Annotated in this window: 49 protein-coding genes (2 of these 49 running past the window's edge); 26 read left to right on the top strand and 23 right to left on the bottom strand. The window is 69.5% G+C overall.

Annotated features, from left to right (window positions below):
• The 4 genes from rfbB to NLX83_RS16400 all read left to right on the top strand — a co-directional run.
• On the top strand, positions 1 to 30 hold the final stretch of the coding sequence (rfbB, locus tag NLX83_RS16415) for a dTDP-glucose 4,6-dehydratase (RefSeq protein ID WP_254235709.1). The gene continues 963 nt to the left of window position 1, outside the view; the window shows 30 of its 993 coding nt (coding positions 964–993); its start codon lies off the left edge, out of view; its stop codon occupies positions 28 to 30.
• Between the two features lie 54 nt (positions 31 to 84).
• Positions 85 to 666 carry a dTDP-4-dehydrorhamnose 3,5-epimerase family protein gene (locus NLX83_RS16410; RefSeq protein ID WP_254235708.1) on the top strand — a complete coding sequence of 194 codons (582 nt, stop codon included), beginning with the start codon at positions 85 to 87 and terminating at the stop codon, positions 664 to 666.
• Positions 667 to 945: 279 nt separating this feature from the next.
• A complete protein-coding gene (locus NLX83_RS16405; protein WP_254235707.1) occupies positions 946 to 1,887 on the top strand; it encodes an NAD-dependent epimerase/dehydratase family protein in 942 nt (313 codons plus the stop codon).
• Between the two features lie 145 nt (positions 1,888 to 2,032).
• Entirely contained in the window at positions 2,033 to 3,496 is a 1,464-nt protein-coding gene (locus NLX83_RS16400) for an NDP-hexose 2,3-dehydratase family protein (RefSeq protein WP_254235706.1), read from the top strand.
• Here the strand turns inward: NLX83_RS16400 and NLX83_RS16395 are convergent.
• The gene (locus NLX83_RS16395; RefSeq protein ID WP_254235705.1) at positions 3,493 to 4,035 is read right to left on the bottom strand and encodes an EF-hand domain-containing protein; all 543 of its coding nucleotides are present in this window, start codon (positions 4,033 to 4,035) and stop codon (positions 3,493 to 3,495) included. The two genes, NLX83_RS16400 and NLX83_RS16395, sit on opposite strands and share 4 nt — an antisense overlap.
• Before the next feature lie 242 nt (positions 4,036 to 4,277).
• Positions 4,278 to 4,817: an EF-hand domain-containing protein gene (locus NLX83_RS16390; RefSeq protein ID WP_254235704.1), complete on the bottom strand. Its 540-nt coding sequence runs from the start codon at positions 4,815 to 4,817 to the stop codon at positions 4,278 to 4,280.
• Between the two features lie 234 nt (positions 4,818 to 5,051).
• On the opposite strand from NLX83_RS16390, the gene NLX83_RS16385 reads away from it, so the two are divergent.
• Complete coding sequence (locus NLX83_RS16385) at positions 5,052 to 5,978, top strand: endonuclease domain-containing protein (protein WP_254235703.1); 927 nt, start codon at positions 5,052 to 5,054, stop codon at positions 5,976 to 5,978.
• A gap of 32 nt (positions 5,979 to 6,010) precedes the next feature.
• On the opposite strand, the gene NLX83_RS16380 is transcribed toward NLX83_RS16385, so the two are convergent.
• The 11 genes from NLX83_RS16380 to NLX83_RS16330 all read right to left on the bottom strand — a co-directional run bounded on the left by NLX83_RS16380 (position 6,011) and on the right by NLX83_RS16330 (position 21,089).
• The gene (locus NLX83_RS16380) at positions 6,011 to 7,261 is read right to left on the bottom strand and encodes an activator-dependent family glycosyltransferase (RefSeq protein WP_254235702.1); all 1,251 of its coding nucleotides are present in this window, start codon (positions 7,259 to 7,261) and stop codon (positions 6,011 to 6,013) included.
• A gap of 20 nt (positions 7,262 to 7,281) precedes the next feature.
• Positions 7,282 to 8,391 carry a DegT/DnrJ/EryC1/StrS family aminotransferase gene (locus NLX83_RS16375; protein WP_254235701.1) on the bottom strand — a complete coding sequence of 370 codons (1,110 nt, stop codon included), beginning with the start codon at positions 8,389 to 8,391 and terminating at the stop codon, positions 7,282 to 7,284.
• Between the two features lie 74 nt (positions 8,392 to 8,465).
• Positions 8,466 to 10,172 carry a 3-hydroxyacyl-CoA dehydrogenase family protein gene (locus NLX83_RS16370; RefSeq protein ID WP_254235700.1) on the bottom strand — a complete coding sequence of 569 codons (1,707 nt, stop codon included), beginning with the start codon at positions 10,170 to 10,172 and terminating at the stop codon, positions 8,466 to 8,468.
• A gap of 15 nt (positions 10,173 to 10,187) precedes the next feature.
• Positions 10,188 to 11,525: a crotonyl-CoA carboxylase/reductase gene (gene ccrA / locus NLX83_RS16365; protein WP_374118765.1), complete on the bottom strand. Its 1,338-nt coding sequence runs from the start codon at positions 11,523 to 11,525 to the stop codon at positions 10,188 to 10,190.
• 372 nt (positions 11,526 to 11,897) lie between these two features.
• Positions 11,898 to 12,503, bottom strand: coding sequence for a response regulator transcription factor (locus tag NLX83_RS16360; protein WP_030426565.1), 606 nt, complete (start codon positions 12,501 to 12,503; stop codon positions 11,898 to 11,900).
• Positions 12,500 to 13,714 carry a sensor histidine kinase gene (locus NLX83_RS16355; protein ID WP_254235698.1) on the bottom strand — a complete coding sequence of 405 codons (1,215 nt, stop codon included), beginning with the start codon at positions 13,712 to 13,714 and terminating at the stop codon, positions 12,500 to 12,502. Before NLX83_RS16355 ends, NLX83_RS16360 begins: the two co-directional genes overlap by 4 nt.
• 13 nt (positions 13,715 to 13,727) lie before the next feature.
• Complete coding sequence (locus tag NLX83_RS16350; RefSeq protein WP_254235697.1) at positions 13,728 to 14,486, bottom strand: ABC transporter permease; 759 nt, start codon at positions 14,484 to 14,486, stop codon at positions 13,728 to 13,730.
• A 17-nt stretch (positions 14,487 to 14,503) separates the two neighbouring features.
• Positions 14,504 to 15,451, bottom strand: a complete 948-nt coding sequence (locus NLX83_RS16345; protein ID WP_254235696.1) for an ABC transporter ATP-binding protein — start codon at positions 15,449 to 15,451, stop codon at positions 14,504 to 14,506.
• 324 nt (positions 15,452 to 15,775) lie between these two features.
• The gene (locus NLX83_RS16340; protein WP_256563101.1) at positions 15,776 to 18,649 is read right to left on the bottom strand and encodes a helix-turn-helix transcriptional regulator; all 2,874 of its coding nucleotides are present in this window, start codon (positions 18,647 to 18,649) and stop codon (positions 15,776 to 15,778) included.
• A gap of 867 nt (positions 18,650 to 19,516) precedes the next feature.
• The gene (locus NLX83_RS16335) at positions 19,517 to 20,380 is read right to left on the bottom strand and encodes an aldo/keto reductase (RefSeq protein ID WP_254236239.1); all 864 of its coding nucleotides are present in this window, start codon (positions 20,378 to 20,380) and stop codon (positions 19,517 to 19,519) included.
• A gap of 64 nt (positions 20,381 to 20,444) precedes the next feature.
• On the bottom strand, positions 20,445 to 21,089 hold the full coding sequence (locus NLX83_RS16330) for a hypothetical protein (protein ID WP_254235695.1): 645 nt from the start codon (positions 21,087 to 21,089) through the stop codon (positions 20,445 to 20,447).
• A 206-nt stretch (positions 21,090 to 21,295) separates the two neighbouring features.
• On the opposite strand from NLX83_RS16330, the gene NLX83_RS16325 reads away from it, so the two are divergent.
• The 4 genes from NLX83_RS16325 (at position 21,296) to NLX83_RS16310 (ending at position 30,066) form a co-directional block, all read left to right on the top strand.
• Positions 21,296 to 24,931, top strand: coding sequence for a S8 family peptidase (locus tag NLX83_RS16325; RefSeq protein WP_254235694.1), 3,636 nt, complete (start codon positions 21,296 to 21,298; stop codon positions 24,929 to 24,931).
• Between the two features lie 67 nt (positions 24,932 to 24,998).
• A complete protein-coding gene (locus tag NLX83_RS16320) occupies positions 24,999 to 27,206 on the top strand; it encodes a S8 family peptidase (protein WP_254235693.1) in 2,208 nt (735 codons plus the stop codon).
• Positions 27,092 to 28,564, top strand: a complete 1,473-nt coding sequence (locus tag NLX83_RS16315; protein ID WP_254235692.1) for a hypothetical protein — start codon at positions 27,092 to 27,094, stop codon at positions 28,562 to 28,564. Before NLX83_RS16320 ends, NLX83_RS16315 begins: the two co-directional genes overlap by 115 nt.
• A 137-nt stretch (positions 28,565 to 28,701) precedes the next feature.
• Positions 28,702 to 30,066, top strand: coding sequence for a helix-turn-helix transcriptional regulator (locus NLX83_RS16310; RefSeq protein WP_254235691.1), 1,365 nt, complete (start codon positions 28,702 to 28,704; stop codon positions 30,064 to 30,066).
• Between the two features lie 83 nt (positions 30,067 to 30,149).
• On the opposite strand, the gene NLX83_RS16305 is transcribed toward NLX83_RS16310, so the two are convergent.
• Positions 30,150 to 30,881, bottom strand: coding sequence for a LuxR C-terminal-related transcriptional regulator (locus NLX83_RS16305; RefSeq protein WP_254235690.1), 732 nt, complete (start codon positions 30,879 to 30,881; stop codon positions 30,150 to 30,152).
• Between the two features lie 196 nt (positions 30,882 to 31,077).
• Between NLX83_RS16305 and NLX83_RS16300 the strand changes: the two genes are divergently transcribed.
• Together NLX83_RS16300 and NLX83_RS16295 are read left to right on the top strand one after the other, a co-directional pair.
• Positions 31,078 to 31,335 (top strand): hypothetical protein, encoded by a 258-nt coding sequence (locus NLX83_RS16300; RefSeq protein WP_254235689.1) that lies wholly within the window; start codon positions 31,078 to 31,080, stop codon positions 31,333 to 31,335.
• A gap of 11 nt (positions 31,336 to 31,346) precedes the next feature.
• Positions 31,347 to 32,555, top strand: coding sequence for a glycosyltransferase (locus tag NLX83_RS16295; RefSeq protein ID WP_254235688.1), 1,209 nt, complete (start codon positions 31,347 to 31,349; stop codon positions 32,553 to 32,555).
• Here NLX83_RS16295 and NLX83_RS16290 read toward each other — a convergent pair.
• Entirely contained in the window at positions 32,539 to 32,982 is a 444-nt protein-coding gene (locus NLX83_RS16290; protein WP_254235687.1) for a MarR family winged helix-turn-helix transcriptional regulator, read from the bottom strand. The two genes, NLX83_RS16295 and NLX83_RS16290, sit on opposite strands and share 17 nt — an antisense overlap.
• A gap of 64 nt (positions 32,983 to 33,046) precedes the next feature.
• On the opposite strand from NLX83_RS16290, the gene NLX83_RS16285 reads away from it, so the two are divergent.
• Entirely contained in the window at positions 33,047 to 34,258 is a 1,212-nt protein-coding gene (locus NLX83_RS16285; protein WP_254235686.1) for a Bcr/CflA family multidrug efflux MFS transporter, read from the top strand.
• 301 nt (positions 34,259 to 34,559) lie between these two features.
• On the opposite strand, the gene NLX83_RS16280 is transcribed toward NLX83_RS16285, so the two are convergent.
• The 4 genes from NLX83_RS16280 to NLX83_RS16265 form a co-directional block, all read right to left on the bottom strand.
• A complete protein-coding gene (locus NLX83_RS16280; RefSeq protein WP_254235685.1) occupies positions 34,560 to 36,377 on the bottom strand; it encodes a cellulase family glycosylhydrolase in 1,818 nt (605 codons plus the stop codon).
• A gap of 243 nt (positions 36,378 to 36,620) precedes the next feature.
• Positions 36,621 to 37,352, bottom strand: a complete 732-nt coding sequence (locus tag NLX83_RS16275; RefSeq protein WP_254235684.1) for a 4'-phosphopantetheinyl transferase family protein — start codon at positions 37,350 to 37,352, stop codon at positions 36,621 to 36,623.
• 1 nt (position 37,353) lies between these two features.
• Positions 37,354 to 38,076, bottom strand: a complete 723-nt coding sequence (locus NLX83_RS16270; protein WP_254235683.1) for a thioesterase II family protein — start codon at positions 38,074 to 38,076, stop codon at positions 37,354 to 37,356.
• A gap of 54 nt (positions 38,077 to 38,130) precedes the next feature.
• Positions 38,131 to 38,823 (bottom strand): DUF998 domain-containing protein, encoded by a 693-nt coding sequence (locus tag NLX83_RS16265; RefSeq protein WP_254235682.1) that lies wholly within the window; start codon positions 38,821 to 38,823, stop codon positions 38,131 to 38,133.
• Positions 38,824 to 38,943: 120 nt separating this feature from the next.
• Between NLX83_RS16265 and NLX83_RS16260 the strand changes: the two genes are divergently transcribed.
• Together NLX83_RS16260 and NLX83_RS16255 are read left to right on the top strand one after the other, a co-directional pair.
• A complete protein-coding gene (locus NLX83_RS16260) occupies positions 38,944 to 39,990 on the top strand; it encodes a zinc-binding dehydrogenase (RefSeq protein ID WP_254235681.1) in 1,047 nt (348 codons plus the stop codon).
• Entirely contained in the window at positions 39,987 to 40,778 is a 792-nt protein-coding gene (locus NLX83_RS16255; RefSeq protein WP_254235680.1) for a sugar phosphate isomerase/epimerase family protein, read from the top strand. The genes NLX83_RS16260 and NLX83_RS16255 overlap by 4 nt, the downstream gene beginning before the upstream one ends.
• Here NLX83_RS16255 and NLX83_RS16250 read toward each other — a convergent pair.
• Complete coding sequence (locus tag NLX83_RS16250; protein ID WP_254235679.1) at positions 40,694 to 41,950, bottom strand: amidohydrolase family protein; 1,257 nt, start codon at positions 41,948 to 41,950, stop codon at positions 40,694 to 40,696. The two genes, NLX83_RS16255 and NLX83_RS16250, sit on opposite strands and share 85 nt — an antisense overlap.
• A gap of 45 nt (positions 41,951 to 41,995) precedes the next feature.
• Here NLX83_RS16250 and NLX83_RS16245 point away from each other — a divergent pair, with 45 nt between their 5' ends.
• Together NLX83_RS16245 and NLX83_RS16240 are read left to right on the top strand one after the other, a co-directional pair.
• Positions 41,996 to 42,574, top strand: coding sequence for a TetR/AcrR family transcriptional regulator (locus tag NLX83_RS16245; RefSeq protein ID WP_254235678.1), 579 nt, complete (start codon positions 41,996 to 41,998; stop codon positions 42,572 to 42,574).
• A gap of 312 nt (positions 42,575 to 42,886) precedes the next feature.
• Positions 42,887 to 44,107: an HNH endonuclease signature motif containing protein gene (locus NLX83_RS16240; RefSeq protein WP_254235677.1), complete on the top strand. Its 1,221-nt coding sequence runs from the start codon at positions 42,887 to 42,889 to the stop codon at positions 44,105 to 44,107.
• 202 nt (positions 44,108 to 44,309) lie between these two features.
• Here the strand turns inward: NLX83_RS16240 and NLX83_RS16235 are convergent, their stop codons facing one another.
• The 3 genes from NLX83_RS16235 to NLX83_RS16225 form a co-directional block, all read right to left on the bottom strand.
• Complete coding sequence (locus tag NLX83_RS16235; RefSeq protein ID WP_254235676.1) at positions 44,310 to 45,581, bottom strand: cytochrome P450; 1,272 nt, start codon at positions 45,579 to 45,581, stop codon at positions 44,310 to 44,312.
• The gene (locus tag NLX83_RS16230) at positions 45,574 to 46,590 is read right to left on the bottom strand and encodes a terpene synthase family protein (RefSeq protein WP_254235675.1); all 1,017 of its coding nucleotides are present in this window, start codon (positions 46,588 to 46,590) and stop codon (positions 45,574 to 45,576) included. Before NLX83_RS16230 ends, NLX83_RS16235 begins: the two co-directional genes overlap by 8 nt.
• A 77-nt stretch (positions 46,591 to 46,667) precedes the next feature.
• Positions 46,668 to 47,693: a tetratricopeptide repeat protein gene (locus tag NLX83_RS16225; protein ID WP_254235674.1), complete on the bottom strand. Its 1,026-nt coding sequence runs from the start codon at positions 47,691 to 47,693 to the stop codon at positions 46,668 to 46,670.
• A gap of 86 nt (positions 47,694 to 47,779) precedes the next feature.
• Here NLX83_RS16225 and NLX83_RS16220 point away from each other — a divergent pair, with 86 nt between their 5' ends.
• The 10 genes from NLX83_RS16220 to orn form a co-directional block, all read left to right on the top strand.
• A complete protein-coding gene (locus NLX83_RS16220) occupies positions 47,780 to 48,955 on the top strand; it encodes a glycosyltransferase (protein ID WP_254235673.1) in 1,176 nt (391 codons plus the stop codon).
• Positions 48,956 to 49,026: 71 nt separating this feature from the next.
• Positions 49,027 to 50,214: a polysaccharide lyase 6 family protein gene (locus NLX83_RS16215; protein ID WP_254235672.1), complete on the top strand. Its 1,188-nt coding sequence runs from the start codon at positions 49,027 to 49,029 to the stop codon at positions 50,212 to 50,214.
• Positions 50,215 to 50,222: 8 nt separating this feature from the next.
• Positions 50,223 to 50,363, top strand: coding sequence for a hypothetical protein (locus NLX83_RS16210; protein WP_254235671.1), 141 nt, complete (start codon positions 50,223 to 50,225; stop codon positions 50,361 to 50,363).
• A gap of 185 nt (positions 50,364 to 50,548) precedes the next feature.
• Positions 50,549 to 50,749: a hypothetical protein gene (locus NLX83_RS16205; protein WP_254235670.1), complete on the top strand. Its 201-nt coding sequence runs from the start codon at positions 50,549 to 50,551 to the stop codon at positions 50,747 to 50,749.
• On the top strand, positions 50,746 to 51,291 hold the full coding sequence (locus NLX83_RS16200) for a GNAT family N-acetyltransferase (RefSeq protein WP_254235669.1): 546 nt from the start codon (positions 50,746 to 50,748) through the stop codon (positions 51,289 to 51,291). The genes NLX83_RS16205 and NLX83_RS16200 overlap by 4 nt, the downstream gene beginning before the upstream one ends.
• 87 nt (positions 51,292 to 51,378) lie before the next feature.
• Positions 51,379 to 53,229, top strand: a complete 1,851-nt coding sequence (locus tag NLX83_RS16195; RefSeq protein ID WP_254235668.1) for an SDR family oxidoreductase — start codon at positions 51,379 to 51,381, stop codon at positions 53,227 to 53,229.
• A gap of 22 nt (positions 53,230 to 53,251) precedes the next feature.
• On the top strand, positions 53,252 to 54,877 hold the full coding sequence (locus tag NLX83_RS16190) for an AMP-binding protein (protein ID WP_254235667.1): 1,626 nt from the start codon (positions 53,252 to 53,254) through the stop codon (positions 54,875 to 54,877).
• Between the two features lie 76 nt (positions 54,878 to 54,953).
• A complete protein-coding gene (locus tag NLX83_RS16185; protein ID WP_254235666.1) occupies positions 54,954 to 55,463 on the top strand; it encodes a PH domain-containing protein in 510 nt (169 codons plus the stop codon).
• Positions 55,460 to 57,061, top strand: coding sequence for a PH domain-containing protein (locus NLX83_RS16180; protein ID WP_254235665.1), 1,602 nt, complete (start codon positions 55,460 to 55,462; stop codon positions 57,059 to 57,061). The genes NLX83_RS16185 and NLX83_RS16180 overlap by 4 nt, the downstream gene beginning before the upstream one ends.
• 10 nt (positions 57,062 to 57,071) lie before the next feature.
• Positions 57,072 to 57,671, top strand: partial view of an oligoribonuclease gene (gene orn, locus NLX83_RS16175; RefSeq protein WP_254235664.1) — the 5' portion only. Its footprint extends 12 nt past the window's final position; only the first 600 of its 612 coding nucleotides appear in the window; it begins with the start codon at positions 57,072 to 57,074; its stop codon lies off the right edge, out of view.

Below are 57,671 nucleotides of genomic sequence, written 5' to 3'. Positions count from 1 at the left end.
CGGGACAGCGCGGCCCTGCCAGCGAGCTGAGAATGCGTTTCTTGTCGCGTTTTCCGGCTGGTCCGGAATATGTATTCTGCTGCCATGCAAACACGTGAGCTGGCCGTCAAGGGCGCATTCGAGTTCAGCCCGACGGTCTACCCCGACAGCCGTGGCGTCTTCGTTTCCCCGTTCCAGGAGCCGGCATTCGAGGCGGCCGTCGGGCACAAGCACACGGTGGCGCAGACCAACCACAACCGGTCGGCGAAGGGCGTCGTGCGCGGCATCCACTTCACCAGGACGCCCCCCGGTCAGGCGAAGTACGTCTACTGCGCGCGCGGCAAGGCCCTGGACGTGGTCGTCGACCTGCGGTTGGGCTCTCCGACCTTCGGCGAGTGGGACGTGGTGGAGATGGACGACGTGTCCTTCCGCGCCATGTACTTCCCGGTCGGCGTCGGGCACGCGTTCGTCGCACTTGAAGACAACACGGTGATGTCGTACGTGGTCACCAGCTTCTACAACCCGGCGAACGAGCTGTCGATCAACCCGCTCGACGCCGACCTCGCGCTGCCGTGGCCGAAGGGTGTGGACTACCTGCTCTCCGACCGCGACACCGCCGCGCCGAGCTTCAAGGAGGCGGAGACCCAGGGGCTGCTGCCGCAGTACTCCGACTGCCTCACCCCCTGAGGTCCCACGGTCTTCAAGTCCTACGAACCCCACCCCCCACGGTCTCAAACCGCCCCAAACCCCATGGTCTGCAGCCGTTAGCGACCGTCCGCGCGGGGGTTCGCCGTACTTGAAGACTGCCGAACCCCGCGCGCGAACCGAGTGGGTTCAGCGTGGTTGGCGACCGTCGCTGCGGGGGTTCGGCGTACTTGAAGACCGGCGGACTCCGGAGCGGGCGGACAGCCCCTGACCTGCACGTTAGGGGTTGTCGGGCGGTGTGGGCCGTGATTGCGTCAGCCCATGACCATCACCGACCGATTCGCCCGCCCCCGCGTGGCGGTGCTCGGCGCGACGGGCTGCGTCGGCAGGCAGGTCTGCGCGGCCTTCGCCGACGCCGACTACGAGGTGATCGCGGTGGCCAGGCGGTTCGCTCCGCAGATCGCCGGCTACCGCTACCGGTCGCTGGACGTGGGCGGCGCGGACGTGCCACGCCTGGCCGAGATGCTCACCGCGGAGCGGGCGCAGGTGGTCGTCAACGCCACCGGCGGCTGGGGCAGCACCGAGCGGGAGATGACCTATTCCCACGTCGACCTGGTCGAACGCCTGGTGGAGGCGGTGGCCGAGGTCCCGCAGCGGCCACGCCTGGTGCACGTGGGCACGATCCACGAGTACGGCCCGGTCGCGCACGGCACGGTGATCGACGAGACCGTCGTGCCCGCGCCGCGGACGATGTACGCGAGGACGAAGCTGGCTGGCTCGGAGGCGGTGCTGCGCGCCACGGCCGCCGGGGACGTCGACGGCGTGGTCCTGCGGCTGGTGAACGTCTTCGGCCCGCATCCCTCCCCGGCCAGCTTCCTCGGCGCGCTCGCCACCAGGCTGCGCACGGTTTCCGCTGGTCAGCAGCTTGAGTTGAGCATCGCGGAGGCGCAACGGGACTACGTCGACGCCCGCGACGCCGCCGCCGCGGTGCTGCGCGCCGCCCACTCCGGGGTGGTCGGCGAAGTGATCAACATCGGCCGCGGCACCGCGATCGGCCTCCGCGAACTGGTGTACGCGCTGGTCGACGCGGCGGGGCTGGACGCGGGCGCCGTGCGCGAGCTGGGCACGGCCGTCACCAGCAAGGGCGGGGACTGGACCCTGGCGTCCACCGCCAAGGCGCGCGAGCTGCTCGGCTGGACCGCGGCTGTACCGGTGGCGGAGTCCGTGCGGGCGATGCTGGGCGCACTGCCCGTATCCGTTTGATCACTTTCACGCCCCCTAACCCCACCCCTATTCTTCGCGGCCCGCGCTCGCCCATATATGAATTCACCATAAGGTGGGGCCACGAAATTGGCTTACGGATAACGGTGCTATTCCACGTGATCGCCAGCGGACGAAGGACTATCCCGTGACCGAGACTTCGACCCACGTGCCACTGCGAACCGCGGACGCCACCATCGCGCTGCGGATCGCCGAGTCCGCGCTGACCGTCGACGGCCGCACCTCCCTCGCCGACTTCCGCACGTGGTTCGAGGACTGCGGGACCCGCAACTACACCGAGGTGGACCGCGTCCCGCTGGACCGCCTGGCGAACTGGTCCGCCGACCCGGTCACCGGCAACATCGGCCACGCCAGCGGGAAGTTCTTCGTGGTGGAGGGCCTGGAGATCAGCAGGCCGGGGCACTGGGTGGAGCACTGGGCGCAGCCGATCATCAACCAGCCGGAGATCGGCATCCTGGGCATCGTCGTCAAGGAGTTCGACGGTGTCCTGCACTGCCTGATGCAGGGCAAGGTGGAGCCCGGCAACTGCAACGGCGTCCAGCTCTCGCCCACCGTGCAGGCGACCCGCAGCAACTACACCCGGGTGCACAAGGGAAAGCCGGTCCCCTACCTCGACTACTTCATGGACACCAAGCGGCACAAGGTGATCGCGGACGTGCTCCAGTCCGAGCAGGGCTCCTGGTTCTTCCAGAAGCGCAACCGCAACATGGTCGTCGAGGTCACCGAGGACGTCGAGCTGCTGGAGGACTTCTGCTGGCTGACGCTGGGTCAGCTGCACCAGCTGCTCGGCGAGGACGACCTGGTGAACATGGACGCGCGCACCGTGCTGTCCTGCCTGCCGTTCTCCGGCACCGACCTCGCGACGCTGCTCCCCGCTGCCGAGCGCGACGCCTTCACCACGTCGATCATGCGCTCCTGCACGGAGAGCGAGGGCGCGGTGCACACCACCGACGAGATCCTCAGCTGGATCACCGGCGCCCGCACCCGGCACGACATCACCGCGAACCGCGTTCCCCTCAAGGGAATCGACCAGTGGAAGCACACCGACGCGGGCATCTCGCACGTGACCGGCCGCTTCTTCAACGTGATCGGCGTGGACGTGCGCGCGGGCGGGCGCGAGGTGCTGCAGTGGTCCCAGCCGATGCTGGAGCCCAGCGGGGACGGGCTCTCCGCCTTCCTGGTCAAGCAGTTCGGCGGCGTCCTGCACGCCCTGGTGCACGCCCGCGTCGAGCCCGGCTACCTGGACGTGGTGGAGCTGGCCCCGACCGTGCAGTGCACCGTGGACAACTACATGCACATGCCGCCGAGCGACCGGTTGCCGTTCCTCGACACGCTGCGCACCGCGCCACCGGAGCAGATCCGTTACGACACAATGCTTTCCGAGGAAGGCGGTCGCTTCTACCACGCCAGGACCCGGTACCTGGTGGTGGAGACCGAAGAGGACGTGGACCTGGACGACCACCCTGACCACCGCTGGCTCCCGCTGCACCAGCTGGTAGGACTGTTGCGGCACAGCCACTACGTCAACGTGCAGGCCCGCAGCCTGGTGGCGTGCATGCACTCCCTCTTCGGCACCCGCACCGCCGGTTAGACCTCGCCGAGGAACCAGTTGTTGGAGTTCTCCGGGTCGTCACTGGTCAGGTACTCGCGGATATCGGCGGTCATCTCGTCGAGCGTGAGGACCCCGTCGCCGTCCCGGTCGATCTTCGCCAGCGCCGCGTCGGCCTGGTCCGCGTTGCCGATCCCGGCCTGGAACTGGCGGAACTCCTCGTCGGTGACCACGCCGCTGCTGTCCGAGTCCATCAGGGTGAAGATCGCCTCGACGAGCGGGCGGAACACCGCGTCGAAGTCGGCGGCCTCCCCCACGCTGAGCTGCCTCATCCCGCCGACGAACTCCTCGCGGGTGAGCCGGTCGTCCAGATCGCTGTCGATCGCCGAGGTCAGCGCCGCCCAGAAGTCGTCCCACCGCTCCCGGACCACGGCGCCCTTCTCGGAGTCCGCCGCCCCGAACGCGAGCAGGAACTGGTCCTGGATCTGCCTGAGGTCGGCCTGGTCGACAATGCCGTCGCCGTCGTGGTCGTAGAGCAGGAAAGCCTTCTCGTACTTCCTGGTCAGAATGTCTGCGGACATCGCGTCTCTCCAGGTGTGTCGGCTCGAAGCGGCCCGATCCGGCCAACACCCCACGCTACGACCGCGCCGCCGCGCTCCGACCGCCGTCACCCGATATCGCCGCAACCTCCCCCATCCCGCCCACCGCCCCCCTAGGTAACCGCCTGAACCCACGCCGCTTTTCCCGTTTCGTACTCATAGCGGCCTTTTGGAGCGCTCCAAACCCCGCTATGAGTACGAAACGGGCTTGGGGGGGCTGGGGGTTAGCCGAGCAGCCAGTTGCCGGAGCTGTCGGGTTCGGTGCTGGTGAGGAACTCGCGGGCGTCCTGGACCAGTTCGTCCAGCGAGATCACGCCGTCGCCGTCCTGGTCGATCCGCGCGATCACCGCGTCGGCCTGGTCCCCGTTGCCGACGGCGTGCTGGAAGCGGCGGAACTCCTTCACGCTGACCGATCCGCTGCCGTCGGTGTCCATCAACGTGAAGGCCGTCTCGATCAGCGGCCGCAGCACGGCGTCGAAGGCGCCCGGATCACCGAGGGCCAGCGCCCCGAACCCGGAGAGGAACTCCTCCCGGCTGACCTGCCGGTCCTGATCGTGATCGAGCGAGGACGTGAGCGCCGCCCAGAACGCGTCCCAGCGCTCGGCGGCCGCGAGCCCCTTCTCCGACGTGGGCGGCACGTCGAAGGCCATGAGGTACTGCGACTTCATCCGGTTGACGTCGGCCTTCTCGATGTAGCCGTTCCGGTTGCTGTCGTAGAGCTTGAAGATCTTGTCGTACTTCCTGGTCAGACTGTCGGCGACCATGTCACTTCTCCCGCGAGCTCGTGTGCTTCGGCCGCATCGACGCTACGACCTCCCCGCCCCGTTCCGCCCCTCTCCACCCAAGATCACCCGATCTTCCCCCAACCTCCCCCGTCCTGCGCTGTTCACCGGCGCGCCTGTGGATGAGTGGGGCAGTTGTGGACAAGTCAGGCGCACCTGCCCCGTTTCCGCCCCGTTTCGGGCGGTGCCGGAAACGACGCGAGGCATCCTCGCGGCATGACACGAACACGACCCGCTCTCGAAGTCGAGCTCTTCCGCGGCAGCGACGCCATCACCGATGGCGTGCTCACCCCCGACGTGCTGCGCACGCCGCACTTCGTCCGCCTGTTCCGCGACGCGTACGCCGTGCGGGGCACTCCGATCACGCATGAGCTTCGGTGCCGTGCGGCCGCGCTCGTCCTGCCCGAGGCCGCCACCCTCACCGGGGTGTCCGCGGCGACGATCTACGGCGTGCCGCTGGCCACCGGCGACGATCCCGTGGAACTGGCCGCGCCCAGTGAGGCCCGCGCGCACCGCCGCCCGGGGATGCGCGTGCGCAACCTCCGCATCCCGGACGAGGAAAGCGTTCCCTGGAACGGAATTCGCCTCGCCACACCGCTGCGCACCGCCTACGACCTGCTCATCGGCCGCCGCTCCCTGGTGGAGCGCGTGGCGTGCACCGACGCCTGGCTGCGCTCGGGCCTGGTGGACTTCGAGGAGCTGCGGCGGATCGTCGTGAAGCGGCACGACCACGGCGTCGTCGTGGGCAGGCAAGCGGTCGAACTGGTGGACCCGCGTGCGGAGTCGTTCCCCGAGTCCGAACTGCGGGTGCTGCTCAACCTCAACGAGCTCTACCCCGTGCCTCAGCTGAAAGTGTGCGACAGCAACGGTTTCATCGCCCGCGTGGACCTCGGGTTCGAAGAGGAGAAGGTCGCGGTGGAGTACGACGGAGCCTGGCACGGCGACGCCAACCAACTACCCCGCGACCGCGAACGCATGAACCGCCTCCAAGCAGCAGGCTGGCACGTCGTCTACGTCACCGCGAAGTGGCTGCGCTCCTCCCCGCGAAGCGTCGCCGCCGTCGTGACCCAAACCCTCCGCGAACGCCGCCAAACCCCGTTTCGTACTCATAGCGGGAAAAAGAGCGCTCCCATTGGCCGCTAAGAGTACGAAACGGGAAAAACGACGGCGGGGGGTTAGGTGCGGTGGGTGGTGGTGAGGGTTTCGAGGGTGCCGACGATGTCGTTGGGGGTGGGGGTTTCGAGGATGCCCTGGCGGAGGTGCTTGGCGCCCTCGGCGAACTGGGATTCGTCCAGCAACCGCCGCACGCCCTCGCGCAGGCTCTCCGCGGTGGTCTGCGTGGGATGGGAGTAGAGGCCAGCGCCGGCCTTCTCGGTCTGCTTGGCTTTGATCCACATGTCGGCCATGCGGATCGGCAGGATGAACTGCGGCACCCCGTAGAGCGCGGCCGTCGACCACGTGCCGAAGCCACCGTGGTGCACCACCGCGGAGCACGTCGGCAGCACGGCGTGCATCGGGACGAAGTCGACCACGCGCGCGTTGGACGGGAGCGTGCCCACCGTGGAGAGCTCCTTCTCGCTCAGCGTCGCGACGATCTCAACGTCCAATTCGGACAGTGCTTCGAAGGATTCCTTCAAGGGCACGAAGGTGCTGCCGAGCGCCTTGGCGAAGGACATGCCCGGAGTGAGCAGGATGCGCCGCCGCTCCTGCGGTTCGTTGAGCCACGGCGGGATGACCGAACGGCCGTTGTAGGGCGTGTACCGCATCGGAACCCTGTTGACGGACAACGGGATCTGGATGCTCGACGGAACCTGGTCGACGGTCCACTGGCCGCTGACGACGTCCTCGTGGAAGTCCGAGCCGAAGCGCGAGAGGTGCCCGCCGAGCCAGTTCGCCATGGGGTCGGTGCGCGCCTCAAGGGGCTGCTGCTCCAGCAGCTGGAGGAAGACGTCGCGCATCGCGCCGTAGATGTCCAGGGCCCAGTTCAGCCGCGCGTGCGCCGCCCCGACCACCCGCGCCGCGACACCGCCCGCGAAGGTGATCGGGTCCCACAGCACGAGGTCCGGCTTCCAGAACCGCGAGAACTCGACCAGGTCGTCGACCAGCGTGTCGTTGTACGGGGTGAACGCGTACTCGACGGCGATCTGGTACCTGAGGAGCAGCATCTCCCAGTTCTGCTTGTCCAGGAACGGTTCGCTCCAGTCGGAGAACTCGTTCTCGACCGTCTCGTGCTCGGCGAGCATGTCGTGCACGGTGTGCTCGGTGCCGATCGGGACCGCGGTCAGGCCCGCGTTGGTGATCGTGTCGGTCACCCCGGGAGCACTGGCCACCCGGACCTCGTGGCCGGCGTTGGTCAGCGCCCACGCCAGCGGAGCCATGGTCAGGACGTGCGACTTCTCCGAGACGGTTGTGAACAGAACGCGCATGGCTGGATTTCCCTCACGGCTCAGACGGTGGCGAGCACTTCGCGCACCGCGGCGATGACCTTCTCCTGCGTGCCGATCGGCAGCGACGGGTACATGGGGAGCGAGAAGATCTCCTTGGCCAGCTTCTCCGTCACCGGGAGCGAACCCTCTTCGTAGCCCAGCTTGTGGAAGCCGGTCTGGCGGTGCACCGGCCACGGGTAGCTGATGTTCAGGTGGATGTCGTAGGCCTTGAGCGCCTCGATGATCGCGTCCCGCTTGGGGTGCCGGACCACGTACACGTAGTAGACGTGCTCGTTGCCGGGGTTGACGCGAGGCAGCACCAAATCGGTGTCGCCCAAGCCTTCCATGTACCTCTGCGCCACATCGCGACGGCCCTGCGCGTACTGGTCGAGCCGGGTCAGCTTGCGGCGCAGGATCTCCGCGTGCAGCTCGTCCAACCGCGCGTTGTGGCCCGGGGTGGACACCACGAAGTAGGTGGTCTCCATGCCGTAGTAGCGCAACCGGCGCAGGTTCGCCGCGGTCTCCGCGTCGGAGGTGATCGTCGCGCCGCCGTCACCGTAGGCGCCGAGAACCTTGGTGGGGTAGAAGGAGAACGCCGCGGCCTTGCCCATCGTCCCGGCGATCTTGCCGTGGTGGCGGGCGGCGTGGGACTGGGCGCAGTCCTCCAGGATCGGGATGCCGTGCCGGTCGGCGATCTCCTGCAACGGAGCCATGTCCACGCACTGCCCGTACAGGTGCACCGGCAACAGCGCCTTGGTCTTCGAAGTGATCTTGGCTTCCACCTGGCCGACGTCCATCAGGTAGTCGTCCTCGTGGATGTCCACGAACACCGGGACGGCGCCGATCTGGTCGATCGCGATCACCGTGGGCGCCGCGGTGTTGGACACCGTGATCACCTCATCACCCGGGCCCACGCCCAGGGCGCGCAATCCGAGCACGATGGCGTTGGTGCCGTTGTCCACGCTGATGGTGTGCTCGACGCCGTGGTAGGCCGAGTACTCCTCCTCGAAGCCCCGCACACTGCTGCCCAACACCAACTGGCCGGACCGGAAGACCGTCTCCACCGCATCGTGGATGTCGTCACGCTCCTGCTCGTATTCGAGCATGTAGTCCCAGACGCGAGTAACCATGGGTACGCAGAACCTCCAAGCCAGCGACCGCCGCCGCTGGTCAGCCAATCTCAGCGAGTGGACGACAACAACCCCTAGGCACCCCAGAAACCCGCGCCCGTCTTGCGGCCGAGGCGGCCCAGTTCGACGAGCCTGGTCAGCAGGGTCGCGGGCTTCACGTCCGGGTCGTAGTTGATTTCGTGGAGCCGCCACTGGATCGCCTCGGAGATGTCCAGTCCGATGGTGTCCAGCAGGGTGAACGGCCCCATCGGGTACCCGAAACCGCTCTCGATCGCGGCGTCGAGGCCGGGTACCGTCGCCGCGCCCGACTCCACCAGCCGGATCGCGTCGTTGAGGTACGGGAACAACAGGTAGTTCACGATGAACCCGGCCCGGTCGGAACAGTCCACTGTGGTCTTGCGCAGCCGGGAAGCCAAGGCGTGCACCGAGGTCAGCACGTCGTCGCCGGTGAACTCGGTGCGCGAGACCTCGACCAGCTTCATCGCGGGCGCCGGGTTGAAGAAGTGCATGCCGATCACGTCGGCGCGGCGCGCGGTCGCCTCGGCGCACGCGGTCACCGACAGGCTGGAGGTGGTGGTCGCCAGGATCGCGCCCCTCTTGCAGATCTCGTCCAGCTCCGCGAAGACCGCGGTCTTGACCTCGATCTCCTCCGCCGTCGCCTCGATGACCAGATCGCATTCGGCCACCGCGACCCGGGAGGCGCTGGGGATCAGCAGCGACAGCGCCGCGCGGCGCTGGTCCGGGGTGACCCGGCCCCGGCGGACCGCGCGCACCAGTGCCTCGTCGACGGCCCGGACGGCGGCGTCGGCCTTGTGCTCGTCCCGCGCCACCAGCACCGTTTCCAGTCCGGCCTGGGTGGTCACCTGGGCGATGCCGCGCGCCATCGTGCCGGAGCCGATCACGCCGATGCGGGTGATCTCCCGCGCCCGCGCGGCGCCGCCGCGGTCGGAGCGCTCCGGCTCCGAGTCGATCTCCCCGGCCGGGGAGTAGGTGTAGAAGCCCTGTCCGGCCTTGCGCCCGAGCAGCCCGCCCTCGACCATCCGGTTCAGCAGCCCGGTCGGCGCGTGGGTGGCGATGCCGGTGCGCGCGTGCAGGTCGGTGAGCGCCTGCTGCGCCACGTCCAGCCCGATGCGGTCCAGCAGTGCCAGCGGTCCGGTCGGCAGGCCGCAGCCGAGCCGCATGGCGGTGTCGATGTCCTCGCGCGTGGCGTAGCCGACCTCGTACAGCGCGACCGACCGGTTGAGGTAGGCCAGCACCAGGTCCCACGCGTGCCCGCGCGCCGCGCCGAGGTCCTTCTGCGCGGTCGGCAGCAGCCCGAGCAGCTCCTTGGCCTTGGCCACCGCATCCGCGCCGGACATGGCCGTGGTGACCAGTTCGACGCCGGTGCCCGCCGCGGGCGGGGCCAGGAACGCGAGGCCGACGACCTGTTCGGGGCGCCCGGAGGCGACCGCGAGCGAGGCCATCGACAACGAAGCCGTGGTGCTGACCAGAACGGTGCCGGGAGAGCACGCCTCGGCGATCGTGCGCAGCACCAGCGCCTTGGACTCGTAGTGCTCCGGGACCGCCTCGATCACCACCTCCGCCGCGCTCAGCACGGAGAAGTCGTTGCCCAGCAACACTGATCCGGGTGCGCGGCCACGGGCGCGAGCCACCGCGCCGGGGTCGCAGTCGACGCCGACCACGTCGATGCCCGCTCCGCTGAGCAGCTCGACGAGGGACTGGCCGACCGAGCCGAGGCCGACAACGCCGACCGGGCCGGAACTAGCGGGCTGAGCTGTCATGGCGCCGTTCGCCTCTCAGTGGCTGGAATGCTGCTGGAATCGGGTGATCTGGGAGACGTGCCGCGCGCGCAGCTCCGGGTCGGTGACGCCGAGCCCCGGTTCCGGCGCGAGGCCGAGCACGCCGACCTTGCCGCTGTGCTGGTTCGAGTGCACCTCGCTGGCCGCCCGCCCCGTCTCCGCCAACGGGTACACAGTGGACAGTGTCGGGTGGATCATTCCCTTGGCGATCAAGCGGTTCGCCTCCCACGCCTCGCGGTAGTTCGCGAAGTGCGAGCCGACGATCTTCTTCAGGTGCATCCAGAGGTAGCGGTTGTCGTAGCTGTGCTCGAAGCCCGAAGTCGACGCGCAGGTGACCACGGTCCCGCCGCGCCGCGTGACGAACACGCTGGCGCCGAAGGTTTCCCGGCCCGGGTGCTCGTAGACGACGTCGGGGTCCTCGCCGCCGGTCAGCTCACGGATCTTCGCGCCGAAGCGCTTCCACTCCCTGGGGTCCTGCTCGTGCTCGTTCTTCCAGAACCGGTAGCCCTCCGCGGAGCGGTCGATCACCAGTTCCGCGCCCATGGAGCGGACGAGGTCGGCCTTCTCCGGGCTGGACACCACGCACACCGGGATGCCGCCGCCGTTGAGCACGATCTGCGTCGCGTACGAGCCGAGTCCGCCCGCCGCGCCCCAGACCAGCACCACGTCGCCCTGCTTCATCCGCGCGCCATTGGCGGAGACGAGCTGGCGGTAGGCCGTGGAGTTCACCAGCCCGGACGCGGCCGCCTCCTCCCACGTGAGGTGCGCGGGCTTGGGCATCAGCTGGTTCGCCTTCACCACGGTGAGCTGTGCGAGGCCGCCGTAGTTCGTCTCGAAGCCCCAGATCCGCTGCTCCGGGTCGAGCATGGTGTCCCCGTGCCCGTCCGGGGAGGTCAGCTCCACGTTGAGGCAGTGCGCGACCACCCGCGAGCCGGGCTTCCAGGAGCGCACGGCGGAACCGGTGCGCAGCACGATCCCGGACAGGTCCGAACCGACCACGTGGAACGGCTGGTCGTGGTGGGCGGCGCCGGGAACGCTGCGCGCGTAGCGCTGGAGGAAGCCGAAGGTCGGCAGCGGCTCGAAGATCGAGGTCCACACGGTGTTGTAGTTGATGGAGCTGGCCATCACGGCGACCAGCACCTCGTCGGGCCCGACCTCGGGGGTGGGCACCGGCCGGATGTGCAGCGATTTGGCCGGGTCCTTGTCCCGGCTGTCCATGCCGGCGAACATCTCGGACTCCTCGGCGAGCACAACCGCGCCGAGATAGCTCTCCGGGATCGGCGCGGCGGCGAAGTCCGCGGCGTCGGCGTCCTCGGAGAGGACCGCGTCGACGATCTCCTGCACGACGGTTCCTCCGGGGGTTCGAAGGGCGCGCCGGCGCGGCGGTGCGGCAGGTCAGGCTGCCACCGCGCTGATGCCCCCAGATCCATGCATACGCATACACGCGCCTGCCCCACCGACAGTAGCCACGGCCCTGTTGCCCGCGTCACCCCTACAAGCACGGACGGCGCCCCTAAGAAAAGGGGCGCCGCCTACGTGATTTCCCCTTATCCGACACTGGCTGGTTCCACAACCCCTCACTTCCCGGGGCCCAACGGAAAGATCGGCGCGGGACGCCTGCCACCCGGGAGATTAGGGGGGCGTATCCCCCCGGGCTTCGCCGTCCCGCGCCGAGCCCCGCGAAGGGGCGCCTGCGGAGGTGGTGGGCTAGAGCCAGCCGCGCTCCTCCGAGATCCGGTACGCCTCGCCCCTGGTCCGGGCGCCGGTCTTGCCGATCGCCGAGGACAGGTGGTTGCGCACCGTGCCCTCGGTCAGGTGCAGCGCCTTGGCCACCTTCGCCACGGTGCTCCCGTCGGCGACCGCGCCGAGCACCTCCCGCTCCCGCACGGTGAGCGGGTTCGGCCCGGTGGCGAGGGATTCCGCCGCCAGCACGGGATCGACCACGCGGAGTCCGTTGTAGACCCGGCGGACCGCGTCGACCAGCTGCTCCGGCGGGGCGTCCTTGACGATGAAGCCGGAGGCGCCCGCGGCCATCGCCCGCACCAGGTAGCCCGGCCGCCCGAAGGTGGTGCAGATGAGGATCTTGCACGCGGGCAGCTCGGCGTGCAGCTCCTTGGCCGCGGCCAGGCCGTCCTTGCCGGGCATGTGCACGTCCAGCAGCACCACGTCCGGCGCGGACTGCCGCGCGGCGGGCAGCACGTCGTCACCCGATCCGACCTGGGCCACGACGGTGATGTCCGGCTCCAGGTCCAGCATCGTCGCCAGGGCGCCGCGCACCAGCGCCTGGTCATCGGCGACAAGAACCCGAATCACGCCTGTCCTCCCGTGCTCTCGACGGCATTCTCCGCCTCGGCGGACGCCGGGGAGTCCTCGGGGTGATCGGGAACCTTGGAGATCACAGCGCTCGCGCGGACCACGAAACCACCCCTGCTCGGCGTGCCGCTCTCCAGCGTGCCGCCGACCGCGGCCATCCGCTCCTGCAGTCCGCGCAGCCCGTTGCCCGCGGCGGCCTGCGGGGCGCCCACCCCGTCGTCGGTGACGCTGATCCAGTCGTGGCCCAGCCGCACGCTCACCTTCTGCGCGCCGGAGTGCCGGACCACGTTGGTCACCGTTTCCCTGAGCACGTAACCGAAAACCTGCTGCAACTCGGGTGCGACGTCGTCGACGGCGCGCGGAAGATCGGCCTCGATGCCCGCGGCGCGCAAGGTCTCGTTGGCTCCGGCGAGCTCTCCGGCGAGGGTGACGACGCGGTACTCCGAGACCGTCGCCCGCACGTCCGCGAGTGCTTGTCTGCCAAGCCTTTCCACGTCCCGGATCTCCGTCATGGTGCGGTCAAGGTCGCCCATCTCCAGCACCCGGCGGGCGAGCCCGGCCTTGAGGGTGATCGTGGTGAGGCTGTGCCCGAGGATGTCGTGCAGGTCCCTGGCGAAGCGGGCGCGTTCCTTGGCGACGGCGAACATGGCGATCTGGTCCCGCGCGTGCTTGAGCTCCACGTAGGCGTTGGCCAGCCCCACCATCAGCGCCGCGGCCGCGGTCACCGAGAACAGCAGGACGAAGTTGGGCAACTGCGCCTCGAACTTCTGCTGGTAGATCGCGCTGGCCGACAACCCGACCAGCGTCACCAACGTGACGACGCCGGTGACCACCGGCGGCATCAGCGCGGCGACGATGCCGAGCGCGCAGATCAGCACCCAGGAGTTCTCCAGGCCGGTCAGCACGACGAAGGCGATGCCCATCGCGAGCAGGGCCAGGCACACCAGCACCTGCGAGGTCCAGGAAACCTTGCGCGCCAACGGAACCGCGAGGATGCAGGCGATGCTGTAGGAGACGCCGACGAACGCGGAGAGCGCCCACAGGTCCGGCCGCGCGGCGCGCACCTGACCGAGCGCGTCGATCCACGCGGGGATCATCATCAGGCTGAAGAGCACCGCGAGCGCGGGCGCGGCCTTCGACCCCTCATCCGGCTCCGGGGTGGTGGATCGGAAGCCCGATCCACCACCCCAGTCCAGGAGCTTGCGCATCATGCCGGCGACACTATTAGGTGCGAGCCGAGTCGCGCTGGTAGCGCCACACCACACCGGCGGCGAGCACGACGGACCAGCCGAGCAGCACGAGCGCGGGGGTCACGATGGTGCCGTAGTTCGGCAGCACGCCGACCCGGCCGATCTCGGCCAGCCAGTAGCTCGGCACGAACTGCGCCAGGTCGTTCCACCACGGCGGCAGCATGTCCAGCGGCATGAACAGCCCGCCGAACATGGCCAGCAGCAACATGCCGACGATGACGAAGTTCTGCACGTTGTCCTTGTTGGACAGCTGGCCGATCAGCAGGCCCATGATCGCGAAGGGCAGCGAGCCGAGCCAGACGAACAGGGTGGCGTGCAGCCAGCCGACCGGGGTCAGCTGGACGTTCTCCACCAGCACCGCGACCACCGGCACGACGATCGCGGTCGGCAGGGCGACCGCCATGCCGACGGTGACCTTGCCGATCAGGAAGCCGCCGCCGGAGAGCGGGGTCAGCCGCAGCTGGCGCTGCCAGCCCGCGGTGCGCTCGTGCACCACGCGGGTGCCGATGAGCAGGCCCGCGGTCATCACGCCCCAGGCGCACAGGCCGACCATGATCGTCACCGGGTAGTCGGCGGCCGCGGTGCCCGCCCCGCCCGCTCCCGCACCGGCGACGTCCTTGAACAGCATCATCTCCAGCAGGTAGAACATCGCCGGGAAGCCGATGGTGAACAGCAGGGTGCCCGGAGCGCGCAGCGCCCGCCGGATCTCCAGGCCGAGGTATCCGAGGTTCATGGCTGTCCTACTCCCGCTCAGCTCTTGTTGATGTTGCTGGTCAGCGTGATGAAGGCCTCGTCGAGGCTCACCCCCGCGATCTCGATGTCCCGCGCGTTGGGGAACCGGGCCAGCAGCGCGCGCAGCGTGGTGTCGGAGCTGGAGCTGACGATCACCACCTTGTCGTGCCGGACGTCCACGTCGGCGACGGCGGGCAGCGCCTCGATCTCCGACCGCGTCGCGCCGGGGATCTTGGCGTGCAGGGTGCGGCCGGCGGCCAGCGCCTGCACCTCGGCCACGGAGCCGTCGGCGACGATCTTGCCGGACTTCATGAAGATGACCCGGTCGGCGAACTCCTCCGCCTCCTCCAGGTAGTGCGTCGCGAAGACCACGGTCCGCCCGGCGGCGGTGAACTCCTGCATGGACAGCCAGAACTCGCGCCGGGTGCCCACGTCCATCGCCGCGGTCGGCTCGTCCAGGATCAGCAGGTCCGGGTCGCTGACCAGGGCGACCGCGTAGCGCACGCGCTGCTTCTGGCCGCCGGAGAGGCGGGTGGAGCGGCGCTTGACCAGGTCCGCGATGCCCGCGCGGCGCAGCGCCTCCTTGACCGGCATCGGCTTGCGGTGCAGCGAGGCCACCATGCCGACCATCTCGCCGACGGTGGCGTCGTCGAGCAGCGCGCCGCTCTGCAGCATCGCGCCGATGGTGCCGTGCGCGACGGCCTCCTTCGGCGCCTTGCCGAAGATCGTCACCTCGCCCTCGTCCGGCTTGGTGAGCCCGAGGATCATGTCGACGGCGGTCGACTTGCCCGCCCCGTTGGGGCCGAGCAGCGCGACGACCTCGCCGGGGGCGATGGACAGGTCGATGCCGTCGACCGCGCGGACCGCGCCGTAGTGCTTCTTCAGCCCGCTGATGTGGATCGCCGCAGCACCGTTCCTGCCGGCCGCACGCCGCCCGGTGCTCTCCGAAGCCAGAACCTCTTCCATGTCACCAACTATGCGCAAGGCACCGACAATCCGGGTAGTTCGCCCGTCACGAGCTGCCGGTGACAGTTGTCATGCTCGTGCATGAATCTCTTTTCGCAGGTCAACCCCCATGAACGCAGCGCGGGACCCCCCGTCGCCCGACAGGGGGTCCCACGATGGTTTGAACCTTCCGCCCCAGCGAGGCAGGCCGGTCTTCAAGTACACCGAACCCCCTCCCAGCCACCTCCAACCGCCCCTAACCCTCGTAAGCGCTACGGGGGTTAGGGGCGGTTGGCGACGGTGTCAGGCGGGGTTGGCGGGACTTGAAGACCGGCCGACCCATGCCTAGCTCGCCGCGGTGTCGGCGGTCTTCATGTCGAGTTGGAGCTCCCTCGGCAGCGCGGCGCGGCTGCCGACGTTGAGCTTGCGGTAGACCCGCGTCAGGTGCTGCTCCACCGTGCTCACCGTGATGTAGAGGTGCCGGGAGATCTCCCGGTTGGTGTAGCCGTGCGCGGCCAGTTCGGCCACCCTGCGCTCCGAGCTGGTCAGGCTGGACACCCGGGCCTGCGGCTCTGGTTCGCGGGCCTGCGCCTCCGGCTCGCGAGCCGCCGCCTCGGGCTCCGGCCGGTCGGCGTCGGCCGGGCGCAGCTCCCTGGCGAGCTGTTCGGCGCGGTGCTTGAACATCCGCGCCTTCCCGGGCTCGTTCAGCGAGTGGTAGGTCTGCCCCAGCCCGTGCATGGCCTTGCTGAGCATGAACCGGTCGCCCGCCGCGTACAGCGAGTCGATCGCCTGCCGGAACACCGCGACCCGCTTGCCCACCTCCTTGGTCCTGGCCAGCAGGAACAGGGAGATCCCGCGCGCGCGGTGGCTGGCGGCGCAGGTCAGGTCGAGCTGCTCGGTCAGCAGCTCCTGCGCCTTGGCCGCCTCGCCGAGCCGCAGGTACACCTGGGCGGCGTCGGAGCGCCACGGCAGGAAGCTCGGCGAGTCCATCCCCCACTCCCGCATCAGCGCGCCGCAGAACTGGAAGTCCGCGAGCGCCGCCTGGAGCTGGTCGGTCGCCAGGTAGTAGTGGCCCCGCGCCTGGAGGTAGTGCAGCCCGAACCGGCTCTGGAACACCGAGTCCGGCACCTGGAACTCCAGCTGCTCGGCGGCGGCGTCGATCTCGCCCATGGCCAGGGTGGCCAGCGCGAGGGTGGCCAGGGGCCCAGCGGCGGCCACGCCCCAGCTCTGCCGCGGGATGCCCGCCAGCGAGCGCTCGGCGTACTGGCGGGCCGTCGGCAGGTCGCCCTGCCGCAGCGCGATCTCGGCCCGGATTCCGCAGAGCACGGCCTGCCAGGTGCGGACACCGCGCGCGGTGGCCTCCTCCAGCAGCTCGTCGCAGAGCGGTCCGGCCTTGTCCGTGCGCTCCCCGTAGACCAGGGCCAGCAGCGCCGACTCGACCGCCTCGACGGTGTTGTCGGTCAGCTTCGTCCGCTGCAGGAACTGCAACGCGCTCTCGGTGACCCGGTTGCCCGGACCGTCGGTGAGCACGGTGTGCAGCGCGTTCGCCGCCTGCGCGCACCGGCTGACGTTCGCCGACGCGTACGGCTCGATGACCGGCAGCTGCTGCGCCCGCGCCACCACCGGCCGCAGCGGCGGGTAGGAGTTGACCAGCAGCTGGCAGGCGGACCCGAACTGGAGCCCGACCCGCGAGCGGTCGGCGTGCGCCGTCCGCTCGATCGCCTCGGCCGCCTTGTCGACCCGCCCGTGCCACAGCAGGTAGCGCAGCAGCGTGCTGGCGTCGCCGTCACCGAGCTGGTTGCGCGTGAAGGCCTCGAACAGCGGCGTCAGGTAGCGCAACGCCGTTCCCGGGTTCAGCCGCCACTCCACCCTGGAGAGCGCGGCCCTGATCCGGGCCAGCTGGTCGTCGTCGGAGCAGCCCGCCTCGGCCAGCTCCAGGTAGCGCGACGCGTTCTCGGTGTCGTCCTCGGTCAACGCCTGGTCGGCCGCCTCCAGCAGCACCTCGGCCTCCCAGCCGGAGTCCGCGTGGCCGATCGCGACGAGGTGCGCCGCGATGCGCCCGGCCGGAGCGCCCTCCAGGTGCAGCAGCTGGGCGGCCCGGAAGTGCAGCTGCGCCCGGTGCTCGCGGTCCAGGTCGTCCAGCACGGCGGCGCGCCCTGCCGCGTGCCGGAAGGCCAGGGAACCGTCAAGCACGCCCATCGCTTCGAGCACGCCGAGCGCGGTGTCCACCGTGTCCGGGTCGGTGTCGAGCACCCGGCGCAGCAACACCTTCGCCTCCGCGACCGATCCGGCCGCGAGCGCCCCGGAAGCCTCCAGGACCGCGGCCGCCCTCGCCACGTCCAGGGTCTGCTCCTCGCTGCGCTCCAGGCACGCCAGCACCGCCTGGCGGAACCCGTGCCCCGGTGCGCACTCCAGCGTCACGCCCGCCGTCGTGGTGGTCACGGTGGCGGTCTGCGCGTCGTCGATCAATGCGCGCACCAGCAATGGATTTCCGCCCGTGCACCGGAAGTAGTCCCGCGCCAGGCGGTCCGCCGCGTCGGTGCCCAGGTGCTCGGCGGTGACGGCGTGCACGGCGGTCTCGGAGAGCGTGCCCAGCCGGACCCGGCTGCAGATCCTGGAACGCAGGGTCTCGGTGTGGAACACCGGGTGCACGGGTGCGGAGTGGGTGGACTCCGTGAGCACCATCATGATCCGCGAGCCCTGGAGGTGGTCCACCAGGTGCCGCAGGCAGTTCAGCGACGCGAAATCGGCGTACTGGATATCGTCGACGGTCACCAGGACCGGTGCGGACCGGGCCAGTTCGGTGAGCGCCTCGGCCACATCCCGAACGAGGTTCAGCGGCAGGCGGTCAATTCCCTTGCCCATTCCCCCCGAATGGGCACCGACGGTTCCGCCCGCAATTCGCGAACTCGCGAGGATGTTTTTGACGAGTGGCGCGTGCTCCGGAGTGAGCGGAGCCCGCGACAATAGTTGGTGAAGCACTCCGAGCGGAATCGCCCGTTCCATCGGAGAGCCATTTGCGTTGAGATGCAGAGCGCCCGATCCCGTCGAGTGCTCCACCATGCTGCGGAGTAGTTCGGTCTTACCACTGGCAACACCGCCGCTCACGACCGCGACTCGCCCATTGCCACGCATCGTGTCCGCGAACAGGTCTTTCAGGGTGCCCAGCTCCTGATCCCGCTCCACTAGTAACACGTACTCCACCTCCCCCAGCCACATGCACCGCGCGCCCTACGCGATGCTCGTCGAAGGCTGACAAATATGTTCCACCGAGCGGAGACACCGCGAGGTTACGTGATCATCACTTAGCGCACTAGGGACTATCAATCTATCCACGGACAAACCTTGTGTAACGCCTGGATGACGCGTGGGGAAGCATTTCCCTTAGGTGCACGACGACGTATCTGGGCCTGCGTCGGAGGTGGGGGGCAGGTCCATTGCGACTGTTGCTCTCCAAAAGCCAACCAACAGCCTGCCCCACCCATGACAACTGTCACAGGGGCGGTTCAGCGTTTTCTATATAAAGGGATGCTTCCATAGTCCCCGGACTAGCCCGGAAGGGTCGCCCGGACACGACCTGGACACGATTTCATTGCGCACCGTGCCGGGCGGTCATCAGTGTGTCACCACACCCCGAGGCTCATTTCAGCGCACTATTACGCCAGTTGGCGTACATCGCCTTCCGGAAACCTCCTCCCAGGGTCCTCCCGGACGCCTGGGCGGCGGCTCGCCGGCACCGGGACGGCGGCCGTCCGGGGCGGGGCGGGGGTCCGGGGAATACGGCCGGGTGGCCGAACGGTAATCCGCCGCGAATGACAAGGGGAAGAAAACACCACCTGGTAATCGCAACACCTGTCTGATGGACCACCCCATCGTCGTCGCCGAAACGCACGTACCCGCCGCGCCATGGACGGCGCGGCGGGTACCGAGGGCGACCGAAAATGAATGCACGGGACAGTGATGCGCCGATCGAGTGAACCCGTGTGCGCTTCCTGGAGCAGCCGCATAACCGGGATATCGGCGGGGCCGAACCCACCCGCCCACGAGTGAAATAAACAGCGCGAGCGACTCAGCCCCGTGGCCGCATCAGCGCAGTGCTGACAGGCGGGCGAACTGCTCCGGGCTCAGCCGGACGCCGGCGGCGGCCACGTTCTCCTCCAGGTGCGCGCGCGAGGAGGTCCCCGGGATCGGCAGCACCACGGGTGACCGGGCGAGCAGCCAGGCCAGCGCCACCTGCGCCGGTGTCACCCGCTTCCCTTTCACACCAAGGGAAATCTCGTCGGCGACGGCGGCGAGCTCGGCGTTGACGTCCGCGTCGGACTCGGCCGTCCCGTTGGCGATGGGCAGCCACGGCACGAACGCGATGCCCTCGCCCTCGCAGTACTCCAGGACCTCCTCGTGCCGCCGGTCACCGACGTTGTAGAGGTTCTGCACGCTGGCGACGTCGACGAAGCGCCGGGCCCGCTCGATCTGCTCGACGCCGACCTCGGAGAGCCCGACGTGCCGCACCGTCCCGTCCTTGCGCAGCTGCGCGAGGGCGTCGAACTGCTCGTCCTCGGCGACCTTGGGGTCGACGCGGTGCAGCTGGAACAGGTCGATCCGGTCGACCCGGAGCCTGCGCAGGCTCAGTTCCGCCTGCTGCACGAGGTACTCCGGCCGCCCGAGCGGCACCCACCTGCCCCGCCCCGGCCGGGACTGGCCCGCCTTGGTGGCGATCACCAGGCCCTCGGGGTACGGGTGCAGCGCCTCGGCGAGCAGTTCCTCGTTGGCGCCGAGGCCGTAGGAGTCGGCGGTGTCGATGAAGGTCACGCCGAGCTCGACGGCCCGGCGCGCGACGGAGATCGGCCCGGCGCGGTCGGCATCGGCCCGCCAGCCGGTCAGCCGCATGGCGCCGAAGCCGAGGCGCCGCACGGGCAGCTCGCCGCCGATGGTGAACGTGGAGTCAGTCATCACGCGCCCAACGGTCGCCCCGCGGACCGCGGCACTCCATGAATTCAGTCCCGGCTAAATCCGATCATGCCTCGGGCGAGCGCAGGTGCGGGAGCTGCTGTTCGAGCAGGCGGAGCTGGTCGTCGACGCGGCCGAGGTCCGGCTGGGCGGCGAGCTCACCGGCGACCTCCGCGATCCGGCGCTCCGCCGCGGCGAACTGCTCGACCGCTGCCTTGAGGCGCACGTACACCGGCTGCGTGGTGATCGAGGGCGTGTTCGGTGGGTGCAGCCGTTTTCCGGTCTCCGCCAGGGAACGCGCGGCGGGCAGCTCCGCCCGCATCGCCTCGGTGATCTGCGCCAACCAGTCGCGGGCCGGGGACGGCGGCAACGCGGCGGTGACGTCCTCCGCCCGGCGCACCGGCCCCTCGCACGCCGTGAGCAGCCGGTCCCACGCGTCCCGGTCCCGGACCCGCTCCGGTGGAGCCGAGGGAAGTTGTTGTGGCACAGGGCTTTTCCGGCCACGCAGGCGATCAGCCGCGAGTCCCACCGCGAGACCGGGCAGCCCGCCGAGCACCGCGGGCGCGATGAACAGCGCGACGACCTGCACCGCCGCGCCCTCCGCGGGGTTCCACAGCTCCCCCGTCACCAGGAGCAACAGGTGCAGCGCCATCGCGAGGCCGTAGCCGATCACGAAGCCGGTTCGCCATGCGGGAGCGCGCTCGCGTGTCACCGGCCCAACCTAAAGCCTGTCTGGTGGGTCTCGTCGGACTATCGCGGACATGGACCTGCCCCCTAGGGGTGGCGGGTGCGGCGAATCCGGGCAATCGGGGTGGTAGCACGGTGTTTCGGCACCTCGGTCCGCGATCAGAGTGGGACACCCACCAAGTGCTCTTGTCGCACCGGGCTCGCGCATGCGGTCCGGCCCGAGAGGAAGACATGCATCGCAGAACACTGCCCGGCGCGATCACCGTCGCCGCGCTGGTAGCGGTGGGCCTCGGCGTGCCCGCGCAAGCGGCTCCGAAGCCCACCACGACCGCTCCGGAAGGCCGCGCGGTCACGCTGATCACCGGTGACCGCGTGCACCTCGACGCCACCGGGGTCCCCGTGCACACCGAGGCCGCGCCGAACCGGACCGGGACGAGGTTCCACACCTCGACGCGGAACGGCCACCACTACGTGATCCCCGAGGATGCCAAGGCGCCCTTGGAATCCGGGCGGCTGGACCGCAGGCTCTTCGACATCACCCTGCTGGTGAAGTTCGGCTACGAGGACTCGAAGGTCGACGAGATCCCGTTGCTGCTGTCCCAGGGCGCGGCCCGCTCCGCACCTGCCGTGCCGGACGGCAGCAGGCGCACCGGACAGGTCTCCGCGCTCGGCATCACTTCCGTGCGCACCGCCAAGGCCAACGCGACCGCGACGTGGGAGCGCCTTCGCGGGCCGAGCGGCGCCCGCTCGCTCACCGGCGCGGACCGCGTGTGGCTCAACGGAAAGATGTCCTACTCCCTGGACCGCAGCGTCCCGCTGACCGGAGCTCCGGCGGCGTGGCAGGCCGGGCACACCGCCAAGGACGTCACCGTCGCGGTGCTGGACTCCGGCATCGACACCAAGCACCCGGACCTCGCGGGCGTGGTGGCGAAGGACTTCTCTGGCTCGCAGCACGGTGTGCAGGACGTGCAGGGCCACGGCACGCACGTCACGAGCACGGTCGCGGGCACCGGCGCGGCCAGCGGCGGCAAGTACGCGGGCATGACCAAGGGCGCCAAGGTGCTCATGGGCAAGGTCGGTGACTACGACGTCTCCGACGAGGCCGCGCTCGGCGCCATGGCGTGGGCGTCGGTGGAGAACAAGGCCAAGGTCGTCAACATGAGCTTCGGCGGCGGGCCCGAGGAACAGGGCCCGATCTACGAGGGGATCGAACGGCTCACCGAGGAACAGGGCACCCTGTTCGTGGTGGCCGCGGGCAACGACGGCAAGGACGGCTCGGTTGGCTCCCCCGCCACCGCGGACGCGGCGCTCGCCGTTGCCAGCTCGACGAAGCAGAAGGAGCTCAGCTCGTTCTCCTCGCGCGGGCCCCGGCACTGGGACCACGCCGTCAAGCCCGACATCACCGGCCCCGGCTCGGAGATCATCGCGGCACGCGCGGCGGGCACCTCCGGCGTCGGCGGAGTCCCCGAGCAGTACACCGTGATGAGCGGGACCTCGATGGCCGCACCGCACCTGACCGGCGCCGCCGCGATCATCGCCGGGCAGCACCCGGACTGGAGCCCCGGCCGGATCAAGGCGACGTTGATGAGCACGGCGAACCCGATCGACGGGACCTCCGTGTACGGCCAGGGCACCGGGCTGGTCGACCTGGCGCGGGCCACCTCGCAGCGGTTCACCGCCGAGGAGGGCAGCCTGTCGCTGGGCCTGTTCACCTGGCCGCACACCGGCCAGCGGCCCGCGACCAACGACGTCACCTACCGCAACGACGGCGACAAGCCGCTCACCGCGAAGCTCGATCTGTCCATTGTGGACAAGGATGGCAAGCCCGCCGACAGCGTCCAGTTCCGCTTGAGCACCAACGAGATCACCGTCCCCGCGAAGGGCAGCGCCAAGGTCTCCGTCACCGTGGACCCGACCAGGCGGGTCGGACTCTACGGCGGCAGGCTGACCGCGACCGCGGGCACTGACGTGGTGCGCACCGCGATCGGCGCCCACGTCGAGGACACGATGCACGTCATGTCCTTCAAGGCCACCGGCCGGGACGGAAAGCCCGCCGAGCCCACCGTCACCGTGGTCGGCCTCGACAAGGAAACCCAGCTCACCGAAACAGTCGAGCTGGACGCGAACGGCACGGGCAAGCTCCGGCTGCCCGCCGGGGACTACATGGTGACCAGCGAGCTGTACGAGCACGGGCCGCGCGGTGCGTACGCGTCCGATCCACTCGCCCTGATCAACCAGGTCGCACCGAAGATCACGCTGTCCGCCGACCGCACCCTGGACATCGACGCGCGCACGGCCAAGCCCATGCGCGTGGAGCTTGACGACCCCGAGATGAAGGTCGTCCGGCAGAGCCTTTCCCTGTTGCACGCCAAGGGAAGCGACGCGCAGCCGTGCTGCACCCCGCAGCGGGCGAGCACCTACGTCGACACCGACACCCCCGTCCTGGTCGGCTCGCTCGGCGGTAACGCCAAGGGCTTCCGCCACATCAACCACGTCACCGCCGTCCGCCCCGAAGTGATCTCGGAGATCGTTGCGCCGCAACGCCTTCCGCTCTCCCTGACCCGGGACGCGAACTCGCCGCGGCTCGTCGGCGAGCATCGGATGGACGTGGTCGACGGCAAGACCGGAGGGGACCTGAAGGGCAAGCTCGTCCTGCTCGACCTGGACCCGAAGACCGGCGACACGGCCAAGGCGGTGAAAGCGGCCGCTGACGCGGGAGCCAAGGCGGTACTGGTCGTCCAGCCCGCGAGGGGCCTGTTCTCGCCGACGCCGATCCCGGTCTTCAAGGCTGCCGAACACCGGTTGGCCAAGCTGACCGAACTGCTCAAGGCCGGTCCGGTCGCGGTCCGGGTACTGGGTGCCAAGGACAACCCGATCAGCTACGACGTCGCGCTGACCGCCTCCGGCGGCATGCCGGACGGCGGCGAGCACCGGATTCGCAAGGACGACCTCGTCAAGATCGACGCCCGGTACCACCGCGACGGCCGCAACTTCGGGGTGCGCCCGCAGCTGTTGCCCGGTCTCGACGGTCCGAACGCCGCCGTGGTGCCGGTCTCCTTCCCGTTCCGTGAGCCCGCGCCGCTGGTGGAGCTGGGCACGACCCGCACCGAGTACGTCAGCCCCGGTTGGTGGGAGCACGAGCTGGGCTTGGCGGCGACGCCGACCTCGGGTTTCCCCGCCAACAACCGGATGGAGGTCGCGCACCCCACCAAGTTCGGGGCGCCCCGGCGGATGGAGTTCAACTCGGGCCCGTTCGGTCCCGCCGTCGCCCGGAACTCGATGGCCAGGCTCGGCAACGAGTTCGTCGCCTCACCGACGCTGTTCGGGCCGCGCGGCTGGAGCACCACGCTCGACAAGATCGGCGAAGCGACCCTGCGCCGCGACGGCAAGGTGGTCGCCACGTCCACCGGGCGCGCCCTCCACACGCTCCTCCCGGCCGACCGCGGCCGCTACGAGCTGCGGGTGAGGTCCACCCGCGACGCCAAGCCCGGCGCGCTCGGCACCTCGGCGGACCTCACGTGGGGGTTCACCTCCAGCGGCACCGGGCAGGACTACACGCCGATCCCGGTGCTGGTGCTGGAGCCGAAGCTGCCGTTGGACATCGGCAACGCGGTGCCCGCGAACACGCCGCAGCCGATCGAGATCACGGCCTCCGCGAAGCGGATCACCGAGATGCGGCTGTCCGTGAGCTACGACGAGGGCTCCACGTGGGTGGAGGTCCCGGTGCGGCAGAGCGGCGAACGCTGGCAGGGCACCCTGCCCGCCGGAGGCAAGGCGGGCGGCTACGGCTCGCTCCGCATGGAAGCCAAGGACCGCGACGGCAACACGGTGAAGCAGACCGTTCTGCGCACGCATTCCCTTGGCTGACAACACGAATCAGCAGCCGGGGTGGCGGTTCGCCGCTACCCCGGCTGCACTACGCCGGAGTCATCACATGCATCACAAAGCAACGGCCGCAGTACTGGCGCTGAGCCTTCTCGCGCTGGGCACACCCGCGACGGCCGCACCGCCTCCCGCCAGCGCAAGTCCACTGAGGACGGTCACGCTGATCACCGGAGACCGCGTGCACGTGAACGCCGCCGGGATTCCCGTGCACACCGAAGCCGCGCCACAGCGGACCGGTACCGCGTTCCGCGCGTGGTCGGAGAACGGGCACCACCACGTCGTTCCCGAGGACGCCGAGGCACCGCTGGACGCGGGCAGGCTCGACCGCAGGCTGTTCGACATCACCCTGCTGCTGGAGTTCGGCTACGACGACGCGAGCACTCCCGAACTGCCGCTGCTGCTGACGAACGCCGCGGCACAGCGCTCTGCGGCACGACCGGGTCTGGGCTTCTCTTCGTTGCGCACCAAGAAGACCGACGCCGCCAAGACCTGGACGCAGCTCAGGGGCTCGGTCGGAGCGCGGTCGCTCACCGGCGCGGACAAGGTGTGGCTCAACGGAAAGCTCAAGATGAGCCTGGACCGGGGCGTGCCTCTGACCGGAGCGCCCGCCGCGTGGAAGGCCGGGCACACCGCCAAGGACGTCACCGTCGCCGTGCTCGACACCGGCGTCGACACCACCCACCCGGACCTGAAAGGCGTGGTGGCCAAGGACTTCAGCAACTCCCCCGACGGCCCGAAGGACACCGACGGCCACGGCACGCACGTCGCCTCGATCGTCGCGGGCACCGGCGCGGCCAGTGGCGGCAAGTACGCGGGCATGACCAAGGGCGCGCGGCTGTTGGCGGGCAAGGTCGGCGAACGCTCCGCCGACGAGGAGGCCGTCATCGCCGGGGTCGCATGGGCGGCCGTGGAGAACAAGGCCAAGGTCGTCAACATGAGCTTCGGCACGCCGCTGCCGCACGAGGGACCGCTGGACGAGCTGATCACCAAGGTCACCAGGGAGCACGGCACGCTGTTCGTCGCCGCGGCCGGGAACACCGGCGCCGACAAGATGATCAGCTACCCCTCCACCGCCGACGAGGCGCTGTCGGTGGCGAACACCACCAAGCAGGACCGGCTCAACGGGGAGTCCTCGCGGGGCCCCAGGTTCGGCGACCACGCGCTGAAGCCGGACATCTCCGCGCCGGGCAGCGACATCGTCGGGGCCAAGGCCGCGGGCACCTTCGGGGAGACCGGCGGTCTTCCGGAGCAGTACACGATGATGAACGGCACGTCGATGTCCGCGCCGCACGTCTCGGGCGCGGCGGCGATCATCGCCGGACTGCATCCCGACTGGAGCCCCGGCCGGATCAAGTCCGCGCTGATGAGCACGGCTCGCCCGGTCGCGGGAGCCACGGTTTACGGTCAGGGCAGCGGAATCGTCGACCTGGACCGCGCGATCCGGCAGCAGGTCACGGCCGAGCAGGGCAGCCTCTCCCTCGGTCGCTTCACCTGGCCGCACACGGGACAGAAACCGTCCACAAAGGACGTCACGTACCACAACGACGGGGACCGGCCCGTCGCGCTCAAGCTCAACCTGTCCATTGCTGACGGCAAGGGCAAACCGGGTGACAGCGGCCAGTTCCGGCTCAGCGCCAACGAGATCACCGTTGCCGCCAAGGGTTCGGCGAAGGTCTCCGTGACCGTCGACCCGACCCTGCGTCCAGGCCTCTACGGCGGCTGGCTGACCGCGACCGCGGGCGACACGGTCGTGCGCACCTCGATCGGCGCGGACGTCGAGAACACCATGCGAGTCCTCACCGTGAAGGCCACCGGCCGCGACGGCAAGCCCGCTCGCTCCACCGTCAAGATCACCGGACCCGATGTCTCCCAGACCTTGCGCATGGATGCCAACGGTGTCGGGACCGCGCGCCTGCCCGAGGGTGAATACCTGGTCAGCAGCACGCTCGCCGAGCACGGCCCGCGCGGCGAGTACAAGTCCGACCCGATGGCACTCATCCAGCAGGTCGCCCCGAAACTCAAGCTGGACAAGGACCTCACGCTCGAAGCCGATGCGCGCAAAGCCCAGCGGCAGCAGGTCTCGCTGGACGATCCGTCGCTGAAGGTCGTCCGCCAGACGGTGACCACGCTGCTCGACACGACATGCAGGCCGCGACGTACGCCGACAGCGACACCCCGCTCTACCTGGGCTCGCTCGGCGGCTCCGACCAGCGCTTCACCCACGTCACCCACCTCACCGCGGTCCGACCGGAGCTAGCAGCAGAAGTTGTTGCTCCACAACGCATTCCCCTCTCCCTGTCCTATGACGAGCATTCACCGAAGCTCGTCGGTGAGCACCGGATCGACGTCGTGGACGGCAAACAGGGCGGAGACCTGAAGGGGAAGCTCGTCCTGCTCACGCTGGACCCGAAGACCGATGACACCGTCAAGGCGGTGAAAGCTGCCGCCGACGCGGGAGCCAAGGCGGCACTGGTGGTCCAACCCGCACGACAGGTCTTCCAGCCGCTGGCACTGCCGACGCTGAACGCCGCCGAACACCGGTTGACCAAACTGATCGAACTACTCAAGGCCGGTCCGGTCACGGTGAACCTGGTGTCTACAAAGGACAATCCCGTCAGCTACGACATCGCGTTGACCGCACAGGGAAAGATGGTGGACGGCGGACGCCATGACGTGCGCAAGGAGCAGCTGGCGCACATCGACTCGCGATACCGGCCGGGCGGCGCCAAGAGCATGCGCCCGACCATGGCCCACGCACCGAACGACAGCTTCCCCCTGCCGCAGCCGCAAGGCATGTTCCGCCTCGCCGCACCGGAGGTCGCCATCGGCAAGGAGCGCACCGAGTACGTGAGCCCGGGTTGGTGGCTTCGCCAGCTGGGAACGGACAACGAGCCCCTGTCCGAGGCCGGGTACAGCCGCTTCGACGCGGGCCGGACCTATCGGCGGGACTGGAACTCGGCGGTCTTCGCCCCCGCGTTCGGCAGGACCGCGGTGCACCGGATCGACGACAAGATCACCGGCATGCTGTCGCTCGCGGCACCGCGCCCCGCCGCGGAAGGTGCCCGGACCTGGAACGGATCGGCCGCGCTCCAAGGCAGGACGACGCTGCTCCTCGACGGCAAGCAGGTGTTCACCACCGAGGCGACCGGTTTCGGCACCGTGGTCCCACCGCGCCAGGGGAACTACGAACTGCGGGCGACGGGCACCAGGGACGGCACGCTCACGACCTCGGTCGACGCGGCGTGGACGTTCCGCTCCGGGCCGACGCCGGACCAGAAGCCGGTGGCGGTGCCGCTGCTGACGGTGGACCCGCGGATCTCCCTGGACCACGCGAACGCCGCACCGGCCGCGGCACCGTTGCCGATCCGGGTCTTCGCCGCGAGGCAACCCCAAGCCGCCGGGCGGGCCACAGTCACCGAACTGCGCGTCGCGCTCAGCTACGACGAGGGCCGGACCTGGACGGATGTCCCGGTGCAGCGCAGCGGTGAGGTGTGGGCCGGAATGCTGCCCGCGGCGGGCAAGGCGGGCGGATTCGGTTCGCTGCGCATCGAGGCGAAGGACTCCGACGGCAACTCGGTACGCCAAACGGTGCTCCGCACACACGCGTTGAGCTGAGTCTATTGATTTCGTGAAAGCGAGGTCCGGGACCCGGGGTACCCTCGCCCAGTTCGGTTCACGGGCGAGGGTGGGACACCGATGCCGAAAACCAATTCTCCGCGGGTTGCCCCGACCCGGAAAAACGGGTGATCGGAGTGCTGTCCCCGATCGACAAGGCCAGCACCGCGGCCGAGCTGAGCGCGCGCCGCACCGCCGACGACAACCTCGCCGAGGCCCGCGCCGCGATCGACGAGGGCCGGGCGTGGGAAGCGCTGGAGTGGGCGGAGAAGGCGGCCGCCGGGTTCGCCTGGCTGGGCGACCCGGTCGGCGTCGCCTACTCCGCGGTCGTGCAGGCGGTCACCCTGGCCAAGCGCGGGTTGTGGGCCCCGGCCCTGGACGCGCTCGCCGAGATCGAGCGGTTCGCCGTGCAACGCCGGACCATCGAGCTCCAGGCGCGGATCAACCTGGCCCGCTCCTCGATCGAGGTCAAGGTCAACTCCACCGAACGGGCCCTCGCCACCCTGGCCAGGGCCCAAGGGTTCGCCGAGCTGTCCGGCGACGGCGGCCTGATGGGCGAGATGCTGCTGCACCAGGCGCAGATGGTGCGCACGCAGTACTTCGGCAACTGCATGGTCAAGGTGCAGTCCCTGCGCTGCGGGGTCGAGGGCGACGCGTGCAAGCTCAAGCTGCTGCGCTCGGAGGAGCTGGCCAAGGCGTGCCGGGACAAGTGGAAGTCGCTCGACGACCCGGTCCGGCTGGCCCGGGTGAACATCATGATCGGTGATCTGCGCGCCGAGCTCGGCGACAAGCTGCGGGCCCGCCGGTTCTGCGAGCGCGCGGGCTACCTGCTGCGCAGCTCCGACCGGGTGATCGCGCAGGCGGAGCTGAAGATGCTGCGCGGCAGGCTCTACGGCATGGACGGGCGGCACGCCGAGCAGATCAAATGCCTTGAGGCCGCCGCGGAACTGGCCGAGAGCGCGCTGGCCAGGGAGTACACCGCGCGGGCGCACGAGCTGCTGAGCCAGGCGCACGAGCGGGCCGGGAACCTCGACCGCGCGCTCTACCACGCCCGCAAACACCTGGAGCAGTACAAGCTGTGGGAGGCCCAGCAGGGCCGCGACCTGCTGCGGATCCGGGAGAACAACATCGTCGGGCACTGGCTGGCCGGGCTCGGCCTGCACACCGACGAGGGCCAGTCCGAGCAGCAGCGGCCCAAGGAGTCCGGCATCTCGCCGACCCCGGTCGCCACCACCCCGGAGCCCGACCCGCACGCCGAGGACCCGGTGCGGGTGGCGCTGCGGATGGGGCTGACCATGCGCCGGATCGAGATCCTGCAACGCCTGGTCGAGGGCCAGTCCGCCACGATGATCGCCGAGGACCTCGGCCTGTCGCCGAAAACGGTGCAGAACCACCTGCAGCGGATCTACAAAACCCTTGGTGTGCAACGACGAACCGGCGCCGTCGCGTGGTGGGCCGGTCTGGCCGCGCACCGCGCGCACACCGTGGCCGACTCCGACTGACGCCACCCGCCTGAACGCCCGGATTCCCGTTTCGTACTCATAGCCGCCCTGGCTCCCGCTATGAGTACGAAACGGGATTCCGGCTAGCGGAGTGCGCCGCGGAGCAGACCGAGGGAGATGGCGGTCGCCACCGCCGACGCCCGGTCCGGGACGCTGAGCTTGTTGAACACCCGGTGCAGGTGCGTCTTCACGGTCGCCTCGCTGATGAACAGGTTGCGGGCGATCTCGGCGTTGGTGTTGCCGGTGGCGACCTGCTCCAGGATCTGCAGCTCCCGGCTGGACAGCCGCTGCCGGGTCCGGCCGCCGCCGCGCACCTCGGAGGCCAGCATCGGCAGCAGGGAACGGGACACCGGGGTCTGGCCGTCGGCGGCCTTGAGGATGCCGCTGAGGATCTCGCCCAGCACCGCGGTCTTGAGCAGGAACCCGTTGGCCCCCGCGTCCAGCGCGGCGCTGACGTAGTCGGTGTTGTCGCTGAGCACGAGCACCGCGAGGTTCGGGTACTCCCGCTGCAACAGGCGCAGCAGCGCGATCGCGTCCGGCCCGGCGACCTGCGGGTCCACCACGAGCACGTGGGCCTCGCACCTGGTCAGGCTGGCCAGCGCGTCGTTGACCCGGTAGAAGCGGCCGACGACGGTGACGCCCTGCTGCGCGGAGAGCAGCTGCGCCAGCCCCTCCACGGTGACGGGGTGCCGGTCCAGCAGCGCGACCCGGACGGGACCGCGCCTGCGTTCGGCCGCGAGCATGCCTGGCGTGGGTGTCGCCGCCGGGGTGGTGGGTTTGTGCGGCGGCCTGCAAACGGTCTGGATCTGTCTCATGACTCACTCCACGCCTACTCGGCGAAGCACTCCTGGCATCGGCGCTGGGGGCGCCGGAGTTGGTGCTGTGCGAGGCGAGGTGGCCCCTCACTCGTACCGCGGCCTCGCGCTCCGACTGTTCGATCGGGATGCGCTTCGCCGAAGCGGTACAGAGGGCACTGTGGTCAATCACAAGGGGCGGGGCAAGGAGGTCAAAATGCTCACCTTCGCCATCCTTTTACCCCTCGAAGTGGGTATTTCGGAGGACGTCGAAGGTCGTTACCTGCCGGTACGGCGAGTACATCGAGTGAGTGTCGACAGTGTCGCCGAGAAGGAATTCATCTCGGACCTTAGCGCGACGGGGCGCACTTTTAGTCGTTTGAGCACAGATACGACCAACCGGACGCACTACTCCGGGACGATGTGGGCGGATTGGTTGTTTGTTACAACCAGCCTGTTGACTCGTCCCCGCTGAGGAGGCTCGCTTTGCGCGTCCTGTGCACCGTCACCGGTTCGCCGTCGCACACCCGTTCCCTGGTCCCGATCATCCGTGCGCTCGCCGAGGCCGGGCACGAGGTCCTGGTCGCCATGCCGGAGGACTTCGTCCAGCTGTTCGCGGCCGAGAAGGTCACCGCGGTCGGCGCGCTCTACGGGATGCGCCAGCAGCTCACGAAGATGGTCTCCGACCCCGAGCGCCCGCTGCACCCGCCCGCGAACCCCGGCGACATGTCGATGGTCATGCGGGCGATGTCGGGCCCGCTGGCGGCGGACTCCTTCCAGCGCGTGCTCCCGGTCGCCGAGGAGTTCCGGCCGGACGTGGTGCTGCGCGACGACGCCGAGTACGGCGCCGTGCTGCTCGCGGAGAAACTGGGCATCCCGCACCTCTGCCTGCCGGGCGGGTTCGTCAACGCCGGTCTGCCGGAGCTCGCGGAGCAGACGCTGCGCGAGCACGCGCCCCACGGGCTCGACCTCGGCCGGGATTTCCTCTACCGGTACGGGCGAATCGACTACGTGCCAACGGAATTCTCCTACACCGCCGCGGCGGCGCCGATCGCCAGCGCCTACCGGCAGCCGGTGCTCGTGCGCCCCGGCGAGCGGCTGCCCGGCTGGCTGGCCGATGCGCCAGCCGACCGGCCGCTGGTCCTCGCCGCGATCGGCACGGCACTGCCGATGACCACCGAGCTGGACAAGTCGAAGATGGCCCTGCCGCCCTCGCTCGCGGGCGTCGATCCCAGCGAACGGCTGCGCGTCGCCGTCGAAGCTCTGTCCACTTTGGACTGCACGGCGATCGTGGCCACCGGCGGGGTGCCGATCCCCGACGCGCCGATCGCGCCGAACGTGCACCTGGTCCAGCAGGTCCCGCAGCCGCTCGTGCTGGAGTGCGCCGACCTGTTCCTCACCCACGGCGGGTACAACGGCATCCGCGAGGCGCTGCGGTCCGGGGTGCCGATGGTGGTCCAGCCCGCGTTCGGCGACCAGCCGTCCAACGCCGACCGCACGGTCGAACTGGGTCTGGGGCTGCGCATCCACGACGGCGGGGTCGAGGAGGTGCGCGAGGCGTGCTCCCGCGTGCTCGGCGAACCCGGCTTCACCGCCCGCTCGCGCCAGGCCAAGCGCGCCGTGCTCGCGCTGCCCGACCTCGACCAGGCAGTCCGGGACATCGAGGCGGTCGCGAAGCTCAGCTCCGTTCGATGACGTCGAGCAAGCGGTGCAGCGCGGGCAGGGCCCGTTCGATGTCGGCGCGGTCCTCGGCGGGCAGCCGCGCGGCCGCGTCGGCGATGATCCGCCTGCGCTGGTCTTGGTAGTCCGTCATGGTGGCGCGGCCGTCCTCAGTGAGGGCGAGCCGCACCACCCGCCGGTTCGCGGGGTCCCGTTCCCGCAGCAGCAGCCCGGCTTCGGTGAGGTCGCCGACCAGGGTGCTGACCGTGTTGGCCGCCGCGCAGAGCACCGTCGCGACCTCCTTCACGCTGATCCCCGGCTGGCGGAGCACCGCGAGCAGCAGCTCGACCTTGGCGTTGGACAGCGCGGAGTCACCCGCCGCGCGGGCCGAGGCGCGGCGCAGCGCTCGCTGCAACCGGCCCACCGTGCAGCTGAGGTCGAGGGCTTGCGAAATAGGGGTCACGGGCGGGACCGTCCTCAATTACTCTGTCACAGAGCTAACGGCTTCTGAGCGTACTGGGGGATGGATGCGGGACAGTAACGGCAGGCTCACACTGGTGCTCATCCTCGGTGGGCTCAGCGCCTTCGGGCCGCTGTGCCTGGACATGTACCTGCCTGCCTTCCCCGAGATCGCGGACAAGATGGGCGCGACCCACTCACAGGTCCAGCTCACGCTGACCGCGTGCATGATCGGCCTCGCCGCCGGTCAGCTCGTGATCGGCCCGCTAAGCGACATGTGGGGCCGCAAGCGCCCGCTGCTGTTCGGTGTCGGCCTGTTCGTGCTGGCGTCGCTGGCGTGCGTGTTCACCACCGACGTCGCGAGCTTCACCGTGGTGCGCTTCGTGCAGGGCTTCGCGGGCGCCGCCGGGATCGTCGTGGCCAGGGCCGTCGTGCGCGACCTGTACTCCGGCGCGGAGGCCGCGAAGTTCTTCTCCACCCTGATGCTGGTCTTCGGCCTCGCCCCGATCCTGGCTCCGGTGCTCGGCGGGGAGGTCACCGCGGCGGCCGGCTGGCGCGGTGTCTTCGTGGCACTGTCGATCTTCGGTGCGCTGCTGCTGTTCGTGGTCGCGCTCGGCCTCCGCGAGTCCCTGCCCGCCGAGCGCCGCAACACCGGCGGCCTCCGCTCCGTCGTCCGCGCCGCCGCCACGCTCTCCGGCGACCGCTCCTTCGTCGGCCTGTCACTCACCAGCGCGTTCGCCGGGGCGGCGCTGTTCGCCTACATCTCCGGCTCGCCGTTCGTGATCCAGGACATCCACCACGCGTCGCCCCAGATGTTCAGCATCATCTTCGGCGCCAACGCTTTGGGCTTCGTGCTCGTCGGCCAGCTCAACGCCAGGCTCGTCGGCCGCTTCGGCCCGCGCCGCCTGCTCGCCATCGGCGTCGGGGTGAACGTCGTCTCCGCGCTCGCGCTGCTGCTCACCACCGCCATCGGCACGCTCGGCCTGGCTGGTCTCCTCGTCCCGCTGTTCACCCTCGTCGCCAGCATCGGCATGATCAGCCCGAACGCGCTCGCCCTCGGCATGGCCGACCACCCCCGGATCGCGGGCAGCGCCAGCGCCCTGCTCGGCATGGTCCAGTTCCTGGTCGCCGCGATCACCGCCCCGCTCGTCGGCCTCGGCGGCGAAGGCACCGCGCTGCCGATGGCCATCACCATCGCCACCGTCTCCACGCTCTCCGTCTTCGCCCTCACCGTCATCGCCCGCCACCGCGCCCCCGCCGACCTCCCCATCCCCGCCTGACCCCGCCGTTTTGCCCTGAATGAGTCATTGAGGTACTTGAACTCCCCCAATGACTCATTCAGGGCACTACACCCCCCAAACACCCAGCTCAGAGCGTTGGAAGTCCCTGAACGGGTCGTTCAGGGCACTCAACGCCCCCAACGACCCGTTCGGGGCGTTAGATGCCCTCAACGACCCGTTCAGGGCACGTGGAGCAGACCCAATGACTCGTTCGGTGCGCTCAACGTTCCCAATGACTCGTTTGGTGCGTTGGGAGCCCTCAATGACTCATTCAGGTACTTGGGAGCCCTCAATGACTCGTTCAGGGCATCCCGACGGCGGCGGCCCACGAAGCGAGGTCGCGTTGGGCAGCGGTCAGATCGGCGACGGGCACGCGGGCGTTGACGACCAGCGCCACGTGCACCCCGGCCCCCGCGCTGATCACGAGCTTGTGCGCGACGGAAGAGCCCGATTCGTTCTGAACCCGTACAACAGAGTCCGAAGTGGACAGTCCTGAGTGGACACCGAAAGAAGCGGCGACGGAGGAGTTCACCGGGGAGAAGGTGCGCGGCAGGTGAAGCTCAGTGGGACCGCGAGCCCCACCGCGCCAGGCGAGGATGCCGAACTGCCGGTTCTCCACCACCTTGGCGAGCGCGGGGTACTGGGCGGGCACCTTCATCCACCGCACGGACGGCGCAGTCGACGACGCGAACCCGTCCTTGGCCATGTCCTCGTAGGCGAACGCGAGGGTGTCACCGGCGACGGCACTCGGATACATCCGGTCGAGAACACGCTGATCGACGCGGAACCGGACGCCACCGGAAGCGTCGGTGTCGACCACCGAGTGGTCCTCGTCGTTCCAAGCGTCGCCCGCGGTCTGCACCTTGGAAGGGTTGCCGTTCATCAGCTCGCGGTGCTTGCCGTTGTAGATGTCCCACTGCCATTGGGTCGCGGACATCACCGCCCCCGAAGCAGTCGGCCGCGCCCACCAACCGTCGTTGCCCGCACCGCGATCGAGTCCTTGGTACGCGCTCTTGAGGATCATCGGCGCCTTCTCCGCGGACCAGCCGGTCATGCGGTGGCCGAACTCGGAGAGGAAGCTCGCGGTGCCCAGCTGCGCCGCACGGTCGCGAATCTCGTTGGTCTGATTGGCATATCCGCCGTCGCCGGGCTTCGTCGGGTCGATCGAAAGGCGCAACGTGTCGTAGAAGTGGGCGTTGAACACATAGCGCGGCCCCATGGTTCCGATGGTGCCGAACCCACCTCGCCGCAGCCCGACGATGGCCAGGTTCCAGTTCACCAAGGGCTCGGCGTAGAGCGGTTTGTCCTGCCACCCCACGGTGTCCATCCGCGCGCGAACCCGTTGGTAGAACGGCCAGATCAGCTCCTTCTCGCGGTCAGCCGAGGAGATCGAGCCTTCTCCGTCCGCGGGCTCGTTGACCGGGTCGAGCCCGAGGACCAAGCCGAACTCCTTGGTGGGCAAGGAGTTCCGCAGATGGCGCATGGTCGCGGCGGCCTGGTCGAGGAACGCGTCCTGCATGCCGATGAGCCCGGCGGGCGTCTCCAGCTTGCGGTTGAGCCAAAAATCGCGGAAGGCTGAGCGGACGGCGTCGTTCTGCCACTGGTTCTGGCCCCACGTCACGCAGGCGACGCAGTGCTCCTCGGGGTACTTGCCCGCTTCGATCACCCATTTCGGGGCGCCGTTGCCGGTGTACCAGCTGTCCTTGTTGAACAGGTCGCGCGAGAACAGGTCCTGGTGGAAGTCGACCAGCACGTGCACTCCGCGCCGGGTGAACTCGCGGATCTGCGCGGTCGCCCGGTCGAGGTAGGCGGTGTCGATGATGTTCGGCGCGGGCTGCACGCCGTCCCACCCGACGAGGAAGCGGATCGCGTTCGCGCCCGTCAGATCGCGCATCGCGGTCGCGGAGCGGGCGGCATCGGCGACGGAGGCGAAGGGCAGCTTGCCGTGCTCGTTGAGCTTGGTGGTGCCGGAGACGTTGAAGCCGCGCAGCACCACCTCGCGGCCGAGCCGATCGCGGAAGATCTGGACGGTCTTCCCGCCGACGGACTTGGTGCCGACGGTGACCGTGCCTCCCTCAACCGGCGCCGCCGAAACCGGCACCCCAGAGACGACCAACACCAGAGCAACTGTGACCGCCAACACCCTCATACATGAGAAAGTTCCACATTTCTGGGCCGCAGCGGTACCCACACCCGAGTGAACCCACCGCGGGTCCGCCGGTCTTCAAGTACCCCGCACCCCCACCCTGAAGGTCTCAAACCACCACAAACCCCCGGCCGCGCCAGCCGGGGGTTTGTGGTGGTTAAAGACGTTCTGGGAGGGGGTTGGGGGTACTTGAAGACCACCCAACCACGCCAGCGGCTACGCGGGGATGGCGGACGTCAGCAGGTCGGCGCCGTTGTGCTGGACCACGTGGAGTTCGCCCGCGCTCCGACCGGCCACGACGGCGACGGCGCCCACGTGGTCCCGGGGAGCCTGGACGTCGGCCATGCGCATCTCCGCCGGGTAGCGGTCCGCGCCGGGCTCATCAGCGGGCCAGCCGAGCAGGCGCGGCGCGGCGGCCGGGCCGGTGAGGACGACATTGGGCAGCGACACCATGAAGCCGACGCCGACCGCCTTGACCACGGCCTCCTTGCGCGTCCACATGCGCAGGAACGGCTCGGCGCCGCCGCCCGCCCTGGTGATGCCCGCGATCTCGTCCGGCCCGAACACCACGTTGAGGTTCTTCAACGGCGCGCGCGAGGACGGCTCCACGTCGAGCCCGACCAGGCCGTCGACGGACGCGGCGACCCCGACCAGCTCCCCGGCGTGGGTGACCGACAACTTCGGAGCGCCGGGCAGCGGCGACGTCACCGGCCCGTGCGGGCCCTCGCAGCGCGAACAGTGCCGCTCCAGCGGAACGTCGGCGGCGGCGATGCCGAGCTCACGGGCGACGATCGCCCGGGACAGCGAGGCGCCGAGGAGGAACCGCTGCTTGTCGTCGTCCTTGAGGTAGCGGGACCAGCGGTCGCGTTCCTCGTCGTTGAGCCAGGCCAGCATCGGCTCCAGGGGCACCGAGCCGAGCTCGACCCACCACACGTCCGCCTTGGGCACCTCAGCCGTCCTCTCGTAACGCGGTGATGTGTTCCGGCAGCCGCTCCCAGACCTCTGGCACGTAGAAGTGGCCACCGGGCAGCCGGTCGGTCCGGAAGTCACTGGTGACGATCTTGCTCCAGCCGCGCACGGCTTCCTCGTCGACCTCGTCCAGCTCGCCGTAGAGCACCTGGGTGGGCACCGTGATCCGCCCGGCGGGGTCGTACCGGAGGCTGTGCAGCGCGGCCACGTCGCCGCGCAGCATCGAGACGGCCATGTCGCGCAGCTCCGGGTGCGCCAGCACCTCGTCGGGCACCTGCGCCTTCGCCCTGATCCACTCGACGTACTCCTCGTCGGAGTTCGTGGGCCCGAGGGAGTACGTGTACGTCGACAGCGGCGAGCGGGTCGCCGACAGCACCACCGCGGCGGGGGTGAGGGACCGCGACGCGAGCCCCGCCGCCACGGCACCGCCCATGCTGTGCCCGAACAGGACGTAGGGACGGCCCGCGGCCGCCTCCTTGACGCTCACCTCGACGTCGTCGAGCAGCTGGTCCCAGAGCGGCGGCATCGGCTCGCTGATCCGGCGCTCCCGGTTGGGGTAGCAGACCAGCGCGAGTTCCACGTCGTCCGGCACGTGCCCGGCCCAGCCGCGGAACGGCGCGGTACCGCCGCCCGCGTAGCTCAGGCAGATCAGCGCGCGCCGCGCTTCCGGCCGGGGTCGGGGCCGCACCACTCGGTTCGTCATCACCGTTGAGGTCACTCGATCGGCGCAAGGGTGTCAAGTGGGCTTCGAAACGGTTCAGCGCGCCGCCGGACGGGTCGAGGCGATCGCCCAGCCGCCGACGCCGATCACCGCGACGACCTCGCACAGCGCCAGCACGCGTTCGATCACGCCGAGCGGCAGCACCTGCCACCACGCGCCGCCCACCGCGGAGGCGTAGACCAGCACGTAGACGATGGGCGCGAAGGACAGCACGGCCAGCACGCCGAGCGCGCGGGCGCGCCGCGCGTGCCCGCTCCACCGCTCGTCGCGCAGCCAGCGGCGGGCGATGAGCAGCACCGCGACGGGCAGGCTGAGGAACGCCACGAGGCTGCCGACGCGGTGGATGTCACCGCTGAGGCTCGGCCCGATGGCCCAGTTGTGCTTGGGGAAGAGCACGACCACGGTCAGCCCAGCGCTCCACAGGCCGAGCATGACCGCGCCCACCGAGCGGAACCGGACCAGGCCGCCGCGCACCAGGGCCGCCAGGATCGCCAGCGAACCGGCCGCCAGGAGCAGCAGCGCGAGGTCGAACAGCATGCGGTTGGGGCCGAGCGCGTGCTCGCTGATGGTGCGCCGGACCGGGTTGATCATGCCGATGGCCGGGACCAGGTCCAGCACGGCGATGATCGCCACGGTGGTCAGCACCGCGACCGTGCCGCCGACCGCGAGCGCGCGCGCGACGGCGCCGTGGTGGCCCGTCGCGGCCGGGGTGAGTTCAGGGGTGAGCACGGCGCCTCCTCTTCCACGTCACCCCCAATATCAACCGGTGACCCGTGAAATACCGGTTACTTTCCGGTCGGGGACTTCTGTCGCTTGACAAGACATAAGTCGATGCGGCTAGGTAGGCGAGTGCCCAAAGTCGTGCAGTTCTCCGCCCCGCGTTCGGTCGAGCTCGTCGAGGAGCCCGGCGCCCCACTGGCGTCCGGGCAGGTCCGGGTGCGCACGCTGTACTCCGGGATCTCGGCGGGGACGGAGCTGACGGCCTACCGCGGCTCCAACCCGTACCTGAGCAAGCTGTGGGACGCCGAGCGCAGGTTGTTCGTGGACGGCACGCCGTCCTTCGGCTATCCGGTGGCGGGCTGGGGCTACCAGGAGGTCGGCGTGGTCACCGAGACCACGGTCCCCGATCTTGAGGTGGGGCAACGGGTCTGGGGCATCTGGGGGCACCGCTCCTCTGCGGTGGTGGACGCCGCCAAGCTGGCGGGCCACGTGCTGCCGGACTCGGTGCCGCCGGTGGCCGGGGTGTTCGCGCGGCTCGGCGCGATCGCGTTGAACGCGGTGCTGGACGCGGACATCCACCTCGGCGAGGACGTCGCGGTGTTCGGCCAGGGCGTGCTCGGGTTGCTCACCACCAGGCTGGCAACGCTCAACGGCGCGCGGGTCGTCGCCGTGGACGCGCTCCCACGACGCCTCGCGCTCGCCGCCGAGCAGGGCGCGGTGCTGACCCTGAACGCGATCGACGACGCTGTCGCGGAGCGGATCGCCGAGCACACGGGCGGCCGGGGCGCGGACACCAGCATCGAGATCAGCGGCTCGGCGAAGGCGCTGCACGAGGCGATCAGGTCCGTCGGTGTCGCCGGGCGCGTGGTCGCTTCCGGCTTCTACCAAGGGGATGCGGTCGGGCTGCGGCTCGGCGAGGAGTTCCACCACAACCGCGTCCGGCTGGTGGCCTCGCAGATCGGCGGGGTGAACCCCGAGCTGTCGCAGCGGTGGTCGGTGGAGCGGTTGCAGCGCACGTTCATGGAACTCGTCGTGGCGGGCACGCTCGATCCGCTGCCGCTGGTGACGCACGTGATGTGCGCGCACGACGTGGCGAAGGCGTTCGCCGAGATCGACGAACGGCCCGCCGACACGTTGCAGGTCGTACTGGATTTCGCTGACGTGGACGGGGAATGACGATGTTTCTGTCGTGTCAGGAGCAGATGCTGCCCGGCGCCACCCTGCTCGCGAAGTGGGACTTCGCGCGGCGCGCCGGGTTCGACGCGATCGAGTTGCGCGGCAAGGGTGATCTCGCGTTCCGCGAAAGGCTCCCGGAGCTGCGGCAGGCCAAGGCCGCCGGTGTCGTGATGCCGACCGTGTGCGTGGAGATGACGCACTTCATCGGCGACTTCGACGCGGGGCGGCGGCGGGACGCGATCAAGAACATGGCCAGTCAGCTGTCCGTGATCGCCGAGCTCGAAGGCGTCGGCGCGATGACTCCGGCGTCGTGGGGGATGTTCTCCTACCGGCTGCCCCCGTTCGTCCCGCCGCGCAGCGCGCACGAGGACCGGCACGTGCTCATGGACGCGCTCGGCGAACTCGGCGAGCACGCGAAGCGCGAGGGCGTCGTCCTGTTGCTGGAGCCGCTGAACCGCTACGAGGACCACATGGTCAACCGTCTGGACCAGGCAGTCGACCTCATCAAGGCGACCGGGACGGACGGTGTCCGGATCGGCGCGGACACCTATCACATGAACATCGAGGAAGCCTCGCCGATGGACGCGCTCCGCCAGGCCGCGCCGTGGCTGGGGCACGTGCAGGTCAGCGACTCCAACAGGTTGGAGCCCGGCGCGGGCCACCTCGACTGGTGGCAGCTGCTCTCGACGCTGAAGGAGATCGGCTACACCGGATCGCTCGCGATGGAGTGCAGGCTCAGCGGGCCGCCGGAGGACGTGCTCCCCAAGGTGCCACCGCTGTTCCGCTGAGCGCGTCGGCCGCCGCGCCACACCGCGACGATGTCGAGGGTGGCCCCGATCGCCTTGGTGGGATCGCCTTCGACGAGCAGGAGATCCGCTCGCAGGCCCGGCGCGATGCGACCGCGGTCGCCCAGCCCGAAGCAGTCCGCTGGCGCGGAGGTGGCCGACGTGAGGGCTTCGAGTGGCGAAAGTCCTGCCGCGACAAGCAGTTCCAGCTCGACGTGCAGGCTCGCGCCGTGCGCCACGAAGAGGTTCGACGTGTCCGAACCGGCGAGGATCGTCGCTCCCGCTTCGCGAAGCTCCGCCACGGTCTGCGTCGCGCCGTCGAGATCGTGGCGCGCCGCGGGCCCCAACGGAACCGGGTCGGCGTTGAGCAGATACCGCGACGTGTCGTCGAGGTACGGTTCGACGCGGGGGTCATCGAGGAGCTGGCGCGCCTTCGGTCGACCGAAAAGCCCTTGTACCGCGACAAGAGTGGGGATGACCGGCGTACCGCGCTCGGCGATGCGGTACGGCAGCTCCGCGTCCGTGCGGTCGAGGTACACGTGCGCGAGCACATCGACTCCGGCGGACAGGGCGGCGTGCGTGGTCTCGACGGTCAGCGCGTGTGCGACCGCGAGCTTGCCGTGCTGGTGCGCGCTGTCGACGAGCGCCGCCGCGGTGTCGACCGAGAGCGCGGGAAGCGCTTGGCCGGTGGTGGTTCCGTCCTCCAGGAGGATCTTGATGTGGTCCGAGCCTTCACGGACACGGTCGGCGATGAAACCCGGCGCCTCGTCCGGCTCGGTGATGGTCGGGAACGGTGTCAGGTAACCCATGTCGACGAGGAACCACGGATAGCCGCCCGGCACGGTCGCCCCGGTCCCCGCGGAGCGCAGATCCGCGATGCCCGGATCGCTCGCCGCCGCAGCGCGCAGCTCGGCGACTTGACCCGGGTTGCCCAGCATGTCGAGCACCGTCGTCACGCCGAAGCCCAGCGTGTGCCGCAACTCCGTCGTAGTGAAGACGTGGCCGTGCGCGTCGATGAGGCCCGGTAACAGCGTGCGGCCGCGGCCATCGACGCGCTCCGCTCCGCGCAGGGCGGTGCCGACCTCGCGAACGAGACCGTTCTCGACGAGGACGTCCGCTTCCGGCAGGACCCGGTCCCCGGTGAAGACCCTGGCTCCGGCGATGACGATGCTCATGCCACCACTATACATACATGGGCGCATGTATATTATCCTGATCGCATGCGGAGAACGGCGGCCGAGGCCGCAGCGACGAGGTCGGACCTGGTGGACGCGGGACTGCGGGTGTTCGCCGACCGCGGCTTCGCGGAGTCGTCACTGGCCGACATCGCCAAGGCGGCCGGGGTGACGCGAGGCGCGGCCTACCACCACTTCAAGGACAAGGCCGAGCTGTACCTGGCCGTCGTGTCCGAGAAGTGGCCCGTCGCCGCCGCCCCCGTGTGGGAGCCGTTGTTCACCGAGGGCCCGGCGGAAGATCGGCTGCGCGAACACCTGCGGCGGTACTTCGTCGCGTTGGAGCGCAACGACACCATGCGGTCGATCCTGAGCGTGACGATCTACAAGTCCGGCAACGCTCCTGGCTTGGAGCTGAAGCGGGACGTCATGCGCTTGTGGGTGAGCCAGATCGCGGATGTGCTTGCGGCGGCGGAGAATCCGGGGGTTTCGGTGGCAGCGTACGGGATCGTGTCCACCGTGAGCGGCGTGACGAGCATGTGGCTGGCCGATCCTGACTTTCTGTCCCCTGCCGCGCAGGCCGACAATCTCGCTGATTTCGCTCTGCGTGGTGCTTTTTCGGGTTGACCAGCGTGGGGTCGGCTTGACCTGGGGCCCCTTGCGCGTGCCCTTGGGCCTCACGGGGGCACGGGATGGAACCCCGGCCCTCGCGGGGGAGCGTATGGCACGCGCACCCCAGGTAAAGCCGACCGTTCCAGCCGCAGCCCGCTTTCCCTTGTGGCCCTTGCGATTGGTATCGCCCACTTGGGGGACCCTCCCCGAATGCCGATTTCGGTGACACGCTGGAACCGTTGGCGTGCAGGGATTCACCCACTGGTACTTGGATGTCGATCTTGCGTCTTGAGATAATGGAGGTGTCCACGGAGAAGGGGGTGAATCATGTTGGATACCAAGGCAATCACAGACATGCTGACGACCGAGATCGAGGTCAACGACTCCTACCGACTCTCCGAGAAGGATCATGTCGTGTTGTTGAAGGAGTTGGAGCGGATCAGTAATCTGCTCACCGCCGTGAAGACCGATGTCGCCACCCACGCCGAGGAACGTGGCCTGCACACCTCACGCGGCTGTAAGGATCTCGCGGTCCTGCTGCGCAGTGAACTCAATATCGCTCCTGCCGAAGCCCACCGCCGCAAGCGATTGGTCCACGAACTACCGAAGCTGCCCACAACCCGGGAAGCCGTCTACACCGGAGCGATCAGCGGTGAGCACGCGTTGGTGATCTCCGATGCGATCAAGCGCATCCCGGAAGAGTACGTGGGCAAGGCCGATGCGGCGTTGGCGAAGGCGGCACGGAAGGTGAACCCGCGTGATCTGATGGTGGTCGGCAAACGCGTGCGACAGCACGTCGACCCCGACGGCGTCTACCGCGACGAACAAGAAGCGATCGCCCGGCGATCAGCGCGGATGGGCCGGGATCAGGACGGATGCCTGCATCTCAAGGCGATGATTGATCCGATCAACGGCGAGAAGATCTGGAACTTCCTCTCGGCATTAGCCAAACCCAAGTCCGTCAACGGCGAGAAAGACCCCCGTAGGTTCGAGCAGCGGTTGGCCGATGCCTTCATCGAAGCCATGACCATGGCGATGTCGATCCAGGACATCCCCGGACTCCCCCGTACCCTGCTGATCATCACCATGGGCCTGGACGACCTGGAACACAGGACCGGCTGCGGGGAAACCCACACCGGCCAGCCCATGTCAGCGGACCTGCTGCGGCAGACCGCCTGCGACACCACAGTCATCCCGATCGTGCTCAGCGGAGAAGGCGAACCCCTCGCCTACGGACGCGAACGACGACTCGCCTCCCTCGCCCAGAAACGCGCACTCGCGGTACGGGACAAGGGATGCGCCTTCCCCGGCTGTGACCGGCCACCCTCCTGGACAGAAGCACATCACGTGGTGCACTGGATCGACGGCGGGCCGACCGACCTCAACAACCTCGTACTCCTGTGCGTGCACCACCACCATGTGATCCATGATCAGGACTGGGAGATCGTTTTCGACCACGGGATACCGGCGTTCATCCCACCAAAGTGGATCGACCCTGACCAGGCACCGCTGCGGAACATCCGAGTCGATCACCCACTGAAGCTATAACGCCGGGGGCGTCCAGAGTGGACGGATGCCCCGGAGACAACGCTGGAACGGTTCCAGCGTGGTGCAGGCGCGAGCTGGAAGGCAAGGGGCACAAGCAAACCGAGGCTTTACCTGGGGTGCGCGTGCCATACGCTTCCCGCGAGGGCCGGGGTTTCATCCCGTGCCCCTGAAAGGCCCAAGGGTACGCGCGAGGGGCCCCAGGTCAAGCCGACCCCCAGGCTGGAAAACAGCTGGTACCGACGCGAGCAACCGCGCGCATGGGCAACGAACGAGGGCGGGGCACAATGGCGAGAACCTCGCGAACCGGACCACACGGCCGGAGAGACCACCGGGCGGCAACAGTCGCGACGGTGACCATCATCTCGGCCAGAGCGAAGTGCTCGCCGACGCACTTGTGCACGCCGAAGTTGAAGGGAGAGAAGACATCCGGCACCGAACGGTCGGGGTCGAAGTGCAGTGGAGAGGGGTACAGAGACGGATCACGGTGCAGGGCGTACGGACTGTACGCAACCTCGACACCCGCAGGAAACTGAACGCCACCAAGGGAAACGTCCTGAGTCGCCCGCAACGTGAAGAGCAGCGTGGGGTGCAGGCGAAGCGCCTCGGTGACGACGCGGCGCGTGTACTCCAGCTGCCCCAACGTCGACAAGGTCACCGGCGCGGAGTCGACCTCCGCGTGCAGGCGCTGCTCTACGGACGGATGCTGAGCCAACTCGTGGAAGATCCACGCCAAGGTCGAACTGGGGGTCTCGGTTCCCGCCATGAGCAGCGACACGACCTCATCGCAGATCTGCTCATCGGACATGTCCGCGGCGACGAGCATGGCCAGCAGATCGGAGCCCTCACCGGAAGAAGCGCGATAGCCGAGGATCAGCTCGCCGACCAGCGCGCGCAAGCGATCCGCGGCGGCGTCGAAGCGCGGGTGCACCGGTGTGATCATCCGCAGCGCGATGCCCTTCATGATCACGGGCATCAGGCGGTGGATCTCCGCGGCGGCGGAACGGCCGATGTCGCGGGAGGTGAGCGCGGTGACGACGATCTTCAACATGAGGTCGCTCATCGCCCGGTCGACGGCCACGACCTGGCCGTGCGACCAGGAATCGGACAGGGCCCGGGCTTGGGCGAGCATCATGCCGAAGTACGACTCGACGTGGGCACGGTGGAACAGCGGCTGCACGAGCCGTCGCTGCCGGAGGTGCAGCGCACCGTCGGAGGTGGCCAGCCCGTTGCCGAACAGGGTCCGCGCGCGCTCGTAGATCCGGCCGCGGGAGAAGCCCGGGGAGGTCAACGCCTGGCGGTGCAGCCGTGGCGCGGTCAGGAAGTAGACGGGTTTCGGGCCGAGGTCGACGCGCACGATGTCGCCGGATTCCCGCAGCGCCACCAAGAAATCCAGCGGACCACGGGCCAGCGCGGCGAGGTGCCCGATGCCGGGCAGGCGCCCGGGAGCGACCGGGACCGAACGGAGATCAGCCATCGCAGAGCACATCGTCGAAGGTCCCCCTGATCCGCGGCAGGTCGAGGTCGTACCGCCTGGTCTGCCCGATCCACACCAGGTTGGCGTACGTATACGCCCGCAGCTGCCGGGTCAAGGCCAGCGCCGACGCGGCAGCCGGAGGACCCAGCCCCAGCTCATCAGCCAGCGAAGGCAACTCTTCTTCGATACGGAGGAAAAGGCGCTGCCGCTCCTTCGCCCGCTCCACCACCCGATCCACGGCGACCTCGGTTGAGCAGTCCTCGCTCGCCGACGTCACGAGCACCGCGTTGCACAGCTGCCCGTCCGCGATGTCCTTCTCCAGCCCGTAAACGTCGTTGTGCCACGCGGTGACATCGGCGAAGCACCACACGAGTTCGCGGAACATCCGGTGACCGCGCAACGACCCTGGAATGTCCAAACAGGACAGAGCTTCGAGCACGTCGGCCTGGAAGATCATCGCGATGGTGTGCCTGCGCAGTCCGAGGAAGGTCGCGGCGTCGGGGACCTCCCCCTTGGCGTGGAAGCGGTTCTGGAACCGGACGGCTTCGAGGTAGTCGAGGAAGTTCCGCGTCACCCTGCGCCGCGCAGCGGGTGACATGTTCGCGACGAGCGCGGGCCAGAACTCGGCCAGCCCCCGGACAACGGGATCACCACCGAGGACCGCACCGCCGCCGAGGATCGTCCGCGCGGCCTGGATGACGGAGCGCACACGCTCTTCCCGGTCACCGCAGTCGTAGTTGTCGTACTGGTCGTCGGCGAGCGACCCCCAGCAGAACCACTTCATGCCGAGCACGAGCGCGGGCAGGCCCAGCTCCGGCGTGGCGATCCCGTGGTAGAGCCCGAACCGGAAGGAGCGCAGGTGCTCCTCCTGGGCCTCGTTGGTCAGGAACCCGGTGCGCCACAACCACGCGACGACCTCGTCCTCCGCGCGCTCGGCCAACGGGTTCACCGGCGGACTCGTCGGCTCACAGAAGCCAGGCACCAACGCGGACAAGCCGAGCTGCGGCATCGCGCCACCTCCGCCGTTCAACTACGCCATTCGGCGCAGCGGACGCTACAACACGCTTGCCAAGACGGAAACAGACTTCACGTACGGCTACGCCAGCGCGCCAACCGGCGCCCGGCGAGCACCACGGCCCCGGCGAGAACGGTCACCACGCACGCCACGACGGCTGTCTGGAGCACTCCGGGCCATACGGCGAGGATCAACGTCCACAGCACCAGCAGCAGCGTCCCGAACGCGAACAGGACGCTGGCCAGCAACAACAGCTTCCGCGAGCGCGCGAGCCGCACGAGTCCAGGCCGCACCGCGGCGGGCACCTTGGACACGAAACGCCACACCACCGCCCCCAAGACGAGGAGCAGGACCAGGCCGAACACCGCGTATCCGGACCCTGGCCGGGGGAGCCCGCCGATCACCAGAGCGAGGCTGCCGATCCCTTGCAGGACCACCAAACGCCAGAGCAAGTCCCATAAAACGGGTTCAGCGTCGCGGACCACCGGTTCGGGGTCGGGCTCTCCGCGCTGCACCTTCGCCAGCTCGTCGCGAAGGTGCTCGTTGCGGGGATTGAGCTGCAACGCGGTCAACAGAGCCTGCTCAGCGACGTCCCACCGGTGCGCGCGGGAGGCGATCTCGCTGAGCACTTCGAAGGGACGCGACTCCGTGGGCGCGAGTTCGGACGCACGGTGTGCCGCGATCAAAGCGCGCTTCGCGTCGTCTTCCGAGTGCTGCACCCGCTCCACGGCGCCCGAGCCGATCAGGGCCTCGGCGAGCGCGATGTGACTGCGCCATTCGAAGGGGTCCGCGCGGATCGCGCAGTCCGCGGCGACCACGGCCTCCGCCGAGCGGCCGAGCTGGGTGAGCGCGCAGCTGGCCAGCCGGTGCGGCCCTTCCTTGCCGGAGCCGAGGACCACCGCGTGCTGGGCCGCTTCCAACGCCTTCTTCGGCTGGTTGTCGGCGAGGTACGCGGCGGAGAGCGCGCACCAGGCGTCCACGTCCGTCGGGGCCTGCGCGGCCACCGGGCGGAGCAGCCGGACGGCCTTGGCGGCCTTGCCGGTCCGGCACAGCTCGGCCGCCTGCCGCATGGCCATGGCTACCGGGTCGTCGGCCATCCGTGCGTCCTTCCGGGCAGTGGGCTCGGCGGGACCAGTCTGGCACGCCGGTGATCACTAGCATCGCCGGTGAGTGAGGAGGACTCGTGAAGGTTCTCATGATCACCGCAGGTAGCCGGGGTGATGTGCAGCCCTACGCGGCGTTGGCGGTGGCGCTGAAGAAGGCCGGTCACGTTCCGGTCCTGGCCGCTGCCACCCGTTCGGGCGAGATCTTCGCCGGGCTCGGTTTCCGGTTCGTCGAGCTGGACGAGGGGCCGATGGCGCTCACCGAGACCGTGGCGACGGAGAGCAAGCTGGCGCTCTACCGCAAGGCCATGGGCATGCTGGAGCGGATGTTTGACGACGCCTGGGAGGTCGCGGCCGAGGGCGCCGACATCGTCCTGCACCACCCGGGATCGCTTGTGGGAGCGCACATCGCCGAGCGTCTCGACGTCCCGGCCGTTGTCGGCGCGCTGACCCCGCTGTACGTGCCGACCAAGGCGTTCCCCCTGCCGTTGGCCCCGCGGTGGCTTCCCGCGGCGCTCAACCGCGCGAGCTACCGGGTCGTCGACCTGATCGGCTTGCCGTTCCGGAAAACGCTCATGCGGTGGCGCGCCGACCGGCTCGGGCTGCCGTCGGGCAAGGGGCGCAAGGACGCGGTGCTGCACGCGATCAGCGAGCACGTAGTCCCCCCGCCGCCCGACTGGCCCGCGACCGCGCTCAGCACGGGCTACTGGTTCCTGGAATCGGCCGAGGAGCCCGAACTCCCGGAGATCACCGGCACGACTGTCTACATTGGATTCGGCAGCATGGCCGGAGCCGATCCCGAGCGGACGACGGCGACGGTGCTGGAGGCGGTGCGGCTGGCCGGAGTCCACGCGATCCTCGCGCGCGGCTGGGGCGGGCTGACCGCGACCGACCTGCCGGAGAACGTGACGATGATCGACAACGTTCCGCACGAGCGCCTCTTCCCCTTGGTGGATGCCGTTGTGCACCACGGCGGAGCCGGGACCGTGGCCGCGGCTGCCGCCGCCGGGCGCCCGCAGGTGCTGTGCCCGTTCCTGGCCGACCAGCCTTACTGGGGCCGCAGGATGCACGAGCTCGGCGTGGCCCCTCCCCCGCTCCCGGAACGCGAGCTGGACGCCGGGGAACTGGCGGCGTCGATCAAGGAGGCGCTGAGCAGGTCCGCGGAGGCCGCGCGGCTCGGCGCGTTGGTGCGCGCGGAAAACGGTGTGGGCAAAGCGGTTCACGCACTGGAACGACTCTGTCCTCCTTCCGGATGATGACCGGGCGCGATGCGGGCACTACGGTCGGCTGGGCCGTCGCAGGTACTCCGACCCTAGGAGATCCAGCGATGAAACGTGCCCTCATCCCGGTGACGGTGTTGCTATTGCTCGGCATGTCCCCGGTCGCGGACGCGGCGCCGGTGACCTCGCTGTCCGCTCTGCAGAGCGCGATCGACAAGGCGCGGCCCGGTGACCGCGTCGTGCTCGCCGCGGGGCGCTACGACGCGAAGCAGCCGATCAGGATCACCCGCAAGTCCGGTGTCACGATCGCCGCCGCCTCGGTCGGTGGCGCCGAGATCTACGGTGCGAACGGCTTCACCTTCGACTCCTCGGAGCGCGTCACCGTCGAGGGCTTCAGGTTCACCCACACCGCGACGGTGTCCGTTCCGTCCAGTTCGCACCACATTCGCTTGAGCCGCAACGTTTTCCAGCTCCGCTCCCCGGAGGACAAGCACTGGGTGAACGTGGACGGCGACGATGTCGAGGTGGACCGGAACACCTTCACCGGCAAGAGCACGAAGGGTGTGTACCTGTCGATCTTCGGGCCCAGCAGCGGGATGGCGCAGCGGACCCGCGTCCGCCTCAACTACTTCCACAACCACAGCTTCGCCGGTTCCAACGGCGGTGAGTCGATCCGGCTCGGGGTCAGCTCGAAGCAGCGGTTCTCCGCACGCGCCGTGGTCGAGAACAACCTCTTCGAGAAGGCCAACGGCGACCCTGAGGCGATCTCGGTCAAATCGTCGGACAACCTGGTGCGCAACAACACCATCCGCGACAGCAAGGGCCAGATCGTGTTGCGGCACGGCAACCGCACGCGCGTCGAGGGCAACATCATGTTGGGTGGAGCCTCCGGAATCCGCTTCTACGGCAACGACCACGTGATCGTGAACAACGTGGTGAACGGCAGCAGCGGCAACGGGATCACGGTCGGCAGCGGCACCGTCATCGACGACACCAGCAGCACCGGCAACGACCGGCCGGACCGGGTCCTGGTCGCTTTCAACACCGTCTCCGGCACCGCGACCGCCATCGCGGGCGAGAACAAGACCTACGGCCCGGACTCGTGCGTGATCTCGAACAACGTGCTCACCGGGAGCGGGCAGCTCGTGCGGCAGACGCAGTTCTCGAAGTTCCGCTGGGAGGGCAACGTGCTCTGGGGCGCCACCGCGGGGAACATCCCCTCGGGCGGCTACCGGCAGGTGGACCCGAAGGTATCTGGAGAACTCCGCCGTCCGGCCGCCGACAGCCCCTGCTGAACGCCTCGGTGGGCTCCTACCCCGCGGTCGAACTGGACCTGGACGGGCAGCGGCGGGACGACCGCAAGGACGTCGGAGCCGACGAACGCGGCGGCCACCGCGTCCCGCTCACCACCGCCGATGTGGGTCCGGGGGCCCCGGCCGAGTGATGTTGGCGAACGGCGCAATCGTCGGTTGCGCCGTTCAGTCGCTGGTCAGCGCGTCGATCATCTCCGAGGCTGCACGCCGTGCTCAGCCGATCGGCTGAACAGGCTCAAGCACCGCGTCATGCCCGGCCCCGGAACCTGTCCCACTCCCGCATCGCCGAACGGACCAGGTCTGGAGGTCGGGGAACGTGGTTGTCCGGAGGGAGTGGATCGTGGGCTGCCGCGATGTCGCGGGCCGGCGACGGTCGTTGACGGTGCTGGTGAACCAGGGACAGGTCGTCGTGATCTCGCCGCCGGGCGAGGCGGCCGTGCTCGCGCCCTTGGAGGTCGGTGAACTGCGGTCCGCGCTGCGGCAGGCGGCGATGGCGGCGGTGGGTGCCGAACTGTGAGCGAGCAAGCAGGAGAACAGGCGTCGGAGCTGACCGTACGGAGCGGGACGGTCAGCGACGCCACAACGGTGCTCGGACTCTTCGACGACGCGGTGCGGTGGCTGACGGCCCGGGGGCAGACCGGCCAGTGGGGCACCACCCCGTTCTCGGAGAGTCCGAAGCGCGTCCTGCAGATCGAGCGGTGGTGCGACTCCGGTGGGTTGCGCCTCGCGGAGCGGTACGGGGACGTGGTCGGCGCCATGGTGCTGCTGCCCGACGCCCCGGCCTACGTGCCGGTCTCCGGCGAACCCGAGCTCTACGTGGTCGGCCTGGTCTCTGGGCGGCAGGCCGGAGCACGCGGCGCGGGTCGGAAACTGCTGGAGACGGCACGGGAAGAGGCGGTGGCGGCGGGGGTCTCCCGCTTGCGGGTCGACTGCTGGGCGGGCGGTGACGGCGCGCTGGTGGACTTCTACGTCTCGGCGGGTTTCACCAGGCTGCACGGCTTCGAGGTCGGGGACTGGCCGGGCCAGGTCCTCGAACAGCGCCTGCGCCGCCACCCCTGAGGTGGTCCGGCACGTTGGTCCCCTGCTTCCTGCGTGCCGACCCCTCAGCTCTTCCTACTCGCGGGTAGGTAGTGCCACTATCAAGCGGTGACCACGTACCTGGTGACCGGCGCGACCGGCTTCCTCGGCGTCCGGCTGGTCGAGCGACTGCTCCGCCGAGCCGCGTGCGAACGCGTGTTCGTGCTGGTCAGACCCGCGTCGAAGGCGAAGCTCGACCAGATCGCGCAGCGCTGGCCGCAGCCGGAGCGGGTGTGGCCGGTGTCCGGCGACCTCACCGAGCCCGGCCTGGGCCTCGACGACGCCGACCACGCACGGCTCGCTGATGTCGATCACGTGATCCACCTCGGCGCGAGCTACGACCTCACCGCCGACGAGGCCACCGCGCGGGCGGCCAACGTCGACGGCACACGGCACGTCGTCGACCTCGTGGCGGAACTGGGCAGCGCGAAGCTGCACCACGTGTCCTCGGTCGCGGTCGCGGGTGATCACCGCGGCGCGTTCACCGAGAACGACTTCGACCTCGGGCAGCGGTTCGACTCACCGTACCACGCGACGAAGTTCGAGGCGGAGCGCGTCGTCCGGGAACGCTCGGGCATCGCGTGGCAGATCTACCGCCCCTCCGCGATCGTCGGCGACTCGCGCACAGGCGAGATGGACAAGATCGACGGGCCGTACTACTTCTTCGGCGCGCTCGCGGAGCTGTCCCGGCTGCCCGCAGCGCTGCCGCTCGCCGGAGCCGATCTGGGCTCGACCAACATGGTGCCGGTCGACTGGGTTGCTGATGCGCTGGACCGCTTGGTGCACAACGACTTCGAGCCAGGGCGGACCTTTCACCTCACGGCGCCTGGCGCGCAGTCGCTGACCTCGGTCTACAACGCGCTCGCCGAAGCCGCCGGAGCGCCGCGGATCGCGATCACGGCTCCGGTGCCCGTTCGCGCCCTGCTGAACCTTCCCGGGCTGGGCAAGCTCCTCGGTGTTCCGCCGGAAGTGTTGCCGCACATGACGTTTTCGGCGAGCTTCGATCGTTCGAACACCGATCGCGCGCTCGCTGACCTGCCGACACCGGAGTTCGGCGAGTACGCGAACCAGCTGTGGCGGTACTGGCGGCGGCACCTCGACCCGGATCGGGCACGGCGGCCGAGGGACGGCCTGCGCGGACGGCAGATCGTGATCACCGGCGCGTCGTCCGGCATCGGGCGGGCGACGGCGCTGCAGGTGGCTCAGCTCGGCGCGGTCCCGCTGCTGGTCGCCCGCCGTGCCGAGGAACTGGAGACCGTGCGCGACGAGATCATGCGCGAGGGCGGCCAAGCGCACGTGTACCCGTGCGACCTGACCGACAGCGAGTCCGTGCGCGCCACGGTGAAGCGGATGCTCAGCGACCACGAGGGCATCGACATGCTGGTCAACAACGCGGGCCGGTCGATCCGGCGCGGTGTGCTGAACTCGGTGGACCGGCTGCACGACTACGAACGCACGATGGCGATCAACTACTTCGGCGCCGTGCGGCTGGTGCTGGCCTTGTTGCCGCACATGACCGCGCGGCGGTTCGGCCACATCGTCAACGTGTCGACGAAGGGCGTGCAGATCGCCACCCCCAGGTACTCCGCCTACCTGGCCTCCAAGGCGGCGCTGGACATGTTCAGCCGCGTCGTGGCCAGCGAGACGGTCGCGGACGGCGTCACCTTCAGCACCGTCCACATGGGACTCGTCAAGACCCCGATGAGCGAGGCGACCTCCGCGTACGACCGGATTCCCGGCGCCACCCCGGAAGAAGGCGCGCGGCTGGTGGTGCGCGCGCTGACGCGGCGGCCCAAGCGCGTCGGCTCCGCCGCGGGCGCGCTCGCCCAGGCGGCCTACGCCATCACCCCCAAGGCGGTTGATCGGGCGATGCACGTGCTGTATCGCCTTATGCCGGAGGCACCACGGCGCACGCCCTGACCATCCACTGTGGAGGGACGCGATGAAGCGGTTCACCCGGTTAGCCCAGGATTTCGTGCAGCGCACCGCGACCCGGGCCAAGGGCCTGCTGGTGCTGGCGAGGAGCCGGGTGCTGACGCCGCATCGGCCCGACCGGCTCATCAAGGCGGGGCAGGCCCTCGCGAAGTACGAGTACAGCGTGGGCGCGGGCTACGCGTCCGGCGCCGCGCTGCGACCGGACCACCCCGCGATCATCGACGAGCTGGGCACGCTGACGTGGGCGGAGGTCGACGACCGGACGACCAGGCTCGCGCACGGCTTCGCCCAGCAGGGAGTGCGGCCCGGCTCGTTTGTGGGTGTGTTGTGCCGCAACCACCGCGGCTTCGTCGAGTCGATGGCCGCGCTGTCCAAGCTCGGCGCGCACACCGTGCTGCTCAACACGGGCGCGAGCCCCTCGCAGACGGGCGCGGTGCTGCGCGAGCAGGAGATCTGCCTCGTCGTCGCCGACACGGAGTTCCGGCCGCTGCTGGTCAACGCCCCGCGCGGGCTGAAACGCGTGACCGCGTGGACCGACGGCCCCACCAAGAGCACCACGCTGGAGCAGCTGATCGCGTCCTTCCCCGCGGCGGAACTGCCCAAGCCGCCGATCTCGCGGATGATCGTGCTGACGTCCGGCACGACCGGAACCCCGAGGGGCGCGCGACGGCCGCACGCCACGGGACTGCTGGGTTCGGCGGCCCCGTTCCTGTCCCGCATCCCGCTGCGCGGCGGCGAGCCGATGTTCATCCCCGCGCCGATGTTCCACAGCTGGGGGATCGGCGCGTTCCAGATCAGCCTCGTGCTCGGCTCACCGATCGTGCTGCGGCGCAAGTTCGAGCCGGAGAGCGCGCTCGCCACCGTCCAGAAACACCGCTGCACCAGCATGTTCGCCGTTCCCGTGATGCTGCAACGGATCATGGAGCTGCCACTGGAGGAACGGCGGCGCCACGACACCTCGTTCCTGCGGACGGTGGCGTGCACGGGATCGGTGCTGCCCGGCAAGCTCGCCACCGAGTTCCTGGACGCGTTCGGGCCGGTCCTCTACAACTTCTACGGCTCGACGGAAGCCTCGTGGATCTCCGTCGCGTCGCCGGAGGAGCTGCGGATCGCCCCTGGCACAGCGGGAAAACCGCCGCTGGGCACGCGGTTGGAGATCCTCGACGATGACGGGCGGCCGGTGCCGCGCGGGCGGACCGGGCGGATCTTCGTCGCCAACGAGATGCTCTTCGACGGCTACACCAACGGTTCCGGCAAGCAGGTCGTCGACGGCATGCTGTCCACCGGCGACGTCGGCTACCTCGACCGGCACGGCCTGCTGTTCGTGGCGGGCAGGGACGACGACATGATCATCTCCGGTGGGGAGAACCTGTACCCGCGCGAGGTCGAGGACGTGCTCGCCGCCCTGCCCGAGGTCCGCGAGGTGGCCGTGGTCGGGGTGCCGGACGAGGAGTTCGGCCAGCGGCTGGCCGCGTACGTCGTGCCCGCGCAAGGCGCGTTGCTGGACGCCGAAGAGCTGCGCGGGCACGTGCGCGCCACGCTCACCCGCTTCTGCGTGCCCAGGGACGTGACCTTCCTCGACGCGCTGCCCCGCAACGCGGCCGGAAAGGTGGTGAAGCGCGAGCTGGGGTAGACGAAAGTCGCTGCCCACCGCTCACTAAAGGCGCGTTCTCCTGCCGGGTACCGGCCGGGTCGGGCAGAGTGGGCGCGTGAACACAGCAGAACCCCGCCTCCAGCTGCGTCTCCGACCGCCCGCCAACCAGGTGAGCCGCAAGGCGATCGGCTGGTGGGCGCTCCAGGCGGTGATCGAGTGGGCGGTGCTGGTCGGCGTGCTCGTCGCGGCCCGCCTCCTGTTCGACTGGACGGGTGGATGGCCGACCACCCTGCTGGTGCTGGTGATCGTCTTCGCCATCGCGCACTCCGCGGTGATGCCGTTCTGGCGGTACCGGGTGCACCGCTGGGAAACCACCGAGCAGGCCGTGTACGTGCAGTCCGGCTGGTTCTGGCTGGACGCGCGGGTGGCTCCGGTGTCGCGCGTGCAGACGGTGGACATGAAGCGCGGCCCGCTCCAGCAGTGGCTCGGCCTGGCCACCGTGGTCGTCACGACCGCGTCCGCCGCGGGCCCGCTGGAGATCGCCGGTCTGGACCACGACGTCGCGACCCGCCTGGTCGACGAGCTGACCGTGGTCGCGGAGGCCGCCCAGGGTGATGCGACGTGAGCCAGCACCCGACCGACTTCGCCGGTCTGCCCGCGGCTCCCCCGCTGGAGGAACCGGACACGGAGTGGCACCGGCTCAACCCGCGGGTGATGATCGCCGACCCGCTCAACGAGATCGCCAGCGTGTTCGGCGTCCTCGTGCTGATCCTCGTGGTGCGCGGGCGGTTCGAGCTGGAGCTGTGGGAAACCGCCATCGCGCTCGGCATCTCCGGCGTCCTGGTCGGCTACGCCATGGTGCGCTGGCTGACCACCCGCTACCGGGTCACCGCCAAGCACGTCGAGCTGCACTCCGGCTGGCTGGTCAAGAAGCACCGCCAGGTCGCGCGGGACCGGCTGCGCACGGTCGACCTGACCGCGTCGGTGCCGCACCGCCTCGTCGGGCTCGCGGTGGTCCGGCTCGGCACCGGCCGCCAGGACGCGGGCACCGAGGACGAGCTGACCCTCAACGCGATCACCAAGGCGCAGGCGGAGAACCTGCGACTGACCTTGCTACGCCGCGAGGTGAGCCCGCAACCGGCCGAGACCCCCGAAGCACCGTCCCAGAAGGACAGTCCGGGAACCCTTCTGTCCAAAATGGACCCGAAGTGGCTGAGGTTCGCGCCGCTGACCCTGTTCGGCGTGGTCGCGGTCGGCACCCTGCTCGGCGGCGCCGCGGCGATCGCCCGGCAGATCAAGGTGGACCTGTTCCACATCGGACCGGTCCAGGCCGTCGTTGACTGGTTCACCACGATGCCGCTGCTGACCACCATCCCGGTGATCGTCGCGGGCGGCCTGGTGATCTCCACCATTGCGGGCGTCGCCGTGTACGTGATCCTGTATTGGAACTACGAGCTGAACAGGGAGGAACACGGCTCCCTGCTGGTGCGCTACGGACTGCTCGAAGTCCGCTCGGTGTCCATCGAGCAGAAGCGCATGCGCGGCGCCAAGGTCGAGGAACCGTTGCTGTTGCGCACGGGCAAGGGCGCCAAGTGCAGTGCCGTCGCCACCGGCCTCGGCACCGGCGCGGGCAGCGGCATGCTGCTCCCCCAGGCCCCGCGCGCCGAAGCGCACCGCGTCGCCGCCGAAGCGCTCCAGCTGACCGAATCCCCCACGACCGCCGCACTGACGCGACACCCGCGCGCCGCCCTGCTCCGCCGCCTGTTCCGCGCCACCGTGCCGCTCGTGGCGCTCGCGGCCGTCCTCGGTGGACTGCGGATCTACCTGTCGTTCCCGGACTGGCCGTGGATCGTGGCCCTGTGCCTGCTGCCGTTCTCGTTGCTGCTGGGCATCGACCGCTACCGCAACCTCGGCCACGCGCACAGCCAGGACCACCTCGTCAGCCGCTCCGGCTCGTTGATCCGGCAGACCGTCGCGCTGCACCGGCACGGCATCATCGGCTGGAAGATCACGAGGTCGATCTTCCAGCGCCGCGTCGGCCTGGTCACCCTGCACGCCACCACCGGAGCGAGCACCGGCCGCGCGGAGACCGAGACCGGCGCCTACTCGGTGGAGGACATTGGCGAGGCCGACGCGCTGCGGCTGGCCGAGACCGCGCTGCCCGGACTGCTCACCCCGTTCCTGGAGCGCGTACCCCCGTTGAATGCGGACGGTAAGGGATAGGCTCACCCGCGTGACGGACCGTCTAGTGTGGATCGACTGCGAGATGACCGGCCTCGACCTGGGCAAAGACGCGCTCATCGAGATCGCGGCCCTGGTGACAGACGCCGATCTGAACGTGCTCGGCGAAGGCGTGGACATCGTGATCCACGCCGATGACAAGGTGCTGGAGACCATGCCGGACGTCGTGCGCGACATGCACGCCAAGTCCGGGCTGACCGACGAGGTCCGCCGCTCCACGGTGACGATCGACGAAGCCCAGCGGGCCGTGCTCGACTACGTGCGCGAGTGGGTCCCGGACCAGCGGACCGCACCGCTCGCGGGCAACTCGATCGCCACCGACCGCGGCTTCATCGCCCGCGACATGCAGGAGCTCGACGCGCACCTGCACTACCGGATGGTCGACGTCTCCTCCATCAAGGAACTGTGCCGCCGCTGGTACCCCAAGGTCTACTACGGCCAGCCAGCCAAGGGGCTCGCCCACCGCGCCCTCGCCGACATCCAGGAGTCGATCATGGAGCTGGCCTACTACCGGCGCGCGCTCTTCGTCGCCCCACCCGGCCCGAGCACCGAGAAAGCCCAGGCCATCGCCGCCGAACTCCTCGCGGGACCG

Origin of the sequence: Allokutzneria sp. A3M-2-11 16 (genome assembly GCF_024213555.1) — a bacterium.
Taxonomy (GTDB): domain Bacteria; phylum Actinomycetota; class Actinomycetes; order Mycobacteriales; family Pseudonocardiaceae; genus Allokutzneria.
Note: the sequence above shows the minus strand (reverse complement) of the source record. Positions and strands in the feature narration are given on the sequence as shown.

Excerpts from the sequence above, each read along its gene's own strand:
- NLX83_RS16410 (WP_254235708.1), top strand. The coding sequence starts at position 85 with ATGCAAACACGTGAGCTGGCCGTCAAGGGCGCATTCGAGTTCAGCCCG.
- NLX83_RS16405 (WP_254235707.1), top strand. The coding sequence starts at position 946 with ATGACCATCACCGACCGATTCGCCCGCCCCCGCGTGGCGGTGCTCGGC.
- NLX83_RS16395 (WP_254235705.1), bottom strand. The coding sequence starts at position 4,035 with ATGTCCGCAGACATTCTGACCAGGAAGTACGAGAAGGCTTTCCTGCTC.
- NLX83_RS16390 (WP_254235704.1), bottom strand. The coding sequence starts at position 4,817 with ATGGTCGCCGACAGTCTGACCAGGAAGTACGACAAGATCTTCAAGCTC.
- NLX83_RS16385 (WP_254235703.1), top strand. The coding sequence starts at position 5,052 with ATGACACGAACACGACCCGCTCTCGAAGTCGAGCTCTTCCGCGGCAGC.
- NLX83_RS16380 (WP_254235702.1), bottom strand. The coding sequence starts at position 7,261 with ATGCGCGTTCTGTTCACAACCGTCTCGGAGAAGTCGCACGTCCTGACC.
- NLX83_RS16375 (WP_254235701.1), bottom strand. The coding sequence starts at position 8,391 with ATGGTTACTCGCGTCTGGGACTACATGCTCGAATACGAGCAGGAGCGT.
- NLX83_RS16370 (WP_254235700.1), bottom strand. The coding sequence starts at position 10,172 with ATGACAGCTCAGCCCGCTAGTTCCGGCCCGGTCGGCGTTGTCGGCCTC.
- NLX83_RS16355 (WP_254235698.1), bottom strand. The coding sequence starts at position 13,714 with ATGATGCGCAAGCTCCTGGACTGGGGTGGTGGATCGGGCTTCCGATCC.
- NLX83_RS16350 (WP_254235697.1), bottom strand. The coding sequence starts at position 14,486 with ATGAACCTCGGATACCTCGGCCTGGAGATCCGGCGGGCGCTGCGCGCT.
- NLX83_RS16345 (WP_254235696.1), bottom strand. The coding sequence starts at position 15,451 with ATGGAAGAGGTTCTGGCTTCGGAGAGCACCGGGCGGCGTGCGGCCGGC.
- NLX83_RS16340 (WP_256563101.1), bottom strand. The coding sequence starts at position 18,649 with ATGTGGCTGGGGGAGGTGGAGTACGTGTTACTAGTGGAGCGGGATCAG.
- NLX83_RS16335 (WP_254236239.1), bottom strand. The coding sequence starts at position 20,380 with ATGACTGACTCCACGTTCACCATCGGCGGCGAGCTGCCCGTGCGGCGC.
- NLX83_RS16325 (WP_254235694.1), top strand. The coding sequence starts at position 21,296 with ATGCATCGCAGAACACTGCCCGGCGCGATCACCGTCGCCGCGCTGGTA.
- NLX83_RS16320 (WP_254235693.1), top strand. The coding sequence starts at position 24,999 with ATGCATCACAAAGCAACGGCCGCAGTACTGGCGCTGAGCCTTCTCGCG.
- NLX83_RS16315 (WP_254235692.1), top strand. The coding sequence starts at position 27,092 with ATGCAGGCCGCGACGTACGCCGACAGCGACACCCCGCTCTACCTGGGC.
- NLX83_RS16305 (WP_254235690.1), bottom strand. The coding sequence starts at position 30,881 with ATGAGACAGATCCAGACCGTTTGCAGGCCGCCGCACAAACCCACCACC.
- NLX83_RS16300 (WP_254235689.1), top strand. The coding sequence starts at position 31,078 with ATGCTCACCTTCGCCATCCTTTTACCCCTCGAAGTGGGTATTTCGGAG.
- NLX83_RS16285 (WP_254235686.1), top strand. The coding sequence starts at position 33,047 with ATGCGGGACAGTAACGGCAGGCTCACACTGGTGCTCATCCTCGGTGGG.
- NLX83_RS16270 (WP_254235683.1), bottom strand. The coding sequence starts at position 38,076 with ATGACGAACCGAGTGGTGCGGCCCCGACCCCGGCCGGAAGCGCGGCGC.
- NLX83_RS16255 (WP_254235680.1), top strand. The coding sequence starts at position 39,987 with ATGACGATGTTTCTGTCGTGTCAGGAGCAGATGCTGCCCGGCGCCACC.
- NLX83_RS16250 (WP_254235679.1), bottom strand. The coding sequence starts at position 41,950 with ATGAGCATCGTCATCGCCGGAGCCAGGGTCTTCACCGGGGACCGGGTC.
- NLX83_RS16245 (WP_254235678.1), top strand. The coding sequence starts at position 41,996 with ATGCGGAGAACGGCGGCCGAGGCCGCAGCGACGAGGTCGGACCTGGTG.
- NLX83_RS16240 (WP_254235677.1), top strand. The coding sequence starts at position 42,887 with ATGTTGGATACCAAGGCAATCACAGACATGCTGACGACCGAGATCGAG.
- NLX83_RS16235 (WP_254235676.1), bottom strand. The coding sequence starts at position 45,581 with ATGGCTGATCTCCGTTCGGTCCCGGTCGCTCCCGGGCGCCTGCCCGGC.
- NLX83_RS16230 (WP_254235675.1), bottom strand. The coding sequence starts at position 46,590 with ATGCCGCAGCTCGGCTTGTCCGCGTTGGTGCCTGGCTTCTGTGAGCCG.
- NLX83_RS16225 (WP_254235674.1), bottom strand. The coding sequence starts at position 47,693 with ATGGCCGACGACCCGGTAGCCATGGCCATGCGGCAGGCGGCCGAGCTG.
- NLX83_RS16215 (WP_254235672.1), top strand. The coding sequence starts at position 49,027 with ATGAAACGTGCCCTCATCCCGGTGACGGTGTTGCTATTGCTCGGCATG.
- NLX83_RS16190 (WP_254235667.1), top strand. The coding sequence starts at position 53,252 with ATGAAGCGGTTCACCCGGTTAGCCCAGGATTTCGTGCAGCGCACCGCG.